Origin of the sequence: Colwellia echini, assembly GCF_002843355.2 — a bacterium.
Lineage (GTDB): Bacteria > Pseudomonadota > Gammaproteobacteria > Enterobacterales > Alteromonadaceae > Colwellia > Colwellia echini.
The window spans coordinates 576,714-634,384 of sequence record NZ_PJAI02000001.1 but is presented as its reverse complement, the minus strand read 5'-3'; the positions used below and the strand labels follow the sequence as shown (position 1 = coordinate 634,384).

Below are 57,671 nucleotides of genomic sequence, written 5' to 3'. Positions count from 1 at the left end.
ATAACTTGTCAGTTGAGCGGCTGAAAAATCGACAATAGCCATGTTGCTTTGCTGTAACTCAGAGCTGTTATGCTCATTCTTTAGTAATAACATTAATAAGCTTAATTGTAATTGATTAAAACGCTCACTATGTAATAGGCTTAAGGTGTGGGCACTATCGGGGTAAGGGTCATTATCATCATCGATAGTTATAATTGACTCTAAGGTAAACTCTAATAGTGATTTTTCTGCCTCATTCATCCCAACAACCACATCGATCTCTGTTTTTTCCAACGAGTGAGATAAAAAATGAGAGAAAAGTTGATCGTTTAATACTTTATCAAGCCAACTAAATTTACCAATAAAGTAGCTCAACTCCTTACGAATAAACTCATCCCGCTCTGTTAACTCAGCTTCAAAAATCCAAAACCCATGTCTAAGTAATATCAACAGCGTTTGTATTTTTTGTAACGCAGTTATTTGCCGCGCAGTTAAAGCATCAGACTCATTTTGAACGCTAGTATTCGCTTCATTCGCGCATGTCGCCACATACTCGTCAACACGCAACTGTAATTGCGTTAAACTAGTTGATAACCCTTCCATTAATGCAGTTTTTAATGATTCATTAGAAGTTAATTTTATCAAGGGTAATTCAGGCGGTGTATTTATTGGTAAGCTTTTCTCAAGGCAAATATTACTCGTATCTATGCTCTGACGATACAAAGCATAGCCTCGCGCGGCTTTTGTTAACTGACCGGGGCGTAATGCTAATTTGCTAAAAAGTAATTTCGTTAAACCAAACAGCGCATCGGTAGGACCACTAACAACCTCTAATTCAACTTCATGAATAGGCTCTTTGTACTGATAACCTGAACAGACAATATCACCACAATCAAAAGCCACTTCAATTTGAGCATTATCTTGGGTATTACCTTGGATATTAGGAATAGTTACCAACCAAGTGTTACGGGTGAAATTAGTTGCAAAAAGCTCAATTACTTGTTGCTGTAGCTGGTTTATATCGGTGTTATTTGGCCAAATTGTTGCCGGAAATAAAGCCAAAAGTGGTTTTGCGTTATTAATATCTACATTGTATTCTGGTCTTTGGTGTAAACCCGCAATAACTTTACCTGAGGTTTTTATGGTTTGTTCAAAATGCTCATTTTCAGCCCCTTTTTTTGTACCGCGTGTTCGCAGCGCAATACGATTTTTACGTAAAGTAAAATCAGGGGTATCAAAATAGCAATTACTCAAACTTTTTTCTTGATGAACAAAAGTAAGATCATGTTCAGTCAATAACTGACTTATTACTGTTTTTATCTGCGTTGATCTTGCTGTATTAGAGGTTTCAAGCAGGGAATATTTTAATTCTATTTCGGTAACCATTTTGTCCTAATTAATATTTATTAACTTGAGTTCGGGATAGTAGTATTGATATAAGTTAATTATATCAATACCTTAGTCATGTATAACGGTAGCGGCTTTAGTGATTATTGAACTATTCTTTAGCTATTAATAGATCAAGGTGAGAAAGCGAGTCCAATAACAGATTATGGGGCTTTCATAACACAGCTCATTTAAAGAAAATACCGATAAACAAGGCTGTTGTAGTATTTTTCTTATCAGAAACTTAGGTTTATTAATAACTTTACATTCATTACACAAGGATACCGATAGTCTGCCCTTATGCCAATAGCGAGTATGGTTTTATTACCTTTGATTAACAAATTAATGTAAGCGAATATAACCAAGTAAAACGTCTATTTTAAGGGGGTTAATGGTGTTTTTTAATGCTAGAGGCAAAAATCTTAGCTTGCCATCAAAGCAGCAAACACATAATATCTTGTCTTCTTTGATTTATTTACTACATTGGTTTTTCTATGAATAACGTTATTAATGTCATAACAATGATTGTTATCACTTTATCTAGCTCGCTTTTTTTATCCGCCCATGCTGCAGAAAATAATTACAAGCAAGGCTATATTTCAGATGAGTTATTCATTTATATGCATACGGGGCCTGGAACCAACTATAGAATTCTAGGTACGATTCTCGCTGGCACTGAAATTAAAATAACAGGTGCGGCTGATAATAATTATAGTGAAATTATTGATAACACCAATCGCACTGCTTGGGTTGAAAGCAAGTATGTTACAACGCAACCGGGCTTACGTTTTGTTGTAGCTGAATTAAACGAGCAAATAGCGACAAGTAATAACTTCACTACGCAACTTGATGGCGAAGTAAATGAGCTTAACAGTAAAGTTAATTTATTAACCAACGATAAAAAAAATCTTACCACTGAGCTCAAAGAATTAACCGATATACTAGAAAAAACCCAAGCCAAAATTAAAGATCAAGATACCAATATCAAGAAACAGTGGTTCTTTAATGGTGCTTTAGTATTAGGCATTGGTTTAATCTTAGGTTTGATTTTACCAAAACTTTTCGCTCGTCGTCGTGGCTCTATGGACAGTTGGTCATAACGATAAGTTGCTAATCATTAATTAACTGTCTCAATAATCACTTGAGGTTATTTGAGACAGTTATTTGAGTACAAATACATACAGTAACAGCCTTCTTAGCAGTTAACTCTTACTTGGGCTTTTAGTTAAACTTAAGTATTGATGTGCAATATCACACGCAGAAACTTTGTTTAAAATTCCTGCATCACTCAGGTTTAATTTCGTATTTAATACAGTATCTATCGCCTTAGCCAAGGCTGTAGCATCTCTTCTTGGTACTAGGAATTCGGTTAATTCACCTGTTAAAATCTCGTCAGGCCCGTGCGGACAAGCGGTACTTACCACTTTGGTACCAACGGCAATAGCTTCAACTAAAACATTACCAAAACCCTCATAATCAGAGCTAAGTATTAAAGCTTGAGCATGTTTTATCCAATTGTATGGGTTGTCTTGAAAACCAGGTAAAATAAGGCGTTCGGCAACACTATATTTTTCAGCTAGTTTTAGCGCTTTAGCTGGCTTATTACATAATAAAACTAATTTCACGTCTGCTGAAACTTGTGCTAAAGCCGCAAATAATATGTCATGACGTTTTTGCTTGGCAAGTCGACCAACATGAATAATGTATGGTTCATTAGGAATATTAGGGTTTTCTATTGCTGCTTTAAGTTTAATATCGTTAATATCAAACGGGTTAAAAATAGTACGTATACTCTTCGGTTTAATGATATTGCCAATAAGGACTTCTTGCTCAATTCCTTTTGAAACAGCAATTAAGTTTTTTCCTGATAAGTTTTGTTTAGATTTCAGTAAGTACCAGTAGGATAAAGGGCCTAATTTTTTTTGTCTCTGTAGCTCTTCCTCAACACTGTTATGCACAATATAATAAACATTTTTAACGTTACTTTTAGCGAGTAAATTATTACTGCGATCTAAATTAGAGAGAACTAAATTAAAAGCCTTGCCTTGATTTTCTTGCTGAGTAAACCACTCTTCTAGCTTACTAACACTCGCTTTAATTTGCCAAAACCTATCTACTTTTGACGCTTTGTGATTAAACAGATAGGACATCTTGATGCCCTCTGGAATACTATAATCACAACGATTACCTAATGATAAAAGACTAACGCTATGGCCTTGCACAACAAGTTCACTAGCTAAGCTTAACATTACTCGCTCTGCCCCTCCGCCTGTCAAACCATCAATTACGATTGCTATATTTTTTACTTTATCAGTCATGTTTACCTTAAGCTTTATCTGGCGGCTGTATGAAATAGTGAATCAATATCAGCAACAATGGTTGCCAAAGCATTAACCGCAGCTGTCTTTTTCAACTGACTAGACATTACATTATATTTATCTTCATCAAGCATGAGCATAGTTTGAGTGACTAAACTTGTAATTGACGCTTCAGCTGCAAAAACCAACTTCGCTTTATCACAACGTTTTAATCGCGCAGGCTGATCGGGTGAGACAGGTGCTGCTACGCAAGGTTTATGCAGCGCAATACATTGTAGTAAAGTATCTCCTGCGCTAATAACACAACCTTTGGCATTAACCAATAAGCTAATAAAATCATTATTATTGATGCTTTTAATACAGGTTACCGCTGAATTTTCTGGCAGGCTTTTAGGGTAATTACTCCCAAATAATACAACACATTTTTGCTGTGTTTTTTGCTGAAACGTTAAAGCAGCCTGATAGTAAAGATCGGTGGCAAGTTCATTACTGACTTTATGTCCGCCTGAACCAGCATTAAAGATGAAATAATCATTTTTCATCAAGCCAAATTGATCTAACAACGCTAATTGCGCAGCTTGATCACTTAACTCAAAAACAGCACCAATATTTTGCGGTACTCGTTTATTGAAAATAGATAACTTTAACCGTTGCCAAACATTAATTGGTTGAATGCAAAAGTCTGGCTGTGCAACCCAATGAATATCAGTATTGAATAAACGGTTTAGTTTTAAACCACGGCTACGTTTTTTATTATGTTGGGAAATAAACGCTACTTTTGCGCCAACCGATTTCGCCTGTTTAAATTGTGAAGCACGCCCTGATGCATCAAACACCACTAGTTCAGGGCGAAGATTATTAATAATATTATTAACTGTTTTGGCATTTTTAGTTGGCGAGCCATCACACAAGTGAACCGTATAAGGGCAGTCTTTTATATACGACACCTGTGAATTTAAAATGAAGTGAATATTTACATTAGGCCAACGTTTTTGTAGCGCCCTCGCAATTATAATCGAGCGCATATATTCACCAATCCCTGATGGTGATGACACAGGAATGAATAAAATACAGTTCGGTTCCATAAAGCGCGCTACCTAAAATATAATATTGAACAAACGCTGCTCTTTGGGTTTAATATTCCCCCTGAGAGATCAACATACTCTAGTAAATAAAGATGATTAAAATCATATATTTTACCTGAAAACTATCGTTTCCTCTAATACCGATTACTGTTTTTTGTTACTTACTCCAAACAATAGATGAGATAAATAGGTAAGACTGCTACAATCTCAAAAATTTTATTCACTTTATATTGCTAAGTATTTTTTGATTTTTAGAATTCTTCGTCAATTTTTACTTTTTCCAGTTGATATTTTTATATCTAATAGTACTTTATTTTTAGGACGTTTCGATGTTGTTAAAGCCTATTTTGGCCAGTTTAGTTATCGCTTTATCTTCTTTAACTCCAAGCTTAGCTGCACCTTGGGTCGAGCCTGATAATCTAGCCCTTAGAAATGATATTCAATTACTTGCGGATGCCGGTATTATTACCGCCCCAGTAACAACATATCCGTTGATGTGGAACGCCATTAAAGGCGATATCATGTCAGCAAACACTTCTTTATTAAACGACGCACAGTTACAAGCGCTTAGCCATGTTAGATATAACTTCAAATATGCCTCGGATCATAACAACATTACCAAACAAACCGTTTACCTAGCCACGGATGCAAAACGTTTTACCAGCTTTGGCAATGCCGATTTTGACAAAGGTGACATTGAGTTATCTGATGAATTTTTTGTTGGTAATCTAGCGGGGAAATTCCAAGTTAATTACCGTTTAGGCTTAGATGATAACCCTGACTTAAATCAGGGCAGTGATGTCAATATCGACGGTAGTTATCTTGCGTATAAATTAGGTAACTGGGTATTAACTGCGGGGGCTATTGATCGTTGGTGGGGACCTGGTGTTGATACTAACTTGATAATGACCACCAATGCTAGACCATTACCTGCAATGAGCTTTACTCGTGATAATTCAGACGCATTTGAAACACCTTGGTTAAGCTGGATAGGCCCTTGGACATTAACCGCACAAATGGCAAAACTTGAAGAAGACAGAGCAGTACCTGACACCTTGCTATGGAGCACTCGTGCAACTATGCGCCCATTTCGAGGTCTTGAAATAGGTGGCTCTTGGTCATTTCAATGGGCAGGTGAAGGACAACCTAGTTCAATAGGTGATTTTTTTGATATTCTTTTCGGTAGTAAAGAGTGTGCTAATGACCAACCTGATTGTGATGAATCACAAAACACTTTTCAAGGTAATCATTTAGCCGGCTACGACATACGTTGGTCAGACACATTACTAGATCTTCCATATGCTTTGTACTTTCAAACTATAGGTGAAGATGGTTCACCAAATGCGGGATTAATAACAGACAAAGCCGATACTTACGGCATTGAAACGCGCTTCACTTTATTTAATCAACGTGTATTTGCCAACCTAGAATATACTGATACTCAAGTAGCTTGTGGCGGTACGGGTACTACAACACTTAACTGCTTTTATGAGCATGGCACTTATAATTCGGGTTATCGTTATTACACTCGCACCATAGGTTCAACCTATGACAATGACGCACAGTCGTTAGTGGCGACTTTTTTAATGCAAACCGAAGCGGGCAATAGCTGGCAATTAAAATTTAGAAAAGTCGACTTAAATACCGATAATATTGACCGTTACCCTGATAATATTAATCAAGGAAATTCGGTATCAAAAGTTGCTGAAGATGTTTTACAATTTGACGGCTATTACAAATTTATTGCCTTGGATTCCCGCTTTACGTTAGGAGTTTTAGTAACTAACTCAGACTACGGGAATGACATAAACACCATTACAGCAGTAACTGATGAAGCACCTCTTTATGAAAGTGGCACTGAAATTGATGCTTATATAAAGTGGGAATACCGATTTAACGCCTTCTAGCTGTTTTGATTAATGACTAAATAAGTTAAAAGCATCAAATTAATTTATTATCTAACAAGCATTTAATAATTAACGATTAATTAAAAAATTAAAATAGTGGTATACTCTAGTACTCGGTAATAATAATGAATCAATAAGCGAACTTGTTAATGAAACCAACTAAAACTTATACTCCTCGCTGGTATAACACTTATGCCATTCATTTTTTTCGTTTGATCCTAACGAAAATAATGCCAACCTCTTGGTTTAGAGCACCATTACCGGCAGTAAAAGATCGCAACGCTGTTGATGGCTTTTTCAATTTAGAAATAGTCAGCCATTGTTGGGGTTATTCCAACATGCTTACCTATCAATTAAGTTCATTTGTTAATTACCCGCCAACAAAATGTGCACTCACTGTTACTGTTTTTTACGCTAAAGAAGATACCAAGAGCCAAGCCGTAGTTGACTTTTTTAGCCAAAAAACAGTAGAAAATGTCACTTGGAATTTTCAAGCTCTATCTAAAGGCAAACTATTTAGACGCGGTATTGGTCGCAATATTGCAGCCCGCACCACTAATGCTGATTGGTTATGGTTTACCGATTGCGATATTATTTTTCACGAAAACTGTTTAGATTCACTTGCCGAGCAATTACAAGGTAAGCAAGAAACTTTATATTACCCTCGACAAGAACGCACCACTGAAATGTTAGAGCAAGACGATCCTATGCTACGTCAAGACAGTGAACCTCACCTTGTTAATATTGATACTGAAGGCTTTAGCTTACATTCACGCGACAAAGCCAAAGGCGCTTTTCAAATAGTTCACGGCGACGTAGCTCGCGCTATTGGTTATTGTGAAAAATTAAAAATGTTTCAAACTGAAGATGATCGCTGGCGTAAAACCTACGAAGACACCGCATTTAAATGGTTGATTTCTAGTGAGGGTATTCCATTAGAAATTGATGGCGTATTCCAAATTCGTCATGTACAGAAAGGTCGCTACACTAAAGACTCGAGTATTTCCAGAGTCCGCAGTAAGATTAGGCGTTTACAAGAATAATTCAGATTATTGAACATGAAGTATAATATTTTAATCTTTACCAAAAAAGTACTCCCTCGATCCAATACCTTTGTCGCAGCACAAACAAAAGGATTAAAACAGTTCATTCCTACTTTTATTGGCTTTAGGAAAGATAAAACGGGCCTGTCACTCATTGGGGAGTCCGATACCTGCACATTACAAGAACACACAAAGTATCTAAATATATCTAAATTTGCATTAGAAGTATTTTATTATGTCCCAAAACGATGGAAACACGCATTACAAGCAAAGAAGCCTTCCATTATTCATGCCCACTTTGGGAAAGGTGGTTTTTATTGTGTAAATATTGCTAACAGCCTCGATATACCTCTTGTAGTCACATTCCACGGCTCTGATATAACTCAAAATGATAAATTTTCATACAATACTAAACATCGAAAATTAGTCTTTGATAATGCAAAAATAATAATCGCCGTGTCAAAATTTATTGAAACTAAACTATTAGAAAATCATTGTCCAAAAGAAAAAATAATCCAATTATACACAGGAATTGATTGTACTTTTTTTTCAACAAAACAAGAGAATAATGATATACCCACTGTTTTATTTGTTGGTCGCTTAATAAAACAAAAAGGTGTTGATTACCTGTTAAAAGCGATGCAACTTGTTGAGAAAAAGCTTCCACAAGCTCAAGTTATTATTGCTGGAGATGGCGTGCAGCGAAAATATCTTGAAGAATTAGGGAGATTAAATAAAAACATCAAATTTGTTGGCTCTCAATCAAGAGAGCAGATTAGAGATTTGATGGATAATGCTTGGATTTTATGTGCGCCAAGTATTCGAATGACGAGAGGAAATGAAGAAGGACTAGGAATGGTCTTTCTCGAAGCACAAGCGATGGGAACGCCGATAATTAGTTTCGATACCGGTGGCATAAAAGAGGCTGTAATTGATGGTAAGACCGGTTTATTAGTTAAAGAAGGTGATATTAATACCTTAAGTGAAAAAATAGAATTATTATTAACGGATACTGAGCTAAGAAATAAATTTTCATATGCCGGAATAAAACATGTTCGAGAGCACTTTAATATAAATCATCAAAATAAAGTATTAGAAAATCTTTATTTACAAACGATCAAAGGCTATCAATGAAGCTACCGTTAAAACAAAAAATTAAATTTTGGTTACAGACAGGTCTAATTCACTTTTTTAGGTCTACAATTTTAAATTTTTCGTCAAAAACAAAAAACGAAAAACAAAGGTTTAGCACTTTAACCTTTGATAAAAATGCTTCCCCCCTCTCCTTATCTGAAGATAGTTCAATAACAGTAATACTTACTGCATTTCAACGCATTGAAAATATTGAATCGCAAATCACTGCAATTAGAAATCAATCAATAAAACCAACTGAAATATGGCTTTGGTCTAATCAAAGTAATGAAGAACTTTCTGATGTTTCAAGCCAAGTTGACAGAGTTATAGTAAATAACAGTAATTTTTTTTCATGGGGTAAATTTGCTATTGCTAATTTAGCCCGCACACAATATCTTGCTTTTTTTGATGATGATATTCAACCTGAGCCTAAGTGGTTTGATAATTGTTTAAAAACTATCAACAATGGGGTTGACGGTATTATTGGCGGCTCAGGTGTTATTATCAATAGTACCATTATTGATAAGAAGCAAGAGTTGATTATTGGGTGGAATGGTTATCATAATGCAGCACCTGTTGAAGTAGACTTTGCTAAACAAGCATTATTTTTTGACAAGAAACACCTCCAGTATATCTGGCGTGAAGAGCCCCATGCCTGGTATAAATCAGATGATATACATCTAAGTTATATGGCAAAAAAGTACGGTGATATTAAAACATATATTGCCCCCCATCCTAAAAACGTTCAGAGTATTTGGTGTTGCAATGCTGAATTTGGCAAAATTTCGACACGTTCAAAGCTAAGTGATAGCTTTTCAGACGAAATAGAAGGAATGATTGAGCAATATATCAACGGCGGTTGGAAAACTGTTAAACATGTTCCTAAAACGTTAACGCAGCAGCCAATTACTAAACACTTTAACGATGAATTACTTCTTTTTACAGATAAACTAAATAACCACGAAAATTTCTCTATTGTTAGGTTTGGTGACGGTGAAATGTTAATCATAAAAGGAGAGCCTATTGATTTATCCAAAAGTACTGGTGGCTTCAAATATACACCCAATGACACTACTGATGAGAAATATCGGAAAATACTAACCCAATCTCTTTCCTTTAAAAGTTCAAACTACTTTGTCGGGTTACCTGCTAGGTGCTGTGTTGGTGATGATTATTGTGATAGTTTAAAAGAGCTTTCCAATCAATCTGAAAAACAACTAACGTGGGCTGCTATTTTTGTAAACAGCAATTATCCTCATTTTTTAAATATAACAGTGGAAGCTATTTCTAAAAGAAAGACTAATATTATTTGCTTTAATAAGGCACGCCTTGAAAATTTGCCTTTTCAAGTGACTAAAGATTTTAGAATAGGTATTAATGCTTGGGTTGATGATTATGAAAAAACCTTGGCTGATATTGACGCTTATATAAGCTTGAACAATATTGAAAATCAGGTTTTTATTTTCTGTGCCGGAGTTTTGAGTAATATGTTAATTTACAAGCTAACTGAGAAACACCCTAACAATACCTATTTAGACGTTGGTTCAGTGTTTGATCTTTATTTAAGTTTGGGCAAAACAAGAAGGTATCTAAGAGGTAATAAAAAAACTCTTGAACACACATGTATTTGGTAATGAAGGCATGCTTGTTATAGCTTTCAGGTAATGATCTTTTTAAACAAAGGACTAACTACTTCAAGATGAATACAAATGATTGATTATCAAAATTCATATTTTTACAATCAAAGTATATAGTTTTGTATTTAACCGTTGACACCTCACAACTAAATGCGCTATTAATAAGCTATAGAAAGCTTTATTTAACGAGTGATTTTTATCGGCATTTTCCGTATAATCACGCCAGCGCAAAAAGAACATGACAATGATAAGAATGATTAAGCACATTAACACTAACCTCCTCCTCGCATTCATCATGCGCGGCTAGGTTTTATTGCTTATTCAAAACAAAATTATTATTGAATAAAAGTAGAAATAAATTAAAACCCGCGCTAATTACCGCGGGTTTTTTTATGTCCGTGATTAGCTAAAACTAGTGAACTAGAAATCAATTAACTATTGATTAGTTATAAAGATTGAAACCACGACATCAGCAAAGATTTACAAGGATAAGACAAATGAGCACATCACAAATAGACAACGACCAAGTTATTATTTTTGACACCACTTTACGCGATGGTGAACAAGCATTAAATGCTAGCTTATCAGTACATGAAAAACTACAAATTGCCTTAGCGATTGAACGTTTAGGTGTAGATGTAATGGAAGTTGGTTTCCCTGTGTCTTCGCCAGGTGATTTTGAATCAGTACAACAAATTGCACGTGTTATTAAAAATGCGACGGTATGTGGTTTAGCCCGTGCTGTTGAAGCCGATATTGATGCTTGTGGTCAAGCATTAGGTGTTGCCGAGCAATTTCGCATCCATACTTTTATTTCTACCTCTGATGTACATGTTCAGCAGAAATTGAAAAAAGAGTTTTCAGATGTTGAAGCTATGGCTATTCATGCTGTAAAACATGCACGTAAATATACAGATGACGTTGAGTTTTCTTGTGAAGATGCTGGTCGTACACCAATCGACAACTTATGTCGCATGGTCGAAAGCGCGATTAAAGCAGGTGCTACTACGGTAAACATCCCTGATACTGTTGGTTATACTTTACCGTTTGAATTTCAAGGTATTATTACTAACTTATTCAATCGTGTACCGAATATCGACCAAGCAGTTATCTCTGTACATTGTCATAACGATTTAGGTTTAGCGGTTGCTAACTCTATGGCTGCGGTGCAAGCAGGTGCGCGTCAAATTGAATGTACCATTAACGGTATTGGTGAGCGTGCTGGTAATTGTTCATTAGAAGAAGTGGCGATGATAATGAAAACACGCCAAGCTTTATTGGGCGTTAAGACGAATATCAAGCATCAAGAAATAGCGCGTGTTTCTAAATTAGTAAGCACGGTTTGTAATATGCCAGTGCAATTAAACAAAGCGATTGTTGGCGGTAATGCATTTAGTCACTCATCAGGTATTCATCAAGATGGCATGTTAAAAGCCAGCAATACTTATGAGATAATGACCCCTGAAAGTGTCGGCATTGCTAAAACCAAATTAAACTTAACTTCGCGTAGTGGTCGTCATGTAATTAAACACCGCATGGAAAGTTTAGGTTATAAAGAAGCTGACTATGAAATTGAAGAGTTATACGCAGATTTCTTAGCGTTAGCAGATAAAAAAGGTCAAGTTTTTGATGATGATTTAGAAGCCTTAGTGTTCAAATTACAGCAAAAAGACTTGAAAGACTTTTTCCAGTTAGAAAAGATCAATGTGCAATGTGGCGACGGTGATTTTGCTACAGCGAGCATCAAATTAAGATTAGGTGAAAAAGCAGCTGACCAAGTAACTGAACAAGCAGTTAATGACACTGATGAATCTTCTACTGACGAGAAAGAAGTTGAAGATAACGTAATCATTCACGCAGCTACAGGTAATGGTCCTGTTGACGCGCTTTACCAAGCAATCAAGCAAAGTGTTGATATTGAATTTGAAGTAAGTGACTACACTATTTCAAATAAAGGCTCGGGTGAAGATGGTTTAGGGCAAGCCGATTTAGTTATTACCTGGCAAGGCAGAAACTTCCACGGTTATGGTTTAGAAACTGATGTTATTGAAGCCTCAGGTCAAGCTTTGATCAATGCGTTAAACAGCATTCATCGTGCCATGACTATTGCAAGCTTAAAGTCAGCAAACAGTACCGAGAATAATGAACGCGAACAGTTAAAATACAATGCTGTATAAAAATACGATGTAAATAGTTCAACTTAATTCACGTTGGTTAAATAAATAAAATTTTATCCACTGTTAAGCTGAAAATAATCGATACCCGATGTTCAATACAAAGCAATTAACACAAATAATCTGCATGACTTTACAAAATCCTGCAGATAATTGAAAAATTCTAAAGATAAAGAGAACACATAAATGTCTAATATAGCAATTTTAGCCGGTGACGGCATCGGCCCAGAAGTAATGGTTGAAGCTAAAAAAGTATTAACTACTATCGCAGAAAAATTTAACTTAGAAATAAACACTAAAGATTACGATATTGGCGGCGCAGCTATTGATAATCATGGTAATGCTTTACCTGACTCAACAATGGCAGGTTGTGAAGCAAGTGACGCTATTTTATTTGGCAGTGTGGGCGGTCCTAAATGGGCAAACTTACCACCAACTGAACAACCAGAGCGTTGTGCGTTATTAGGTTTACGTGGTCATTTTGACTTATTCTGTAATATGCGCCCTGCGACATTACAACCAGCGTTATCTTCACTTTCTACTTTACGTAGCGATATTTCTGCTAAAGGTTTTGACGTATTAGTCATTCGTGAACTAACAGGTGATATTTACTTTGGTGAGCCAAAAGGCCGTAAAGGTGAAGGCGAAGAAGAAACAGGTTTTGATTCAATGTTTTATTCTCGTCGTGAAATTAAGCGCATTACTCACCTAGCTTTTCAAGCTGCTAAAAAACGTAATAACAAAGTAACTTCTGTTGATAAAGCAAACGTGTTAGCAACTAGCCAATTATGGCGTCAAGTAGTAGAAGAAGTTGCTGTTGAATATCCTGAAGTTGAATTAGAGCACCTTTACGTAGATAACGCGGCAATGCAATTAGTACGTGACCCTAACCAGTTTGACGTAATGCTTTGCCCTAACTTATTTGGCGATATTTTATCTGATATTTGTGCGATGATTACTGGCTCAATGGGTTTATTACCATCAGCAAGTTTAAACGAAGCAGGTTTTGGTATGTACGAGCCAGCAGGTGGCAGCGCGCCAGATATCGCCGGTATGGGCATTGCTAATCCTATTGCACAAATATTATCAGCTGCATTAATGTTACGTTACAGCTTAAATCAAGATGCTGCAGCAAAAGCCATTGAAGATGCTGTTGGCAGTGCACTTGATAACGGCATTTTAACGGCCGACTTATTACCAGCAGAAAAACGCAACACAGCAAAATCAACCAGTGAAGTGGGTGATTATATTTGCCAACAGATTATTGCACAGTAACGTATTACCTTGTAGGTAATTGCACAGTAAGCAATTTAAGAAAAGAGAGCACATAAAATGACAACGTCTACCCCGCAAACCATGTATGAAAAATTATGGCAAACGCATTTAGTTGAAGACGCTAAAGGCGAAACACCATTACTTTATGTTGATCGCCATTTAATTCATGAAGTGACATCTCCGCAAGCATTTGCCAACTTACGTTTTCTTAATCGCCCTGTACGTCATCCAGAACGTACTATCGCGACTATGGATCACAACATATCTACTCGCTCAATCAAAATTGATGCCGCGGGTGAAGGTGCAGCAAATCAATTACGTGCACTAGAAAAAAACTGTAAAGAATTTGGTATCGAGCTTTTCGGTATGGGTCACAAAAACCAAGGTATTGCCCATGTTATGGGGCCTGAATTAGGTTTGACTTTACCAGGTACAATTATTGTTTGTGGTGACTCTCACACTGCAACACATGGTGCTTTTGGTGCTTTAGCTTTTGGTATAGGTACATCTGAAGTTGAACACGTTTTTGCTACGCAAACATTGCGTCAAAACAAAGCAAAAACCATGAAAATTGAAGTACGAGGCCATGTTGGCGCAGGTATTAGTGCTAAAGATATAATCTTAGCAATTATCGGAAAAACCGGTAGTGCAGGCGCAACAGGTTATGTTGTTGAATACTGTGGTGAAGCCATTGAAGCGCTAAGCATGGAAGAGCGTATGACGGTATGTAACATGAGTATTGAATTTGGCGCCAAAGCCGGTTTAGTTGCTCCTGATCAAACCACTTTTGATTATGTTGAAGGCCGTCAATACGCACCTAAAGGCGAAGTATTTGAACAGGCTGTAGCTGATTGGAAAAACTTAAGATCTGATGCCGATGCTGTTTTTGATGCAGTATTAACTTTAGATGCTAAAGATATTAAAGCACAAGTAACTTGGGGTACAAACCCGGGCCAAGTAGTTAGCGTAGACAGCATTGTACCTTCTCCTGAAGACTTCAGTGATCCAGTTGAGAAAGAATCATGTAAACAAGCACTTAAATACATGGATTTAACAGCTGGCACCAAGATGACTGATATTCAAGTGAATAAAGTATTCATCGGCTCTTGTACCAATTCGCGTATTGAAGATTTACGCGCAGCAGCCGGTATTGTAGAACGTTATGCAGGTCAAAAAGTTGTTGATTCTGTTGATGCGATCATTGTACCTGGTTCTTACCGCGTTAAAGAACAAGCAGAAGCAGAAGGCTTAGACAAAATATTTACTAATGCTGGTTTTGAATGGCGTTTACCTGGTTGTTCAATGTGTTTAGGTATGAATGACGATGTATTAGGCCCTGGTGATCGTTGTGCTTCAACAAGTAACCGTAATTTTGAAGGTCGTCAAGGTCGTGGTAGTCGTACTCACTTAGTTAGCCCTGAAATGGCAGCAGCTGCTGCAATCACAGGTCACTTTGTAGACTTAAATTCGTAACAATGTCTTTTTGCTATTTAAAGTAATTAATGTGTCAAAAGTACTTATTGACTAGGTCAACACCGTGCTTTTTCCTTTTAATTGCCTCAAATAGCCTCAAGAAATAGCTACTCAATATTTTAGGAAAGACAAATGGAAAAATTTAACACTCATTCTGGCTTGGTTGTACCATTGGATATCGCCAACGTTGATACCGATCAAATTATCCCTAAGCAGTTTTTACAAAAAACTGAGCGTATTGGCTTTGGTGTGCATTTATTTCATGAAAGAAGATATTTAGATCATGAAGGCACACAAGTAAACCCTGATTTTGTAATGAACAAACCAGAATACAAAGGTGCAAGCATTTTATTAGCACGTGAAAACTTTGGCTGTGGCTCAAGTCGTGAGCATGCGCCATGGGCTATTGAAGAATATGGTTTTAAAGTAGTAATTGCACCAAGCTTTGCTGATATTTTTTACGGTAACTGTATTAACATTGGCATTTTGCCAGTAAAACTTACCGAAGAAGAAGTTGAACAGTTATTTAAACTGTCTGCTGAAGAAGTATTAACGTTAAATGTTGATTTACCTAACAATACTGTTACTTGTGGTGATTTAAGCTTTAAATTTAGTCTAAGTGAATTTCAACAGTACAGTTTAGAAAATGGTGTTGATAGCGTAGGTTGGACATTAAATAAGCTTGATAAAATTAAAGCTTTTGAAGCAAAAATGCCAACTTGGCAATAAGCCATTACTTAAAATGAATTAAAGTAAATTTTAAAAAAGCCCTCGATAAGTATCTACTTATCGGGGGCTTTTTAATATCAATTAAGTTTAACGATTACTCACTACCAACTCGTTAGCGCTGGCATTGAGAAAGTTTGCCCCTCAAAAGTTAGAATAACTTTCTGCGGAAGAATTTTATCAAGTTTTAATCTATCGGTTATAAAGTCACCTTCATAATAATTACTACCGCTTTCAGATACCCAACCTTTTTTATCTGAGGTATAAACATGTTGTTCAAACTTCAAACTAGGTAAATCATCTTGTAACCTTTTTGGCATTTGGCTAAGGGGGAGTATTTTGTAGCCGTCAACGGTAACTGTTTCATTATTATCGTTCTGCTTTGTAGTGCTTGGTTTACCTGTATTGCTAGATTGTGTTTGTGATTGGTAATTATTTAACTGTTCCTTTGATGAGCCATCTGCTGAGCTATTTGAATAACCATTTGAATCCTGACTTTGAGTGCTATTACCTTCATTTAACTCAGGTTCTGTTTCATCAATAGCTTCTTGAAAAAGTGCTAATAAATCACTCGAAACCCCTTCAACTGGTTTCACTTGATATTTAATGTCACCACGCTTTGGCGTATTGCGATTATTGATAACGGTACGGTTTGGTTTTTCTGCACTGACAAACCGTGTTGTATCATCCTGATGACTATTTCGTTCGCTATTTTGTGAGTTATTTGGCTGAGATGAACCTTGAGATGAATAATTATTAGTTTTTTTAGTTGAGTCCTGCGTATAACTAATGTTCTCAGGCTCAACCACATAAAGCTTATCGCCAATAGCAATCGAGTCATTTTCATAGATATTATTCCATTGACGCAATGAGTTAAGCTTTATATTAAACTGTACCGAAAGCTTGAATAGCGTGTCACCATATTGCACCGTATATAAACCATTAGGTGCAAGATGCTGTTGTTTTATAAGCTCTGGTACTTGGTCTACGTTAACCGCCGCCGACGGGTTAATATTACTCATTTGAGTTGAGTTATTAGTTAAATGTTGAGCAGAATATTGCGTTGAGTCTTGGTTTTGCTGATTCGTTGTTAGTTTATTTATTGCTTTATTCGATACGTTTGTCGACTGCTTATTTGACGTAGCTGAATTCACCGCAATTGATTGATTATCTTTCAACTCTTCTGCGGGGTTAATAATAACAATTTCAGGCTCCTGTGACTGACCCAACCAAAAGCCTGCTAAGGCAATAAATGCTGCGGCGCTTACCGCTGTCGAAATGAGAAGGGTGCGATGATATTTTGCTTCGCCATGCGCGCTTTTTAAATCAGAGCCTAATGTTTTTTCCGCGGCAACCATTACAATCTTCTTACTTACCACACTATCATTTTGGTTATAAGCTTGCATTAGCGCACTATGGCAAAGTAAATTAATAATGCGCGGCACACCTTGCGATAGTTGATGAATTTTACTTATCGCCCCTTTATCAAATAAAGGTCTAACACAATCTGCAACCGTTAACCTATGTTCTATGTATTGTGTTAGCTCTGCCAGAGTTAACGGCATTAAGTGATAACGTGCGGTAATTCGCTGTGCTAATTGACGTAAATCTCGGCGTTGTAATAACTGCTGTAATTCGGGCTGACCAATTAAAATTACCTGTAATAATTTTTTGGTGTTAGTTTCTAAATTAGTGAGTAAACGTAACTGCTCTAAAACCTCTGGTTGTAAATGTTGCGCTTCGTCGATAATCAATAAAGTATTAATATCATTTTTATGATTTTCTAATAATTTCTCAGCAATTATATCGGTTAAATGTTTTAAACTTTCATCGGATTTTTCATAATCAATATGCAACTCGTCACATAAAGTCGCTAAGAGTTCTTGGCTAGATAACGTTGGATTTAAAATAAAAGCTGCTTGGGTATTTACCGGTAATTGTTCCATTAAGCAGCGGCTGATAGTGGTTTTTCCAGTACCCACTTCCCCCGTTAATAACGCAAACCCACCCACTTCACCTAGGCCATAAGTAAGATGTGACAATGCCTCTTTATGTCGCTCGCTCATAAATAAATATTTAGGATCAGGCGATATTGAAAAAGGTAAATCACTTAAAGAGAAAAAATTGCGATACATGATGGATACTAGGTGCTGAGAAGAAAAATTCAGCTATAAAATTAACCGCTTGCTTACTATATGTCAAAGGTATTAACCGATTTATTGTAACGACTGATTATCCTTCAACCATGAGATAAATCCACAACCAAATTATTGATTAAATCTTATGGCCTGTTACTCTTTGTTGGCAGACATTCTCTGAACTAATGATAAGCTTATGTTACACTTTAACTAATCCTTAACTAACTAATCCTTAACTAACTAATCCTTTAATGCATTTTGGACGTACCTTGTTTACTGATACACCTGATAAAAATCAATCTAACTCTCTAGCGAATACTGAGCTTACTACTTATTTAGTCGGTGGGGCGGTGCGCGACAAATTACTTAATCGTCCAGTAAAAGATAAAGATTATTTGGTGGTTGGCGCTACAGTTGAGCAAATGTTAGCACTCGGTTATCAGCAAGTAGGTAAAGATTTCCCGGTATTTTTACACCCCAAAACAAAAGCAGAATATGCTCTTGCTCGTACTGAACGTAAACAAGGTCAAGGTTATACAGGTTTTAGTTGTTACTTTGCGCCAGACGTTACTATTGAAGAAGATTTAAAACGCCGAGATTTAACCGTTAATGCCATGGCAATGGATACTAATGGTGAAATAATAGATCCGTATAATGGACAGCAAGATCTTAACGATCGTGTACTACGTCATGTCAGTGATGCGTTTATTGAAGATCCGTTGCGGGTATTACGCGTTGCTCGTTTTGCGGCGCGTTATCATCAATATGGTTTTACCATCGCAGAAGAAACTGTCAATTTAATGCGTGAAATCAGTGCCAGTGGTGAATTGAAAAGTTTAACACCTGAGCGTGTTTGGCAAGAAATGCAGTTAAGTTTGGCTGATGGAGGAACTAACTCAAACAATATTGCAGGTAGTCCTGAAGTGTTTTTTCAAGTACTACAGCAATGTGGTGCATTAGCTGAGTTATGGCCTGAGTTAGATGCTTTATGGGGAATACCAAACCCGGCACTTTGGCACCCTGAAATATGTAGTGGTATTCATACCATGATGGTATTGCAACAAGCGGTTTTGTTAACGCAAACTATGCCTGTTGAAAAAACAGATCAGAAAATAGCCATTCGCTTTGCAGCATTGTGTCATGACTTAGGTAAAGGTTTAACACCCTCACCTGAACTACCAAGCCATAAAGGCCACGAAAAAACAGGTTTACCACTGGTTGAGAAAATATGTAAACAATTAAAAGTACCATCAAATTACAAACAACTTGCGTTAAAAGTTTGCGAGTTTCACTTACATTGCCATAAAGCTTTTGAGCTGAAAGCGAGTACACTACTGAAAATATTCGATAAACTTGACGTATGGCGAAAGCCTGATGAGTTTGAGTATTTTTTAATGGCTTGCAAGGCTGATTTTTTAGGCCGTTTAGGTTTTGAAAATCGCCCTTATCCACAAGAAGAATATTTACAGTCCGCAGTAAACGCTGCAAGAGCAGTAACCGCCAAAGCATTCGTTGAGCAAGGCTTACAAGGTGCAGCTATCAAAGAAGCAATGGCTAAAGTAAGGCTTAATGAAATAGCTAACATTAAAGCTGCTTGTGCACATTTGAACCCTGCGTAATACCTAAGATAGAGAGTTTTTCACTTCTCTATTATTCTACTAAATCAATTCCTTCTCCAAAATTCAGATTCTATCCAACGTGAGTAGCAATACAATTTGCTTCGACTTGTTAACAAATGGCAACAACTTAATCATTCCATTTTACTTATATTATTTCTATCAACTATTCAAAGCCTTAATTTTAAGTAAGGGAATAATATGTCAATACAACTCGGATCTTCTGGTAGCTATACAAAAGCCCCAAACATGCAAGTTATTATGCCTGTGGTTCATAAGTCTAAATCGCTTAAGTCAGGTACACAAAAAAGAGCCCAAGCATTTAGTGATTTATTAACCGTAGAACAAATTAATAAAGCAAGACGGAATATTGTTGGTAAAGTGGCTACTGATGCAAACTTTGACTTAATGAACACGCAGTCTTTTAAAGAGGAAAACCGATTACAACAAAAGTTTATTGATATCTATATGCGCAGCAGTGCAGTTAACAGCTCAAAAGTGAATACTATTGAGCTTGATGATCGCGGTATCTCTGCAGTAACTGTTAAGCAATTAAATACTTATAACAGCCTGATGATGCCAAGAGCTTCATCTTACATACATTTAAGCGCTTAATTATAATATGAAGCACACCTATATTTTAGGAGCTGGGTAATACTGATTAAAAATAAATTAAATTTTTAGTTCTGGCTTATCTATAGTTCTAAAGGTGAGATTTATACGAGGCTCAGTTACTGTTTTAGTGGGTGGTAAACTATGTAACCAATATTGTTGAGTGTTACCTTTCATCACTAACAAGCTTGCGACTTTAAGTTGTAGTGCAACCACTTCTTTAGAAAACTTATGTTTAAACGAAAACTTTCTTTCTGCACCAAAGCTTAATGAGGCGATAGCGCCCCGCTCTTTTAAATCATCTTCGCCATCACTGTGCCAGGCCATGCCCTCTTCACCTGAGTGATAAAGGTTTAATAAACACGAGTTATAGGTTTCCCCGCTATGTTGCTCAACTAATTTTTTCAGGCTAAGTAACTCTGGTGAAAATGGCTGTGAATATCGAGTTACACCTGAATAGCTATAAGAGAATGGCTTGTTATCAATAGTGTCAGCGCACCAAGCAACCTTTCTTTTGGTTTCAATTATTTGTCCCAAAACCATAGCTTGATCATGTTGCCAAGGTATGGTGTTTAATAATTGCCTAAAATAAAAGTCACTATCTTCAGGCGAAAATATCTCACCGTAATAAAGTACTTCACCATCATTAGGTAAAATACTAATAGGCTCATCAAGTAAGCTCGAGAATAAATTCATACGTTCTCGTACTATTTATGTTTAACCGCCTAGTTATCTATTGCCCCAAGGGTTAGCCGGGCTTGAAGACAATGCGCGTTTACGGGTTTTTTCTGCTTGTTTAACACGTAGCTCTTCCGCGTCTTCAAGACTTAGTTCTTTTGGAGGACGTTGCTCTAAACCTGATGGCACAATGCGATCACGCGGTGGTAACTCAAAATTAGCATCATCAGCTTTCGGTAAGCTGTGATATTGGTACATGTAAAAGGCTTCTACTTTCTCTTGCGCCCAAGCTGTTTTCTTTAAAAATTTTAAGCTCGACTCAATACTCGGGTTTTGTTTAAAGCAGTTTAAGTTCATGTAAGCGGATAAAATTTCAAAGCCGTAATGATCAACTAGGGTTGTTAATACTGTTTCAAGGCTAGTGCCGTGTAAGGGGTTATTTTTATAAATGTCTTTGTTGATCATTGTTATTCCTAAACGGCCTAAGGTGGCACTCAGTTCTGGCTAGTTGTGATAATAAAGAATTATACCACTTGCAAGCTTGATGTCATGCCAATTACTTACTGAATTACTATGCTTATAAAGTTAGCTAATAAATAGGCTCACTTATTAGCAATACTAAATATTCTCGTTCTTGTCGTTGTTTTGACATGCCTCGTAATGTAAATACTTAGCTGATCACGATAGAATATTATTGCGAGATTTTCTGTAAAAAATACCTCGTATGTAAAAAGAACGAGAGATAGAGTGTAAAAGATGGCGAGTAGTTATGTTATCAGCATTATTTAAAGTAAAACCAATTATTGATGAGGCTAGCAAAGAGTGGATATTTGACACTTTTGCTTGGTGCATGGCACAAATGAATGGTGAATATTTTCAACCAAATCAACAATTGATATTAACTGACATGCTTTATCCACAAAACCTTCAATGTGTAGAAGCCATAGCAGATAAAGTGCTTACTAAAACTAACCAATACATTGGTATGTCAAATACTGCTATCTCTCTTACTCCTGTTAAGCAGTTTTATCACACTTATAACTTTGAGTGTTCAGTTGACGATTTAACTAAACCTACGCGCAAACCCTTTTTTTCCTCGACACTTTACCGTGAACATTACCAAGCTAGAAACGCCACTACCGCTAATGAGAACAATAATATACCGCTAGAAATTGGTTATCATGAAAGCCAGCTTAATCAACCTGATACCTTTATTGCTTATTTAGTAGAAAAACAATTAACCCACATAGTGAAACAACAAGGAGTTAATCCCCCTACACGAAAAGTCACGCTAACAAGAGCTGTTGATGACAAGTCTCCACATAAACAAACGTTAACAAAAACAGTAGATTTAATCGCTTGCTTTATGGGCTTTGGTGTTATTTTTTCTCGTGCTGCGAGTCATTTACAAAGCGAGAGTAATGTAGAATCTAACAAAAATAAGAGATCAGAGATAAAAAACGTTGTGAAAAATAACATAAAGCCGAAAGTATCCACTAATACAGCATTAATTAACAAGGAACACACTGAAGAAATAATTTACGCTTTGGCTTTGTTCTGCGCGATTAAAAATAGCGATACCAAAGTAATAAAACAAGAGCTTACTACTGATTTATATAAGCTATTTAATAAAGCTTATAAAGAAGTCAGCTTGTATTTACAGCAGACTACAAACCCTGTGCATATGTTAAAACAAATTAATAGCTCAGCTGCAATATCATCATTTTAACTACCCCCAGTAACTTTTTTAAATCAGCTAGTGTAAACTGTAATTCCGAATTAAATATTAAAGACAAATAGCTAAATGTTATCAAATTTTTTTAAAACAAAGCCGGTTATTGACGAAGACAGTAAAGCATGGATACTTGATACTTTCGCTTGGTGTATTACTCAACTTGATGGTGATTTTTTCAAAAATAATAGCCAGCTAATATTACCTAACAATAGTTTTTTTCCTGGCAGCGCAAATAGCGTAGAAGAAATGGCTAATGCTATTTTCACTAATACGCTTAAATATACTGGTTTGAGTGCATGGCCAATTAGACTTGTTGCAGCACAAAGCTTTACGCAAAAGCCAATGCCGTTGTTAACTTTTTCATCTCGTCTACGTGGCGACGATGCAATAATAAGAGCTAACAATACTCACAGCAGCGTAAATTATAAAGTTGAAGGAAAAGAAGTTCTTCCGGCGATAGATATTGCTTTTCATCAAAGCCAACTTAACCAACCACAAGACTTAATTGCATACCTAGTGCAAATTCAAGCAAGTATTCTCGTCGCTCAACATGAAGCTAATATCAATACAAATAGCAGTTCTGATGCTTATTCTCAAAATGATAACTACCTATTTCCTCCTGGTGGAAAAGAAGTATTACCACAAACAATCGACCTAGTAGCATGCTTTATGGGTTTTGGTGTTATTTTTTCTAATACCGCTTATCAATTTAAAGGTGGATGTGGTTCATGCAACAAACAAAGCCTTAATCGACCTGCGGCATTACCTGAATTAGAAACCGTATACGCGCTAGCTTTATTTTGTGTTTTAAAGGGCGAGACAGTAAAACCTGCGAGCATGAAGCAAGTAAAAAAGACCCTAAAATCACATTTGCAAAAACCTTTTCGCAACGCAGTTAAAGAGATAACACTTTACTTGCAGCAAACTACAAACCCTACGTATTTACAATTGATGGCTATTTAAATTAACGCCCAGTCTCACTTGAATATGTGGCTTCATAAGGCGACAGTAGTAAAGGTTTAGCGTTTCCACAGCACATTAATTAATGCACCCGTCATTATTAACCCGCCACCGATAATGGTGGTAAAAATAGGTACTTCGCCAAAGTATACCCAACCTAGTAGAACAGAAAATATTATTTGTACATAGGCGTAAGCACTAGCTTTATTCGCATCTGCGCATTGAAATGCTTTGGTTAATCCTACTTGTCCTACTTGAGTAAATATTCCTACTAACACCAATAAACCTAAAGCGGGTAAAGTTGGTATTACAAAATCATTACCTAGCATCAATATTGAAATGGGCAAGGCAACTAATGGAAAGTAGAAAATAATAACTGAGGTATCATCTGTCTTGGTGAGTTTTTTCACCAGTATATAAGCTACCGCGCTACCAAACGCCCCTAGTATTCCCGCACCAATACTTGTCCATGAATATAAAGTTGCTTCTGCTAAGGTGAGTTGTTCTAGTGTTAACGCCTCAGCAGATAAACCTTCTAACTGCACATCACCTAAAGATAAGTTTGGTTGAATAATAATAAACAAACCTATTAAGCTAATTACAATACAAGCAATGGTTGAACGTTGTATTACTTCTTTCAAAAAAAATAACGCTAGAATAGCGGTAAATACAGGGTGTAAATACTGTAGAACTGTCGCTTCCGCTAACGGTAACCTAGTCACTGAGTAATAAACAAACATTAAGGTAAAAGCACCTACTAAACCTCGTGCTAAAAGTAATGGCTTATTATTGCCCCATACCGACAGATTTTTACGCTTAATATCTACATAACTCAGCATTAGTGAAACTATTGCTCTCGCAGCAACAATTTCAAGTACTGGAATGCCTAAACCACTTACTTCTTTTACGCACGCAGACATCAGGGAAAATCCCAAAGCGGATAGCAGCATAAACCAAACACTCATGGGGACTGAATTTTTTATCGATAAAAACATTAAGGATTAACTCTATTTGATAGGTTATAAACATTTTGCGGGCAACTAGGGTTTTACTAGGTTAAGTTAACTAATTTGTCACGAATAGCTTGATATCGCTGTTGCTCGCATGAGCCAAACCCTGGTAATTGTCTGACTTTATTGCGACCAAATAATGGCACAGTCATCCCCGCAAAAAAGCGACAATAACTCTCAAGCGATAAGGGTTGGTTTATTTTACCTTCAAGTCGCTGGGCTAATGCTGCCATACTTTGTTGTAGCGCTTCATCACTCGGCCACGGTATATTGATTTGAGAATGTTCAAGTACTGCTACTTGCCCTCGACAAACACTACAATGCCCACATTTTGGTGTTTGCCTTACTTTGTCGGCAGCTGGTTCATTACTATCAGAGATATGCTTATCAAAGCTATGATCATCAAAGTAACGTGCTAAATTAACCGTTAAACAAGTATCTAATTGAAAAAAGCGAACTAGGGTAGCGATTCGTTTTATTTCTTTTTCTTCATTACCTTTAAAATAATCACTCAAGGTTTGACACAAGCTTGGATCGGCTAATTCATTCTGGTTAACGTTAAAGACTTCAGTCATGCCTTTAGTTTCAAGTACGATTAACTGTTGCTCATGTAAATATTCTAAAGCGGCAATAACGCGATTACGTTCAATACTTTTATCTTGCAACAACCTGTCAAAGTTTAAACTTCCCCACACTTTTTTAAAGTCAGTAGCACTAAACACGCGCTGTAAAAAGTCTTTACGCTGTTCATTAAAGCCATTGAGAATTTCACTTTGCGGTTTTAACAGCTTAATTTTAAAATCAGCAAAATAGGCATAAAGCGGTTCAATTACGCCAGCTAGTTCAAGTTGAACTAATAAGGTTTTTAACGGTAATTGTTTGATATTCACCGCATTCGATAGTGGCAATAATTGCAATTCCCACTTGCTGTCTGTCATGCCACCGTAAGACGTTGTTATCAATTCTGACTTAATTGAATTTAATAGCATTTCAATGCCAGTAAATTCAGGTGTGTCACCATAAACAAAGTTTTCAACGGTATTTAAACCATCAAGGTTGGCAAGCGTAAAACATTGCGAAGGTTTACCATCTCGCCCCGCCCGCCCTATTTCTTGACTATAATTTTCAATAGATTTTGGTAAGTCGTAATGAATAACAAAACGAATATCACTTTTATCAATACCCATACCAAAAGCAATAGTAGCAACAATTACTTGAATTTTATTATCCATAAAATCTTGCTGAATTTGACTGCGGGTATCACTATCAAAACCAGCATGATAAGCACAAGCGCTAATGCCTTGCTGTGTTAAAAATTGTGCGACCGTTTCTGCGCTATGCTGCAAAGTAACATATACAATGCCCGCGCTTTGGACTTTATTTTGCTGCTGTTCAATAATTTGTGCTAATAAAGCGTTTTTGTGAGGCTCTACAACAGGTACAACACTTAAATCAAGATTCGGGCGGTAAAATCCCGTTTGCACAATATGTTCATCTAAGATGGCAAATTTGGCTGCCATATCTAATTTTACTTTTCGCGTAGCCGTTGCGGTAAGTAGCAACACCAAAGGTATTTTTAATGCTTGGCAGTAGCTCGGTAGCTTTAAATAATCGGGTCTAAAATTATGTCCCCATTCAGAAATACAATGCGCTTCATCAACCACTAACATTGATACAGGTACCGATTCTATAAACTGTCTGAAGCGCTCATTTTTAAAGCGCTCAACCGATACCATTAATACTTTTATTTCACCACTACGTACGCCAGCCATCACTTCTTGAGCTTCATTACCTTTAAGGGTTGAATCAATACTCGCTGCGCGTATACCTTTACTGGCAAGGAAAGCGAGCTGATCTTTCATCAAGGCTAATAAAGGCGATACCACTAAGGTTAAATGCGGTAAAAAAAGAGCGGGCAATTGATAACAAAGTGATTTACCAGATCCAGTTGGAAAAATAGCTAAGGAAGAGTGACCATTTAGTAACTGGGTTACCGTTTGCTCTTGCCCATCACGAAAGCCGTCAAAGCCAAAGGTTTGTTTTAATGCGCTATGTAATTGTGTGCTCATATAATCCTTTAAGGCTTTTTTTAGGTAGATCGTTTAGGTAAATCGTTTAGGTAAGTCGTTTGAAGTTAGCTATCCATTGAACTTAAGGTTAAGTACCACAAAAAGTATTATAGCCTACATCTCCATCACGAGGTGCGTCTTGATAAAGATAAGTATTATCTACATCTTGATAAGGCTGTTGCAGTACCGTTAAAAATTCATGCAGGGCGGTTAAGTCACCCGTTGCTTGGGTCGATGCTAATATAGCCTCCACATGATGATTTCTTGGAATAACTAGCGGATTACTTTTTTCCATTAACGCTTTAGCACCGCTAACATCAGTAGCGATTCGGCTATACCAACGAGTTAACCATTGTTGCCACTCATCAGTTATATTTTTAGCATTACCAAGAACTTCATCTACATTACTTTGACTCAAATTACTCGCTAAGGTTACAAAGGTCTGGGTGTAATCCATCTTTTTATCTTGCATGAACTTCAGAAGCTCATTAACTAATTCCACATCACCTTCTGAAAACTCGTCTATACCTAGCTTATTCGCCATCATAGCGTAATAGTAATATTGAAGATCATTAGCAAATTGGCGTAAAAGCGGTTCAATTTTAGCTAAGGCGATATCTTCATCTTCATCAACCAGCGGCAATAAACAATCTGCAAGACGCGCCATATTCCATTGCATAATTGAGCTTTGATTACCAAATGCATAACGAGCATTTCTATCAATTGAGCTAAACACAGTATCACTATGGTAATGATTCATCATAGCACACGGGCCATAATCAATGGTTTCACCCGAAATAGCCGTATTATCGGTATTCATCACGCCATGAATAAAGCCAACGCGCAGCCATGATACGATTAATTTAACTTGCTTATTCAGTACTGCTTGGAAAAAATCAACAACATTATCTGCTGTTAACTTATCTGATTCTAAAGCTGCAGAAGTAAGTGTGATTTCAGGAAAATGACGCTTGATCGAATAACGTGTTAATTTTTGTAATGAATCAATATCACGTCTTGCCGCAAAAAACTGAAAAGTACCCACCCGAATATGGCTAGCAGCTACGCGTGTAACAACCGCCCCCGGTAAGGCGCGCTCACGATACACCGCTTGCCCTGTAGCAACTACCGATAAACAACGAGTAGTTGGCACGCCAAGAGCAAACATTGCCTCGCTCATAATAAACTCACGCAGCGCAGGACCTAACGCACAACGACCATCACCACTTCGAGAGAAATGACTTGTGCCTGAGCCTTTTAATTGAATATCGAAAGATTGACCGTTTTCGTCTTTTACATCACCTAAAAGGTGTGCACGACCATCACCGAGTTGAGGATTAAAGTGACCAAATTGATGACCAGAATAGGCTTGTGCAATAGGCTGACTCTTTTCAAATAGTCGGTTTCCAGAAAAATATTGCGCTAATAAGTCACTGTCTTTATTTACCGAAAAGTCTATACCAAGGGAATGTGCTAATGGCTTATTCCACAATAATAATTCAGGCGCAACAACCGGTGATGGTAATGATGTCTGCGAGAATGCAGCACCAAGTTCGAGGTAACTATTAACAATATTTAGCGGCATGTATTTCTCTTATATCTATCGAGTTAATTAATTCTAAGAGTCAATAAACTCTATCGAATTAATAGAGTCTATTAAAGTTAAAGGAATACTAAAACTTATGGTTGAATTTCAGCAGCAACCACAGAAATTTCAACTAATAATGCTTCACGCGCCATTTTAGCGGCAACACAAGCACGTGCAGGTGCGTACCCTTCTGGAACCCAAGCATCCCATACTTCATTCATTGCAGCAAAGTAACTCATATCTTTTACATAGATAGTCGCTGATAAAATATGCTTTCTATCACTACCTGCTTCGGCTAACAAATAATCCACTTTATCAAGCATGGTTTGGGTTTGCTCTGTAATATCTTTAGTGGCATCAGCCGCTACTTGACCACATAAGTAAATAGTACCGTTGTGTTTAACTATGCGGCTCATTCTTTGTTTTGTTTCTTGTCTTTCAATAGACATTTATTACTTCTCCAACATATCAATAAATTTCTGAGATTGCTCAATTGCTTCGTTCATGTCTTTAATTAATTCACTTACATTTTTTTCAATTGACAACATTTCACCTTGAAGTGCATTTACGGCTTGCGCATTCAGGTTATGCTTTAAAAATAGCATATTGTCTTTTAATGCAGTTAAAACAGGCACAATTTTACTTTCCGCTTTATGCATCGATTTAATCAATGTTTCATAGCGACTTTGCGTTTCTTTTAACTTAGTTGCGCTTTGGCGTTTAAGGTTACTATTTGATATTTGTTCTATTTCATCTTCCCACTCATCAAATAACGCATCAGATACATCTTCAACTTTTTCAATACGTAAAGTAACTAAATCAGCCGCTTTTTTTGAATCTTCATATTGCTCTTTGATCACAGTGTATTGTGCTTCAAGATCGCCACCGTCGAAGTGTATTAACGATTTCATTTCTTCAAGCGCAGACTTAAATTGCGTTTGTGCTTCTTGCTGTGACTCTTTAGCGTTCTCAACACGATCAACCATAATGTCGCGTTTATGAATGCCAACTTTTTCTAGAGCTGAATAATAAGCACTCGAACAAGATGTCAATGCCACAAGGCTAATAACTACAAAGAGATTAGCGAACATTTTCTTTCTAAATCTGAAACATGAACTAAATGAAGGTATGGGTGCTGAACTTAACTTATTCATAAACATAGAAACTTCCTTAATCCGTTTAAAATTTTAATAACAACTTTAATAACAACAAGACAATGCAAACTTAATCAGCAGTTATAAAATCTGCTAACACTGTTGTTTATGGTATATGGATTAAACGAGTCATGCAAAATTATCACTTAAAGTCTTCGTCACTAAAAAGAAAACCCCAATGTTTTTCAACAATGAGGTTTTTATTGGGTATTATCTTAAGTAGCGTTTAAACGACGAGGTAATTTATTAGTTCAAGGAAATCGCACGGAGCTGACGCATGTCAGTGAGTACGGTTGACGATGAAATTATGAATTACAGCAAGTTTAAACGCCGCTTAAAGAAATTATTCCCATTCGATTGTAGCAGGCGGCTTACCGCTTATGTCATACACTACGCGTGAAATACCGTCGATTTCATTGATGATACGGTTAGAAACTAACCCTAAGAAATCATATGGTAAGTGTGACCAACGTGCAGTCATAAAGTCAATAGTTTCAACACAACGTAAGCTAACAACCCAGTCATATTTACGCGCATCACCCATAACGCCTACTGATTTAACAGGTAAGAATACGGTAAATGCTTGGCTTACTTTAGTGTATAAATCATGCTTGTGTAATTCTTCAATGAAGATTGCATCGGCGCGACGTAGCAAGTCAGCATATTCTTTTTTAACTTCACCTAAAATACGAACGCCTAATCCAGGACCTGGGAACGGATGACGGTAAAGCATGTCGTATGGCAAACCTAGTTCTAAACCAATTTTACGTACTTCATCTTTAAATAATTCACGTAGTGGTTCAACTAAACCAAGCTTCATGTAATCAGGTAAGCCACCAACATTGTGATGTGATTTGATTACGTGTGCTTTACCTGTAGCTGATGCTGCCGATTCAATAACGTCAGGGTAGATAGTACCTTGTGCTAACCACTTGGCATTTTCTAGCTTATTTGACTCTTCTTCAAAAACGTCAATAAATACGTTACCGATAATTTTACGTTTTGCTTCTGGCTCATCTTCGCCAGCTAAACGATCTAAAAATCTGTCTTCTGCATCAATTTTAATAATGTTTAAGCCAAAGTGATCACCAAACATTTCCATAACTTGCTGACCTTCGTCTAAACGAAGTAAGCCGTTATCAACAAATACACAAGTTAATTTATCACCGATTGCACGATGTAAAAGCATGGCAACTACCGATGAATCAACACCGCCAGATAAACCTAAGATAACTTCGTCGTCACCTATTTGTGCTTTCATTTTCTCAATTGCATCATCAATAATTGAAGCTGGTGTCCATAATTTTTCACACTGACAGATTTCAACAACAAAGTTTTCTAAAATACGTAAACCTTGTTTAGTGTGTGTTACTTCTGGGTGAAATTGAACACCGTAGAATTGTTTGTCTTCGTTTGCCATTGCAGCAAAAGCACAGCTTGGTGTTTGTGCAACTTTAACGAAATCACTTGGAATTGCAGCCACTTTATCGCCGTGACTCATCCATACGTCTAGTAATGCATTACCGTTTGCGCCAATGCTATCTTCAACATTATGGAATAATGCAGATTGAGTTAATAATTCAACCGCTGCATAACCAAACTCTTTATGGCTCGAACTTTCAACGCCGCCACCAAGTTGCTCAGCCATGGTTTGCATGCCGTAACAAATACCTAGTACCGGTACGCCAGCATTAAATACATATTCAGGTGCACGTGGAGAGTTTTCTGCAGTTACAGATTCAGGCCCACCAGCAAGAATAATACCGGTAGGTTTGAAGTCTTTAATTTGTGCTTCAGTAACATCCCAAGACCAAAGCTCACAGTAAACACCAATTTCACGTACGCGACGTGCAATTAGTTGGGTGTATTGCGAACCGAAATCTAAAATCAATATTCGACTGCTATGAATGTCTTTACTCATGCTATCTCTCATTTTAAGGCGCTAACTAATAACATTTAACGCGATTTTTTAAGTAAAACAGGCTGAGTTATATTCTTTATAACTCAGCCTGTTGGAATTTGTATTTTGCTTTTGCTTTCAAACTAATACCATTTTCATTAATTAAGTATCTATTTTAGACGGAGGAAAAATCATTAAATACAAGGCATTTATTTATATAACTAGTTGTTCTAATTATTAAATAAATAACGCTGTAGTTAGTGGTTTTAGCCCGTATAAATGTTCACTTAATTTGTGAGATTGGTATAAAACTTAAGAATAGTTTAGTTCGAAGCCTAGTTAATTCAAGTGCAAAGAAGAGGCACGGAGCTGACGCTAGTCAGTGAGTACTTCTGATGTAGCAATTGTATTAACTAGCAAAGAAATAAGCTATTCGGCTAGCCCATACGGTAATTAGGCGCTTCTTTGGTAATGGTTACGTCATGTACGTGAGATTCGCCCATACCTGCCGAGGTAATTTTCATAAACTCAGGTTTAGTACGCATTTCTTCAATATTTGCTGAGCCCGTTAAGCCCATTGAAGAACGAATGCCGCCCATTTGTTGATGAATAATTGCCGCTACAGGACCTTTATAAGCAACACGACCTTCAATACCTTCCGGTACTAATTTGTCAGCTTCGCCATCAGTTTTTTGGAAATAACGATCACTTGAGCCATCTTTTTGTGCCATAGCACCTAAAGAACCCATACCACGATATGACTTGTAATAACGCCCTTGGTAAAGTTCAACTTCACCAGGTGATTCTTCAGTACCTGCTAACATGCTGCCAACCATTACACAATGAGCGCCAGCAACTAACGCTTTAGCTATATCACCTGAGAAACGGATACCGCCATCAGCAATAACAGGAATACCTGTACCTTGAAGAGCTTCAACAGCATTTGAAATAGCAGTTAATTGCGGTACGCCTACACCAGTAACAATACGCGTAGTACAGATTGAACCAGGGCCAATTCCTACTTTTACGGCATCTACACCAACATCTGCTAACGCTCTTGCGCCTGCACCTGTTGCGACGTTACCAGCAATAATTTGTAATTCAGGATATTTTTGACGCGTTTCACTTACACGGTCAATAACACCTTGTGAATGGCCATGTGAAGTGTCAATTAATAAGACGTCAACGCCTGCTTCAACAAGCGCGTCAATACGCTCGTCTGTACCAGCACCGACGCCAACAGCAGCACCAACACGTAAGCGACCTAATTCATCTTTACATGCGTTAGGTTTGTCTTCTGCTTTTTGATAATCTTTTGCGGTAATAAGACCCACTAATTTAAAAGCGTCATCAACCACTAAAATTTTCTCAATGCGGTTATCATGCATTAGCTCAAGAATTTCTTCTCGTGCTGCGCCTTCTTTTACCGTGATAAGATCTTCTTTTAACGTCATTAATGATGAAACAGGCTTAGTTAAATCCGTTTCAAAACGTAAATCACGACCAGTGATAATTCCAACTAAATTGTTAGTTTTATCAACAACAGGGAAACCTGAAAAACCTAACTCATCAGCTTTGCGCATTACTTGTTCTATAGTAAAGTCAGTGCTCACGGTTACAGGGTGTGAAACTATACCACTTTCATATTTCTTCACTTTAGAAACATGTTGAGCTTGTTCGGCAATAGTCATATTTTTATGAATAAAACCCATACCGCCTTCTTGCGCTAGCGTGATCGCTAAACGAGACTCGGTAACTGTGTCCATAGACGCAGAAATCATAGGTATATTTAAATTGATTTTACGGGTTAATTTAGTTTTTAAATCAGCCGTATGTGGTAATACTGTTGAATGAGCGGGTACAAGTAACACGTCATCAAAAGTTAAAGCTTCTTGGGCAATTCTTAGCATCGCAACATCTCTCTAAAAAGGTTGGTTAGGGAGTGAATATTGCGGCAGAATTTTAACCGTTTTGTTGTTTTAGGTAAACAGTTATTTATCAATTTTCGATAAAAACAGTTAAATATATAGTGAAAATAATTTTAATCATCAAAATCAATTGAAAGATCACTTTAATCCATAAATAATGGTCGCCTTCCTTGCCGCAATTATTTAAAAAATTCCGATTATGAGCCAACAGCACATTTTACAAATTAGCGAGTTAACCAAAAAAGTTCGCTTTATTTTAGAAAGCGAGCTGAATACAGTTTGGCTTACTGGTGAAGTATCAAATTTTATTGCTGCTAGCTCTGGGCATTGGTATTTATCATTAAAAGATGCCAAGTCTCAAGTTAAATGTGCCATGTTTAAAACCAGTAATAGACGCGTACGTTTAAGCACTGGTGCGACACCAAGCAATGGACAACAAGTATTGGTGCGCGCCAAAGTATCGCTGTATGAACCTCGTGGAGATTTTCAATTAATTATTGAGCACATGGAAGATGCTGGCACTGGCTTATTGGGTCAACAGTATGAGCAGTTAAAAAACAAGCTCAATGGACAAGGTGTTTTTGATTTAGCTCACAAAAAAGCATTACCTGCGCATATTAGCTGCGTTGGTATTGTTACCTCACCAACGGGCGCAGCTGTTAAAGATATTTTAACTGTACTTAAACGCCGTAATCCCAATATCAAAGCGATTATCTACCCTGCCTTAGTTCAAGGGGAATATGCGCAAGGCGATATTTGTCATGCCATAGAAAGTGCAAATATTCGTAATGAGTGTGATGTATTGATTGTTGGTCGCGGTGGTGGCTCGTTAGAAGATTTGTGGCCATTTAATGAAGAAAGCGTGGTATATGCTATTTATAACAGTGCATTACCTGTAATTAGTGCGGTAGGTCATGAAATAGATACTACGTTAAGTGATTATGTAGCTGATTTACGTGCGCCTACTCCCTCGGCTGCTGCTGAGTTAGTTTCAAGCGACAGCAGTGAGCAACTTCATCACTTACTCATACTAAAACAGCATTTAATTAAAGCTATACAGAATAATTTAGTGAGCTTAAACAAAGAAAATAATTATCTACAGCATAGATTATCGCAGGTTCATCCTGAGCAACAATTACAGTTGCAACAACAAAAGGCAGATGAATTAACGTTACGCTTAAAACACGTAATGAAGCGTAATATTACTCAATTACAAAATAAACCCATACAACTTAACCAGCGTTTGTTAAATCAATCACCCGCCAAAGTTATTCAATTTCAACAGCAGCAGATCAAGCAAAGTAAACAACGTATCACTCAAGCAATGCAGAACACTTTACAACACAACCGAGATGATTTTGTGCACTTAATTGAACAACTACAATTGGTGAGCCCATTAGCTACTATTGCTAGGGGTTATAGTGTGACTCGAAATGATAAAAACGAAGTGATCACTAAAGTTGAGCAATTAGTAAATGATGAAGAAATTAGCATACAACTCAGTAATGGTCATATTAACGCTAGAGTAATATAAACTGAAATTAAAACATGATGTTCGGCAGCTTATTTTTATCCTGACACCTACTTATTTCACTCTTTGAATTCAAATAATAATTCACTGATTATTTTAAAATGGCATCAACAATGACGATTATTTATCACTTTCAATATTAATTCTTTCGATAAGTTGCACACTAAATCATAACTATACAGCTTCATCCTTTTATGTATAATGCCCCGCCTACACGCTCTTAAGCGTTTATAACTCTTAATAGAGTGAACATTCTTTCCGGAAAATCATGCAAAATAAACACACTACTCAAGCCATATTACTATTAATTTTGGCAAATTTATTAGCGTCTCTTTCTGATGTAGCACTTAAGGTATTAAATGGTGAAGTACCTACTTTTCAATATGTATTTCTTCGTCAATTAATCAGTGTGTTTTTTATTCTGCCATTCTGGTTACAACTTCCAAAAGAAAGATACAAAGAAGGTAGCTGCATGATCACCTTTTGGCGTGCACAACTTATTGTTGGTGGCAGTGCATGTACTTTAATAGCCATTACACACTTAACACTAGCAACCGCTAATGCAATATTTTATGTAGCCCCTTTAATGATGTTACCACTGTCAATTCTCTTGCTCAAAGAAGCACCGCCTTTAAGTAAATACATTGCAACAGCCATTGGCTTTATCGGAGTGTTGGTTGTATTACGACCTGAACAATTTCATTGGGCAGCCATTGTGGCACTAGGTAGCGCATTAACCATGGCGTTTGGCAATATATTAATTCGTCGCTTACCCGCGGAACAAAAATTAGTGTCTACGCTTTTTTGGACGACTATCATGACATTGCCATTAGCATTGTTTTTAGCTATTTTACAATGGCAAACTATATCTTGGACGCACGTTTTATGGATTGTGGCTATCAACATCTTTGTATTGGGTTATCACGCTTTAGCTGTTATGGCGTATAAAAAAGACGCCGCAAGTAATATTGCGTTAGCAGAGTACTCAGGTTTAGCTATTGTAGTCTTATTCGGCATTATGTGGTTTGATGAAATGCCAGATCTACTCACCGCAATAGGTATTTTATTAATAGTTATTCCAATGATGCCTTTACCTTGGAAAAAATGGTTACGTGGACTTAAGCAAAGCCCCCCTTCATAAATCAGCGCGGAATATACCTAACAACGTTACCTTAACGCAACTCACACAAAGTGGGGGTTCCTATCAGCTTAGGGGTAACTTCAGTGATTGATGGTGATGATGTTGACGCTATTTTTAAACGCGTTGATAACGCGCTATATAAAGCAAAATCAATCGGTAAAAATGTGGTTGTATTAGACTAACAAGTATTTGTAACAGGCGAGCTATTGAGCCTTTTTCTAATAATTATTTACTCTCTATGATAGAGCCTTATAAAGTAGTTCAACCACCTGCTCTTTACTTACGCTATTAAATTTAACACCAAAAGATAAGCCGTCTACCTGCTGCTTTATATTACAAACGGTGGCATTAAGCGTAATAGTTTTTTCGCCGTCACTGCCCTCAACCGCTATTTCGACAATTTTATCTTCGGCGAGAACTAGTTTTTCACCATTAACAATATCTAATTGTCCACCATCAACTGATAAATTAGTCATAGTAGTTTGCCAATACACTTCATCAATTTTTACTTTCGCCACTATTTGGGTTTCAATACGCAAAGACGTCCGTAATTTTTGTAAGGTTACCGTATTAGGAATATCTAAGACCATAATACGGGAAGGTATTTGTAAGGTTTGTTTGACTGTACTAATAAAAGCTACTGCGGCACCTTCACGCCCTTCGATCAAACCGCGTACGGTAATAACAGTACCTTGACCAATATATTGGGAAAAATTGCCTAACTTGGATGATTCTGGAAACTCAATTAATACATACTTTTTCGGTAAGTAGCCAATATAGAAGGTATTAAACTTTCTTTTTTGCCCGGCTGGGGTAGAAATATCAATAACAATTGGCGCGCCAGCTTTTAAATAAGTTAGATTTCGTGCGGTTGGTTTTGTTGGATCAGTTAAGATTGCTTGCTCAGCCATATAATATTCAGCTATCCATTTAGACTTGATGACAAAAGGAATTAAAGTGGAAAGAACTTTATTACCTTAGTAAAAACACCCGTAAATTGCAACTTGCCAGAGACCAAGGGTAAGTATGCAGCAAGTTGTACTATACCCGTTAATACGCATGTTGTGCCATTAAGTGGTAACGGGTATAAATACTAATCTTTTTTATAGCCTTGTGTCGCTCGAGCTAATTTCTTTTGCTCGGTGTAGTTTAACTTTTTCTTACCTGCAAACGGGTTAATAGTGTCTTTAAACTGGATACGAATAGGTGTACCCATCATTTTTAATGATTTACGGTAATAATTCATTAAATAACGCTTGTAAGACACTGGTAATTTTTTAGCAGAGTTACCGTGAATAATAATGATTGGTGGATTATAACCACCCGCATGTGCATATTTTAGTTTAATGCGTCGCCCTTGATGTAATGGTGGCTGATGATCAAACACAGCCATATCAAGGATTTTAGTTACCATAGCCGTTGAGATGCGTTTTGTTGCTGAAACAAAAGCTTCCTCAACAGACTCATATAAATGTCCGACACCAGTACCATGCAAAGCAGAAATAAAGTGAATGCGAGCAAAGTCGATAAAACCTAAACGTCTGTCTAATTCAGTTTTAATACGATCTTTTTCATGATCCTCTAAACCATCCCACTTATTTACAGCTAAAACTAATGAGCGCCCTGCTTCAAGAATAAAGCCTAATAAGCTTAAATCTTGATCGCTAATACCTTCTTGTGCATCAATAATTAACAAACAAACGTTCGCATCTTCAATGGCACGTAATGTTTTAATCACTGAATACTTTTCAACAACATCAGTTACATTTTTACGACGACGAATACCCGCAGTATCAATTAAGGTATATTCACGACCATTGCGCTCCATCGGAATGTATACACTGTCACGGGTTGTACCCGGCATATCATATACTACAACACGCTCTTCACCTAAAATACGGTTAGTTAGCGTTGACTTACCCACATTAGGGCGACCAATAATAGCTAACTTTATTCTGTCGTTTTCTTGTGGTTCTTCTGCAAGTTTTTTAGCTAACTGCTCTTCGGTTAATTCTGTTTCGAATTCTTCAAAATATTCCTCACCATCTTCATTGATTAGTTTAGGTTTGCCCAACTCTTCAATGTGTGGGGTTAAGGCAAGAGTAAGTAATTGAGTAACACCACGCCCATGAGCTGCAGCAATTTGATGAACTTCTCCACCCAAGCCTAGAGAATAAAATTCAGCCACAGCTGAGTCACCATGAATACCATCAATTTTATTGGCAACTAAGAATACTTTTTTATCTTGTTTACGAAGGTATTCCGCAATGCCGTGATCCGCAGACGTTAAACCATCACGCGCATCAACTAAAAACAACACAGCATCGGCTTCTTCTATCGCCATCAGCGACTGTTCGGCCATTAACACATCAATACCTTGTTCATCACCATTAATACCACCGGTATCAATAACTATGAAAGGGTGTTCTTCTACTTCGGCTTGACCATATTGACGGTCACGAGTTAAACCTGGGTAATCAGCAACAAGTGCATCTCGACTACGGGTTAAACGATTAAATAAAGTTGATTTACCGACATTAGGACGGCCAACAAGAGCAACAACAGGAAGCATGAGCACCTCAAATGAAAAACCTTACAAGCGAGTAATGTAGGATTTTCAAATAAATAAAACTAAATTAAAACTAAATATCAAAACTAAAAATAACATATTCAACCTACTAGGCTGAACTATTAATAAAACTAAAAGTGATATTACTAAAAACAAGCAACGGCTCCTTATGCCATTTACATAGGAGCCGTTGTAAACTAATTCTACTAAGCTATTCCATACAGTGTAGCTTATTCCTCAGCAGTATTGGTTTCGGTAACCTTTTGAGGAACATCTTTTGGTGTGATAATAACTTCTAAGTCACCATCACGGGTTTGACTATAAATAAGACCATCAACAACCGTTGGCGTAGTGTATATACCACTACCATCAATTTCATAACGAGTAACAATTTCACCCGTATCTTGATCTAGCCAATGTAAATAACCTTCAAAGTCACCAACCACTACATATCTACCTACCACTGCAGGGCCAGTAACTCCGCGATTGGTCAATTCGATATTACTCCAACGTTCAATTCCATTATTACGATCAAGGGAATAAACATGTCCACGGGTAGTTGTAATATAAATATCATTACGGAACACAGCTATTTGTCTATAAGATGAATATTGACGTTTCCATAAAATTCGGCCCGAACTCAACTCTATTGCAACAAGGTTACCACGAGCTGAAATAACATAAACTTTGTCGCCAAACACAACTGGCGCAGAATCAACATCAACGACACGTTGTAATTCAGTTGAACCAGTTGCCTCGCCCACTTCAGTTGCCCAACCCGTTTGGCCGGTAGATAAAATATAAACGTTTACGTCGCCTTTAGCAGAGCCAACTATAACACCACCAGAAGCAATAGTAGGTGCACTTATACCACGTAAAGTTAACGCTGGTACGTCTTGCTCTATTTCCCATAAATCGTCACCGGTATTGGCATCAAAGGCTTTAAGTAAACCAGAAGATGAGTTAACCACTAAAATACCGGAGTCAATTGAAGGTTGCGCTATTACTTCACCTTTAATTTTAGCTTGCCAAATCATGGCGCCAGTCTCTGCATCTAGTGCATAAACATCACCATTTTCAGTACCGATAAAAATTTTATTCATACCGGCAATAGGGCCACCAGAAACTAAAGCTGAAACTCTAGCTTGCCAAAAACTACGTTCATCGTTAATGTCACTTAAATCGACTTTCCATATAGTGTCACCCGTGTCTTTTTCCAGGGCCATAACATAACCCATACGGCTAGCACTGTAGACTTTATCGTACGCAATAATAGGTTTTATTCGCGAAAAGTAGTCTTGAACACCCTCGCCAATATCTCGATCCCAAAGCACTTCAACTTCAAATGCATTCTCTAACTCTGTTAACTCTGCAACTTTAGTGCTTTCATCTTCATCACTTGAAGAACAGGCAAACAAGGTTGAAGACAATAACAAGATAGCAAGTACCTTTGTACGACTAAAACCAGTAAATAATTTCTTATCAAAAAAATGCATATCGTGCCTTATTAACAAAAATAACCATTCAACAACTAAGTAACTTGAAATTAAGTAGCTTGAAATTAAGTAACTTGAAACTAAGTAATCTGAGCTCGGTTAAGTAAATTGCTTGTAGCCGGCTCAATGACTTTTATTACTCAGTAACTGGTAATGTCGATATTTGTGCTAAGTCATCTAATTTAATTTGTAAAGCAGGGCTTGTCGCAAGACCATCAGCAGCGATTGCTGCTTGATATGCGTTACGGGCAAGATCGGTTTTACCTTGCAGCAAATAAGCATCACCTTTAATTTCTTCAATTGCCGCAGTAAACGACTCAGGTAAATTACTATTTAATGTTGCAAGCGCTTCGCTGTATTGCTCAAGCTGTACCTGTACACGTGCTAAACGTAAACTGGCAATGGCTTTAATACCATCGGTAGGCGCAGTATTAATTGCAGTAGTTAATTGCTTTTGCACTGCTACCCAGTCTTTATGCGAAGCAGATTTTTTTGCCAGTGCTAATGCCGTTAATGAGGCGTAGCTGCTATCTGGATTTTCACTGATAAATTTTTCGCCTTGAGTGACAAACGCATCTGAATCATCGGCACTTTCATCAATAATACTTTGATAGTTGTCTGACAACATAAGCTGCTGTTCAAACTTATTATCTTGATAAACATTAAAGCCAATAAAACCACCGAAACCTAATACAAGACCGGCAATAATAGTATTACCATTACGTTGCCAATATCCTTTAATCGCTTCTACTTGTTGTTCTTCTGTTTGATAAATTTCCACAATGTCACCTTGGCTTAAAGCCCTTAAATTAATTCAGATAATAAACGAGATATTTGGCTAAATTCTACGCTTTCTTGTTCTTTTTGTCCGCGTAAGTATTTCACCATCACTTTCTCTTGAGTAATTTCATCATCCCCCAAGATTAACGCAATTTGTGCACCTGATTTATCGGCACGTTTTAATTGTTTTTTCATGTTTCCACCACCGCAGTGGCATTGTAATCTTAACTCTGGTACTTGATCACGCCATTGCTCAGCTAACTTATTAGCCGCAATTTGCGCATCATCACCTAATATCACCACATAAGCATCAACTTGTGGACGAATATTTTTAATTTTGTCTAGTTCAGTCAACATTAAAACTAAACGCTCGATACCTAAAGCAAAACCAAAAGCAGGTGTTGCTTTGCCGCCTAATTGCTCAACTAAGCCATCGTAACGCCCACCAGCACAGATAGTACCTTGTGCGCCTAATGTTGTTGTTACCCATTCAAATACAGTGCGGTTGTAATAATCTAAGCCGCGTACTAAACGTTCATTAAGTACGTATTTAATACCCGCAGCGTCTAAACGTGCACATAAGGTATCAAAATGCGCTTGCGTTTCTTCACCAAAATGATCAGATAACTTAGGTGCATTCGCTAACGCTTCTTGTACTTGAGGGTTTTTACTATCTAACACGCGTAACGGATTAGTATGCATACGACGTTTTGAATCATCGTCAAGTTGCTCTTCATGTTCAACCAAATAAGCGATTAATGCTTCACGGTATTGCGCACGTTCATCGTTTGATCCTAATGAGTTCAACTCTAGTGTGACAAACTCATTGATGCCAAGTTCCCGCCATAAGCGAGAAGTCAGTAAAATAATTTCTGCGTCTATGTCAGGTGTTGCAATACCAAAGGCTTCTAAGCCAAATTGATGAAATTGGCGGTAGCGACCTTTTTGTGGTCTTTCATGGCGAAACATTGGTCCCATATACCAAAGGCGTTGCTCTTGGTTATATAATAAGCCATGTTGAATTCCTGCACGTACACAGCTTGCTGTGCCTTCAGGGCGAAGAGTTAAGCTATCGCCATTGAGGTCATCAAAGGTATACATTTCTTTTTCAACAATATCGGTTACCTCACCAATACCGCGTTTAAAGAGTGCTGTTGACTCAACTACTGGCATGCGAATTTCAGCAAAACCGTAGTTACTGGCTACACGGCGTAATACCGTTTCAACCATTTGCCAAATATTTGTGTCACCGGGAAGGCAATCGTTCATGCCACGAATTGCTTGTAGAGCCTGTTGTTTAGCCACTGAGGGGTCTCTCTTTCTTTATTACTTTGATAAATCTGTTGATGCCATCTAGACAATTCATCAAACTTATTTTGTGTTAAATTTGCGCAGCGCGCAGTATACCTAATAACAAGACCTAATAAAAGAATGCTGAAACCATGGTGCTGAGTTGTTATGGTTTCAGGTTTTATTATAAAGAGGAGCTTAATGTTTCTCTTCGAGGTATTGCGTTGGAGTTGATTAATCGATAGGTTTGAAGTTTATTTTATTCTTCTCATCACTACGTTCATTCATTGCATGCGCTTTAGCACGAATACGTTGTTCTAATTGGTCTACGAGGTTGTTATTATCAAAACGTTCTTTTTGACGAATACCATCTAAATAAAAACCACTTTTTTTGCTACTACCCGTTAAGCCAAGATCTGACACCATAGCTTCACCTGGGCCATTTACAATACAGCCTATGATAGAGACATCCATCGGCGTCATAATATCTTCAATACGTTGCTCTAAAGCATTTACCGTTGCTACCACATCAAACTCTTGTCGCGAACAGCTAGGACAAGCAATTAAGTTAATACCGCGACTACGTAATTTAAGCGATTTTAAAATATCAAAACCAACTTTAATCTCTTCAATGGGATCTGCAGCTAATGAGATACGTAATGTGTCACCAATGCCTTGTGCTAATAACAAACCTAAACCTACAGACGACTTTACTGATCCTGAGCGTAAACCGCCTGCTTCAGTAATACCTAAATGCAATGGGTTATCAATTTGCTTAGCTAATAATTTATAAGATTCAACCGCTAAAAACACGTCCGATGCCTTAACACTTACTTTAAACTGATTAAAGTTAAGTCGGTCAAGAATATCTACATGACGCATGGCAGATTCAAGTAATGCTTCTGGCGTTGGTTCTTTGTATTTTTCTTGAATGTCCTTTTCTAATGAGCCGCCATTAACACCAATGCGAATAGGAATATTATAATCACGGGCACACTCTACTACGCTACGCACTCTGTCTTCACGGCCAATGTTACCTGGATTAATGCGCAAACAATCAGCACCATATTCAGCTACTTTTAAAGCGATACGATAATCAAAATGAATATCAGTAACTAAAGGTACGTTTACTTGTTTTTTAATTTCACGAAAAGCTTCTGCAGCATCCATTGTTGGAACACTTACACGAACAATATCAGCACCCACGGCTTCTAGCGCTTTAATTTGCGCAACGGTTGCAGCAACATCAGTTGTTAAGGTGTTAGTCATTGATTGCACAGTAATTGGTGCATCACCACCAACGGGTACGTTACCCACCATTATTTGACGGGAAACTCTGCGGATAATTGGAGATTCTTTAAACATAATTATTCTTTATATTTGTAGTGGTATTTAAATATATATTTTATTTGTTTTGATATTAACGAATAAATTAAATTTTCATTCACGGTAAATAAATTTAGTAAGCTTGTTAGCAAATTTGAGCGCTAACACAAACAACAGAGCCTAAGCCAATGGTTTTAACTATTCGTCTAACGGTAAAGTAAATTTAGCGATATTGCCAATATTAAAGCTCGACATATCTACCGCGTGATCATTAAAAACAATACTGGTTAATTCCGGTTTACCCACAGTAATACGCAGTGGTGCAACACCTTGAACAGTCATTACATAGCCTGTTTTTTTAACGCCCCAAGCAATACGTTCGCCAGTTGCGTCGAAAATATTAACCCAGCAATCACCGCTAAAAGTAAAAACGGCGGTACTTAATACCGCTGTTTGAGCTTCAATAGAATCATCAGTTTTAGTGGCTAGCTCTGCTGTATTAGCTGAGTTGTCTAGTACTGCTGCACTATCAACTTGCTCTAATACAGTGTCTATGTTTTCATCAGTATTTTCATCATTGTCAATAATGAGTTCACTATGCTCTTCAGTAAGTATTTCGTCATCTTCACTAAGATCAGTTGACTGTACATCAACCACATCACTTTGCTGAGTATCTTCTTCAACATTAACAACTACAGTACTATCTTGTTCGGTTAAATCATCTTCTGTTTGCTGGCTGTTTTCTTGTTGCCACCATAAAATAGTTAAACCAATAAGCACAGCCACAATTAAATAGCTTAACCACATAACTCTACTGTGCTCAGCTTGTTTACTGGTTTGCTTAGAAAAACTAAGCATTTCACTACGTTGAATAGTTGCCGCATCAAGTGCGTCATAACTTGCTAACACATCTTCTACATCTACATTTACTACTTTGGCATAATTAGCGAGGTAACCACGAATAAAAGTAACCGGTATTGAGGGATCAAAATTATTGCTCTCAAGATCTTTAACCAAGCTTAGAGTAAAATTTAATTTAGCAGCAATATGCTCTTGTGAAAGTGACTGTGCTTTACGAGCATCAAGTAACATTGCGCCTGGGCTTACCATTTCCATATCTTCAGATAATTCAGTGATTAACGCTTCATCATTTTGTTGATTGCTCGTTTTTTCACTTTTTTTTGTACTCTCTTTTTTAGAGCTGTTTACTTCGTTATTCATTAATAGTGTTCACTGTTGTAGGATCAACCACGTAAAGCTTATCGCCGGTACGTATTTTATTACTTTGAGAAATGTTATTCCATTTGAGTAACGTATCTAGTTTTACATTATATTTAACGGAAATATTATAAAGATTTTCACCTGACTCAACAGTGTGTTTTGCCGTTTCTGTTTCTGTAGTGACTTTATCACTGCTAACGTTAATTTGATTTTCAAAAATTGCTTTATCCAATGCGGCTTGTGCTGCCATTTCTTGCTCTGCTTTTAGTACGGCTAAGTCTTCAGCTGTTAAGGTATCTGTGCCTGCTGGCTCAGCAATGATCTTTGCAGGAATAGCGTCGGGTAAAGCAACATCACGTGTTGCAGGTACTGGCTGAGTTGAATTAGACCCTGTATTAGTTTCTTCAGATACTTCTACAATCTCAGATACGCCAACAGTTTCAGATTTAGTAAACATATCTACTGGCTCTTCTTTCACTATTTGCTGTTCGGGTGCTACAGGTATTTCGTTCTCAGCATCAGGATTTGCTGTTGTTGATATTGCAGCACCAGCGGCTGTTGCAGAAATAACTGCGGCGCCAGTACCCATAGATGCTTGTTTAGTTGTCTGCGCTGCAGTAGATACAACAGCGTTTGTAGCTGTTGCCGTTTGTGCTAGTGCAGTTGCAGGCTGAGTATTCACTTTTCGCGTACTGGTTCTAACACTTGTGGTATAAGGTGTATCATCTGATTTAGCAGGAGACAGCTTAACCACACGTTTATCACTAACCGAAGATAAACTTGTATCCTTATGCTTATTCGTTAGCTGATATTTTTTCGCTAGTTCATCTGCGGAAATAACCGCTAGTTCGTTAAGTAGGTACTGTTTTGCTTCCCAAGACTCCGGGTACATTTTCACTAACATACTAGCGTAGTTATTAGCAGTACGGCGTTGGCCTAACTTCCAATAAAGTTTATACGCTAATGATAACGAATCTGGAGTAAAACGCTGAGTGTTACGTTCGAATCTTAAAAGATAACCCTTAGCCTCTGTATAGTTACCCATAGCATATTGTAAACGCACCATTTGTAGTAAAAGTGCGGTTCTATTAGGGTCATGATAAATAGCTTTATTTAAATATAATTCGGCTTTGACAAAGTTATCGTTTTGCAAATAGCAAGACGATAAGTTTTCGTAACTTTGTGAAACCATTAAATAGGTTGGCACGGCAATCGCTTTTAAAAACTGAACTTCTGCTTCGGCTATTTGCCCTTGACGACATAAGAATACCCCATAGTTATTTAAGGTATCTGCGCTGTCGGCATCAAGTACCAAGGCTTGCTCAAACGACTCTTTAGCTAAGGTTGCTTCACCTACCGTTTCATAATAATGCGCAAAGGCGGTATATACTTGTACTAATTTTGGAGAAAACTGTTTGGCTTTTTCAAGGTTTAACTTAGCCTGAGGCATATCACCCATTTTTAAATAACCTAACCCCAAAGAAATGCGAGTAGCTGCCATTTCGTCACGGTTAGCTTGGCTTTTTATAATCGGCTCATTGTTTTCAAAACTTTGAGTTACGCAGCCACTTAAAACTGATATTGAAACCAAGCTTAACAGGGTTGGGGTAAAATATTTAGCAATAGCTTTATTCATGATATGCAATGCCTTAATCGCCTCTTATTATAATTTTTATGCTAAAAAACAGTGTACTAGTAACTACACTACCTTAACAGAGATAGTGTCAGCTTTAACCTGATCTTTCAATGAACTTATTTCTGCGTTCTTTGTAGCATTAAAGCCACTACGTTTAGTACGGTCTAATACATCACCCGCAAGTTGACCACAAGCGGCATCAATATCACCACCACGAGTTCTACGCGTAATAACCGTTAATCCATAACTTTGTAAGACCTTATCAAAGCGATCAATACGTGAGTTACTTGACCGTGTATAAGGAGAACCGGGATAAGGATTAAAAGGAATTAAGTTAATTTTACTTGGTAAGCCTTTTAGCGCGTGTGCTAATTCATGCGCTTGGTCGGTGCTGTCATTCACATGATCAAGCATAACGTATTCAATAGTTGCTTGTTTATTGGCTTTTGACCCTTCAATATAACGACCCGCAGCAGCAATAAAATCTTCCAATGGATATTTTTTATTAATAGGTACTAATTCATCACGTAATTTATTGTTAGGTGCATGAATTGAAATAGCTAATGCACAATCTATTTTCTCTTTAAGCATATCTAGTGCAGGCACAACACCTGAAGTACTCACAGTTACTCTACGTTTTGATAAGCCATAACCTAAATCATTTAGCATAGTATCTAATGCTGGAATTAAGTTTTTCATATTAAGTAACGGCTCACCCATGCCCATCATTACAATGTTGGTGATTGGTCGAGTGCCAGCAATACGTGTAGCACCAATATCATTTGCAACACGCCAAACCTGGCCAATAATTTCAGCCATGGATAAATTGCGGTTAAAACCTTGTTGTGCAGTAGCACAGAAAGTACATTCTAGTGCGCAGCCTACTTGTGAAGATACACATAATGTTGCGCGATCATTTTCAGGAATCCAAACAGTTTCTACTTCTTGGCCGCCTTCAAGTCTTAACGCGTATTTGATGGTGCCATCTTCTGACACTTGTTTTTCTGAAATTTCTGGTGCGCTAATCACACAGTTACGTTGTAATTTTTCACGTAATTTCTTATTAACGTTGGTCATTTGTTCAAAGTCACTGTAACCAAAGTGATAAATCCACTTCATGATTTGATCAGCCCTAAAAGGCTTTTCACCAATAGACTCTAAGTATTCACGCATACCTTTGTGATCAAAATTAAGTAGGTTTACTTTTGTGCTTACATTACTCATACAACAAACTCTCAATAACTCAATGTAACTACTTATTTGTCGCCAATACCTGAGTTTCTCCCAGGAAGGCCTGAGCTCTAAATATGCGTTTTAAGTAGCTTAAAAAAACAAGGCGCGCATTGTACACTTTTCAAGCAACAATCGCAATTTACTCTGTTATTTTCCCAGAATTATTATTCCATTAAAAATAACAAAAGGATTTTACTTAATCAGTAAAATCCTTTGAAATATTCATTTCATTTAATACTATGCTAGCTTGTTAACTTTTAATATTTATCAACAACTTATTGTGAATAATAAGTTTTAAGCTCACATGATATAAAAGTACTAGCGTGTACGTGGGCAAATTTCGTCATCTGAAAAGAAATAAGCTATTTCACGTGATGCAGAAGCAATAGAGTCTGAGCCATGAGCACAGTTTTCTCTCATTGACCCCGCAAGATCAGCACGAATTGTACCTGCTAATGCTTCTTCAGGATTGGTTGCACCCATAATTTCACGATTTCTAGCAATCGCATTTTCGCCTTCTAACACTTGAACCATGATCGGACCAGAAGTCATAAACTCAACTAACGGCGCATAGAAAGGACGTTCTTTATGCTCAGCGTAAAAGCCTTCTGCTTGCTCTTGACTTAAGTGAAGCATTTTCGATGCAACGATCTTTAAACCCGCTGTTTCAAACCGATTGTAGATTTGTCCAATAACATTTTTAGCAACAGCGTCAGGTTTTATGATAGAAAAAGTGCGTTCGATTGTCATGTTAAGCCCTTGTATATGGAAATAAAAAAATGAAAATTTAAATGCGCATTCTAGCGATTTTAAAAACAACTAGATATTTGCTCGCATTATAGAGGAAATCACTACAAATAACTAATGGTATCCCTACTATCAATAGCATTAATTAGTGAGCGAATTCGCTGGTTATATTACTATTAGTCAGACTATTAACCGTTTTTATACACTAACTCTACGGTATTGACGGTAAATAGGTTTCCAGAAATTTGCCTCAATAGTGGCATGTAACTCTTCATCACTCATTGGCAGTGCTAAGTTTTGTTTAAAAGCAACCTGCGCAATAGCAAAAGCAATATCTTTACTTAGTTGGGCAATGGCCGTTAATGGTGGTAATAATTCATTAGAATGATTATTGGCTAATGGTGAAGCCGCGGCTAAAGTTTCACTCGCCACTTGTAACATTTCGTCAGTAACTCGGCTAATTTTGCCTGCAACTACCGCTAAACCGATACCAGGAAAGATATAACTATTATTACATTGTGCTATTGGAAATATTTTACCGTCATACTCAACAGGAGGAAACGGGCTACCCGTTGCAATAATAACTTGCCCTTTTGTCCAATTAATAACTTGGCTAGGGGTTGCTTCAACTTGACGAGACGGATTACTCAGCGGAAAAATAATAGGTAATGTACAATGTAATTTCATTGCGTTAATAACTTGCTCTGTAAACAAACCCGCCTGTCCCGATACGCCGATAAGAATATCAGGTTTAGCGCCATGCATTACATCAAGCAATGAAGCATATAGTTCACCATGTTCATTTTCGCTGCTGTTATCAAGTTTCCACGTTGAAACCGCGACTGTACTTTGCACTAGTTTTTGCTGAAAGTTACGTAAATCTCTCATGCCTTCAGTTAATAAACCAAATCTATCAACCATAAATACTTGACTACGTGCCTGCTCATCAGACAAACCTTCGCTAACCATTTGGCTAATAATTTGTTCTGCAATGCCACAACCTGCAGAGCCTGCGCCAACAAAAGCAACACGTTGCTCTGATAATTTAGCGCCTTTACTGCGACAAGCGGCGAGTAAGGTGCCAACAGTTACTGCCGCTGTGCCTTGAATATCATCATTAAAGCAACAGATCCTATCTTTATAACGTTGTAATAGCGGCATGGCATTTGGTTGAGCAAAATCTTCAAACTGTAGTAAAACACTCGGCCAACGACGCTTAACCGCGCTAATAAATAACTCTAAAAACTCGTCATAAGAGTCTTGGTCAATACGCTTGTGGCGAGCTCCCATGTACATAGGATCATCAAGTAATTTTTGATTATTAGTTCCTACGTCAAGCATTACAGGTAAAGTATACGCTGGGCTAATACCGCCGCAAGCGGTATACAGTGACAACTTACCAATAGGAATCCCCATACCACCAATACCTTGGTCACCCAAACCTAAAATACGTTCACCATCGGTAACAACAATAACTTTTACTTTATTCTTAGTCGCATTTCTTAAAATATCATCAATATTAAATCGGTCTTCATAAGAGATAAACAAACCGCGAGAGCTACGATAAATATCAGAAAATTGCTCACAAGCATCACCCACCGTAGGGGTATAGATAATAGGCAACATTTCAGCAAGATTGTTTTGTACTAAATTAAAAAACAAAGTTTCGTTATTATCATGAATAGCACGTAAATAAATATGCTTGTTAATATCAGTATCAAAACTGTGATACTGACGATATGCTCGTTCAGTTTGCTCTTCGATAGTTTCAAAGCGTGGAGGCAATAGCCCCATTAAATTGAAACTACCACGTTCTTCTTGACTGAAGGCACTACCTTTATTGAGCAAAGGAGTTTCTAATAACGATGGACCTGCGTAGGGGATATAAAGTGGACGCTGAGATAAAGGCATTTTATTAGTTACTTATATGTTTGATAAATTAAGAAAAAAGTTAAAATCATGTCGCAAAGTAATGAGTTAACTGTATAACTTGGTATTTAATAGTGTGAAATGATTAACAGCGAGCTATTGAAAATAAAGTAAAACTACAAAAGCTTAAAATAGCTTTCTGCAGTAATATTACTTAACCTGAATTCGGGATAATGAACATGTATAACCCAATAATACCAATTGGTTACCGTTACACTTCTACAATAGTTTTAATTATTGTCCTTCAAAGCGAGAAAACGAAACCAATAACTGGTTATTGGGAGTTTTCACAACGCAGCTAATATAAGTGAGTACGCTTAATTAGAGCTGTTGTAGCATTTTGCTTATCGAATTCAGGTTACTTATCTATAAAGTTTCATTTAGCTCATAACCAAACGTTACTAATCGGCTTCAGCTATCCAAGCTAATTGAATGGCTTCAAGTACTCGCTCGCCGCAATGTTTTGGATCATCGTCAAAACGTTCTAAATCAAGCACCCATTGTCGTAAATCGGTGAAATGTATTTTTAATGGATCGACATCTTCATGTTCTTCCATTAAATCCAAAGCAATTTCGAGTGAATCTGTCCAACGTAACCCTTGTGCCATAATAGTGTCCTTAATCGGTTAGTTATTAGAAATAAAGTAATTTTGATTAACGTGTTTAAAATAATAATCCAAAGAAAAAGAAATCAATAATTAACATAAAAATAAGCCAAATGAATATCAGCCGAGCTTTTCGACAAAAAGAGCAATTAGTCTGCCACCAATTTTTGGTGCTATGTTGTTTTAGATTATTCATATTGTTATCTTTATATCAACTACTTAGCGATATATAGTCTAGACATATTTAACTATAAATAAATGTTAATTTTATAGCTTTCGTTAGTTATACATCATCAAATAGCAGAACTATCTTTACTCTACGCCATCATAAAAAAATATTATACCCATTTAATTAATTAAGTGACTTAATTTAATTACTTTATCGCCTTGAGTGACGAATAACTAAGACTATTATTGATATACGTTACTAAGATATTGATATAATAAACTTACTCATTTCATTACCTCTAACTCAGGTTATTTATTAAGTAAGGCCCATTAAATGAATACGATTAAATTTTCTCAATTAGAAACAGAACAACTTGTCACTAAAATACAACACTATTTTGCAATCGAGCTTAATCAAGATCTTGGCCAGTTTGATGCAGAATTTTTATTAGATTTTTTTGCAAAAGAAGTAGGTGCTTATTTTTATAATCGCGGCTTGTTTGATGCACAAACGGTTATCTCGGGTAAACTAGAAAATGTTAGTGAGATGATTCAAGAAGGCATCAGTGAAATAGAGAAACCCGTTAGCTAATTTAGCTAATTTAGCTAATATTAAGACTATAAAAAAGGCCAACTGCAAAAGCAGTCGGCCTAAAGGGGAGTGGATTTTATAACAAATCTATAAAGTATTTTTCTCAGTCCTTAAGAAAGACAACTAGATGAATTGATATGGGTTGGGAGCCCCCCTAAACAGTGCAGAGTAGTTTATTACTCTTTATTCGGGACGTTTATTTTTTTGTTGGTTCGTTTTAATTTTTCTTTAATAAATCTATTGTTCTGATAGTTATTAATTTTGTAGTTAGTCATTAGAACTACTTAACCTAAGCTCAGGTTACTTAGTAACGTTGCTTGCTAAGTAAGTAGCAAAATTAACTAACTCTTGCTCAGTTATTGCGGCATCAGTATTAGCATCTATTTCGTTAAAGGCTTTCATCAACCAATTGTTTTTTCCTGCAATTACCTCTTGCTGACTTAATTTGCCATTTTGATCAGAGTCTAACGAAGTAAAAGTAAACCTATCGCTTGTTTCTTCAACTTGTTGTATCTCTTCAGTCAACTCAACGTTAGTATTATTCGTTGTAATATTAGTAACTACTTCTGTAGTTTCTTCCATGTTATATGGTGCAAGTACTTCATCTGCATTAACAAAGAAGGAGACTAAACAGACCGCAGCTACAAAAAGACTGATTTGCGTTAAACTAATGTTATTCATGGTACTTCTCTATTTATTTCTTAATATCAAAACGTTTAATTAATGGTTTAGCTAAAAGTACTTCTACGATACGAAGTGATCTTAACGCTAAATTACTGCTTAACTTACTTTGTCATTCTTAACGCCGTTAATAGTTAAACTTACTTATATAATTTTCACTACCTCGTGATTGACTATTGATTAGCACCCTTCATGCCAATTAAGTTAATGCATTGATTATTAAGTAATTAAATTGTATTTATGGTTAATTACCTTTTAATAAACCGACAAAGGTGTTGCTAAAAAACAACACTTTAATTTATTTCTTTATAACAAAGATCAACAACACTTAACAAAAACAAATAACACCTTATTTAACATGAGGTTAGTAATATAATGAAGCACAAGTGCAACTGTCTCAAAATAAAGACACCCTTGTTTTCCTGTTACTTTTATCATACAAAGGATACCCAAATTCAATTACCGATACAGAGCTCACCTTTTATTAATGACTACTCATTACCTATCCAAAAAAAGTAAAGTGATACTGCGTCACTTTTCCAATACTTTTTTTATTTTTAGTCAATCGCTACTCAATAAATTTTCAATTAACAAGTTAACCTTAATTGGCTTTATTTTTGTTGCCATGCCTTTGGTTATGGCATTACTTTTTAGTGCCAATAAGGTCAGTCAATTAGCCAAGCAAAGTACTAGCGCTATATATAATGTGGCGCAATTAACCCAATTAAACAGTAAACTAGATGAGACCATTGCTAAACTTGAGCGTTCTGCGAGTCAATTTGTGGTATTAAAAGATTTTGAATTACTTATTTCTTTTAGTCATCAGCAAAAAATGTTGCAAGAAATCATTCAAGAAACGTTAATTCAGCAACAAGATGAGTTATTAAAAGAACAATTAACGTCATTAAAAATAGAAAGTGAGAGTTTACGTGGGTTAATGGTTAGCACAGGTGTGGATGATTTATCTTTAACGCAACTACAAAATGAATTTAAAGCATTACACCTTATTAATGAACAACTCACTAAGCGCACTAACTTTGTCGTCAATCAACAAGTGTTTTCTATCCATCATACCACTGAAGATATTAGTAATAATATTTTAGCTCGCTTGTATATTATTCCTATATCCATACTCATTGCTGGCATTTTTATTATACTAATCACCAAGCCATTAAAACGCCTTACCGATAAAATCAAGTTATTAGAACAAGGTAATTTTGAGCAAGAAATTACCTTGCATGGCCCCGCCGAAGTGATAGAAATAGCTGAAGCATTAGAGAATATGCGACAGCGACTGCATACTCTTGAATTACAAAAATCGAGTTTTATTCGTCATATATCCCATGAGTTAAAAACGCCACTTGCCGCGATAAGAGAAGGTACAGAACTTATTTACGATAACAGCGTAGGACCCCTTAATGACGATCAACAAGAGATCTGTAATATTATTCGCGCCAGCGTCAGCAGATTACAGCGATTAATTGAAGACTTGCTTGATTTCAACATAGTCTTAGACTCAACTAGCCTACATCATTTAGAAAAAATCAGTTTATCGGCATTAATTAATGATGCCTGTACCGTTAGACAATTAGATATTAAATCAAAAGATTTAATCGTAAAGTGTAATAACAGTCCTTATTATATTTACAGTAATAGCAGACAATTGAGTGTTATTTTAGATAATATATTGTCGAATGCGATAAAATATTCGCCAATTAACGGTACTATCAGTATTACCTATAACAGTGGCAAAACAGGGGTCACCATTAACATAATTGACCAAGGTCCAGGCATTGCCCCTGAATTAAGTGAGAAGGTTTTTGATGCTTTTTATCAAAGTACGCCACCTGAAAACAGTCAAATAAAAGGCAGTGGTTTAGGACTAACAATAGTTAAAGAGTTATTACTACGTTTAAATGGTAATATCAAAATAATACCAGCGAAAAAACTGAGTGCCGCTAATGAAAACGGCACCTGTGTCACTATTACGCTACCCATTAATACGCCAACAATAAATCAACAACTGGTGCAAAGTAAATAATGAAAAACTCTCCATTTAGCGCGAAATTCGCCGTACTTAATAATCTTAAACGATATTCACTTCTCGTTTTTTTAGTTACCTTAACCAGTTTATTAAGTGCTTGCCAATTAACGCCGCCTGAAAAAATTGAAGTCATAGAGAAAAAACCTGAAGTCATCAATTACAGTCAGTATTATTTGTGGTTAAAATCATTAACCAACGCGCAAGTATTGGCTGAGGAATCTACACAAAAAGAAAACTTGAAAGAACATCCTACTGAAAAGGTTACACTCCAAGGTAAATTAGTACTAATTTATTGTTTACCCAAAACACCATTACATCATCCATATAAAGCCAAGCGTTTATTAAATGAATTACTCCTAGTGAGTAACACCATGACTAAAGATAATTTAGCCTTCACTATGCTGTTACGCGACCAATTAAATACCCAGCTTCATTTATTACAAAAACAAGAGCAACTAGAAAAAGAATTTACTCGTGTAACCGAGAAAAACAAAGCAACTATTGAGTTACAAAAAGAGCAACTGAACTTAGTGAATCAACAATTAATGCTGCTTAAACAAATTGACCAAAATATTAATAAACGTGGCTAAGCCATAAATAAGAGAAAGTTATGAGCTTAAATTCACAAAGCACTATCGAAAAATACGCCAAAATACTTATCGTTGATGACGATCCTAGCTTATTACGTTTACTCGGTATTCGATTATCTGCCGCAGGTTATCAAGTTGAATCGGCCGCCAATGCCAAAATAGCCTTAGGAATATTACAAAACTTTATACCGCAAGTTGTGATCAGCGACTTACGCATGGAAGGCATGGACGGCATGGCTTTATTCGAGCAAATTAGAATACAGCATCCTAATATTCCCGTGGTAATAATGACAGCTCACGGCACAATACCTGACGCCATTAACGCCACTAAACAAGGCGTATTTAGCTTTTTAACCAAACCATTTGAAAGCCAAGAATTATTAGACACTGTTGAACAAGCAATACGTTTACAACCTACTAGCGGAGAAAAAGTAAGCGAAACTGAATTATGGCGCAACAATATAATTAGCCGTAGCACAATCATGACATCATTATTGCAACAAGCTAAACAAGTGGCGAATAGTGACTTTAGTATTCTTATTCACAGTCAAAGTGGCACAGGTAAAGAGTTACTTGCAAAGGCAATTCATCAAGCAAGTAATCGAAAAGATAAAGTATTCACCGCAATTAACTGTGCGGCTATTCCTGAGCAACTGTTAGAGTCTGAATTATTTGGCCATGTGAAAGGCGCATTTACTGGCGCTGAGCGAAACCATCAAGGTTTATTTCAAGCAACCGATGGCGGGACATTATTTTTAGATGAAATTGGCGATATGCCACTGAGCTTTCAAGTTAAATTATTACGTGTACTTCAAGAAAGAGAAGTACGTCCTGTTGGTAGCACACAAGCGATTAAAGTTGATGTACGTATTATTTCAGCAACACATGTTAACTTAACCAAAGCGATTAAAGCCAACACCTTCAGAGAAGATTTATATTACCGACTTAACGTCGTTGAATTAGAATTACCCACGCTAATACAGCGACGTGAAGATATTCCATTACTCGTACAATACTTTTTAAACCAGGCGGTTGCGCGCTCTAACATGCCAATAAAAAGTATTAACCAAGAAGCTATGGAATTGTTAATTAGTGCCCCATGGCCAGGCAACATTCGACAATTACAAAATGTGGTTGAACAAAGTGTAGCCCTCTCAAGTGAAAATGTGATTAGCGCTAGTGTGATTAAAAATGCATTGCGTGATGACTCAACCCAGTTTCCGTCTTTCCAACAAGCACGTGAACATTTTGAGCGAGATTACTTATCAAAACTTCTTAAAATTACCGCCGGAAATGTTTCGCAAGCTGCCCGCATTGCACAACGTAACCGTACTGAATTTTATAAGTTATTAAACAGACATCATTTAGTGGCTGAGTCTTATCGCGAAGAATAGCTTAGCTAAACTTAATTTATACAATTAAATTTAGCTAACAAACCTGACACTGAGTAGTAAGCTACGGGCTAATAATTACATTAATCCTTATCTGCCATTATCTTCCAATACTACTTTTGACAACAAATTAGTGATGTATTAGCATCTTATAAGTAAGTTATTTTAATTCAATCAAAAGGAAAAAATCATGTATAAGCACATTTTATTTGCCGTAGAACTGAATGAAAATAAGCGCTATATCGAAGAAAAAGTAGCTAAATTACAACAATTAACCCAAGCAAAAGTTAGCGTACTTCACGTGGTAGAAAAAATACCTAACGCCTATTACGGCACAGGCATGAATATTGCTCCGGAGTTAGAGCCAATTAACACCCTCGGCATTGAAAAAATCCAGCAAGATCGAGCTAAAGAGTTACTACAACCTTTAGCTGATAGACTTATGCTCAATGCGGAAAACTTACACATTGCTTTAGGATACAATATTAGCGAGGAAATTTTATCTTTTGCGGAAAATTCAAATGTCGATTTAATTATAACCGGTAGTCATGGTGTACATGGCTTGAAACTGTTATTAGGCTCGACTGCTAACTCTATTTTACATGGGGCAAAATGTGATGTTTTAGCGGTTCGTTACAAAGAATAAAACACGATGAAAATAAAAAGTGAAAACATGCTTAATTTACAATAAGTAATACACAGGCGATTCACAAAAGGCGTTTAAAAGTTTATGCCTCTGAAACAATAGCGATTCACCTCTACGGTACTTACTTTTCTACGGTACTTACTTTAATATTCACCCCTGCCTCAGTTAGCTCTTTATAGAAACCTTCTTCATAACATGAACTTACTTGTCGACAGACAATCACATATTTAAGTACGGCAGCTTTATCACTTTGTAATGCTGCTTGCTTAAACCAGTATAGAGCTTGGTTAAAATCTTTATCTACATATTGACCATTAAGGTACATTTGCCCCAAATTCATTTGCCCTTGAGCAAAGCCTAATTCGGCTGAGCGACTAAATAATTTAAAAGCCTCTTGTAAGTTATCTTCCAAATAATTAACTTTTAACAAGCTTAATCCCTGAAGGTTTTCTCGTTTACCCGCAACATACACATGGGTTTTATTAAGATTTTCCGGCTCAGGATCATTAATATAATTACCATAAAGCATA

General features: G+C 36.8%; 48 protein-coding genes (2 of these 48 cut by a window edge). 21 read left to right on the top strand and 27 right to left on the bottom strand.

The features are described from left to right. On the bottom strand, positions 1–1,365 hold the 5' portion of the coding sequence (locus CWS31_RS02500; RefSeq protein WP_101343521.1) for a CYTH domain-containing protein. The gene continues 399 nt to the left of window position 1, outside the view; only the first 1,365 of its 1,764 coding nucleotides appear in the window; the start codon lies at positions 1,363–1,365; its stop codon lies beyond the left edge, outside the window. A gap of 494 nt (positions 1,366–1,859) precedes the next feature. Between CWS31_RS02500 and CWS31_RS02495 the strand changes: the two genes are divergently transcribed. Next, the gene (locus CWS31_RS02495) at positions 1,860–2,465 is read left to right on the top strand and encodes a TIGR04211 family SH3 domain-containing protein (protein ID WP_101343520.1); all 606 of its coding nucleotides are present in this window, start codon (positions 1,860–1,862) and stop codon (positions 2,463–2,465) included. A 102-nt stretch (positions 2,466–2,567) separates the two neighbouring features. Here CWS31_RS02495 and CWS31_RS02490 read toward each other — a convergent pair whose 3' ends face one another. Together CWS31_RS02490 and CWS31_RS02485 are read right to left on the bottom strand one after the other, a co-directional pair. Beyond that, a complete protein-coding gene (locus CWS31_RS02490; RefSeq protein ID WP_101343519.1) occupies positions 2,568–3,683 on the bottom strand; it encodes a glycosyltransferase in 1,116 nt (371 codons plus the stop codon). Between the two features lie 14 nt (positions 3,684–3,697). Beyond that, the gene (locus CWS31_RS02485; protein WP_101343518.1) at positions 3,698–4,768 is read right to left on the bottom strand and encodes a glycosyltransferase family 9 protein; all 1,071 of its coding nucleotides are present in this window, start codon (positions 4,766–4,768) and stop codon (positions 3,698–3,700) included. 329 nt (positions 4,769–5,097) lie between these two features. Between CWS31_RS02485 and CWS31_RS02480 the strand changes: the two genes are divergently transcribed. The 8 genes from CWS31_RS02480 (at position 5,098) to leuD (ending at position 16,140) form a co-directional block, all read left to right on the top strand. Continuing rightward, a complete protein-coding gene (locus CWS31_RS02480; RefSeq protein ID WP_101343517.1) occupies positions 5,098–6,675 on the top strand; it encodes a capsule assembly Wzi family protein in 1,578 nt (525 codons plus the stop codon). Positions 6,676–6,824: 149 nt separating this feature from the next. Then, positions 6,825–7,718 (top strand): glycosyltransferase family 2 protein, encoded by an 894-nt coding sequence (locus tag CWS31_RS02475; RefSeq protein ID WP_101343516.1) that lies wholly within the window; start codon positions 6,825–6,827, stop codon positions 7,716–7,718. 15 nt (positions 7,719–7,733) lie between these two features. Further along, entirely contained in the window at positions 7,734–8,852 is a 1,119-nt protein-coding gene (locus CWS31_RS02470) for a glycosyltransferase (RefSeq protein ID WP_101343515.1), read from the top strand. Next, positions 8,849–10,486, top strand: coding sequence for a glycosyltransferase family 2 protein (locus tag CWS31_RS02465; protein ID WP_101343514.1), 1,638 nt, complete (start codon positions 8,849–8,851; stop codon positions 10,484–10,486). Before CWS31_RS02470 ends, CWS31_RS02465 begins: the two co-directional genes overlap by 4 nt. Before the next feature lie 500 nt (positions 10,487–10,986). Further along, positions 10,987–12,666, top strand: coding sequence for a 2-isopropylmalate synthase (gene leuA / locus CWS31_RS02460; protein WP_101343513.1), 1,680 nt, complete (start codon positions 10,987–10,989; stop codon positions 12,664–12,666). Between the two features lie 183 nt (positions 12,667–12,849). Beyond that, positions 12,850–13,938 (top strand): 3-isopropylmalate dehydrogenase, encoded by a 1,089-nt coding sequence (leuB, locus tag CWS31_RS02455; RefSeq protein ID WP_101343512.1) that lies wholly within the window; start codon positions 12,850–12,852, stop codon positions 13,936–13,938. Positions 13,939–13,995: 57 nt separating this feature from the next. After that, positions 13,996–15,411, top strand: coding sequence for a 3-isopropylmalate dehydratase large subunit (gene leuC, locus CWS31_RS02450; protein WP_101343511.1), 1,416 nt, complete (start codon positions 13,996–13,998; stop codon positions 15,409–15,411). A gap of 132 nt (positions 15,412–15,543) precedes the next feature. Further along, entirely contained in the window at positions 15,544–16,140 is a 597-nt protein-coding gene (gene leuD / locus CWS31_RS02445) for a 3-isopropylmalate dehydratase small subunit (RefSeq protein ID WP_101343510.1), read from the top strand. 101 nt (positions 16,141–16,241) lie between these two features. On the opposite strand, the gene CWS31_RS17910 is transcribed toward leuD, so the two are convergent. Next, a complete protein-coding gene (locus tag CWS31_RS17910) occupies positions 16,242–18,272 on the bottom strand; it encodes an AAA family ATPase (protein WP_101343509.1) in 2,031 nt (676 codons plus the stop codon). Positions 18,273–18,544: 272 nt separating this feature from the next. Here CWS31_RS17910 and CWS31_RS02435 point away from each other — a divergent pair, with 272 nt between their 5' ends. Both CWS31_RS02435 and CWS31_RS02430 read left to right on the top strand, forming a co-directional pair. Continuing rightward, a complete protein-coding gene (locus CWS31_RS02435) occupies positions 18,545–19,894 on the top strand; it encodes a multifunctional CCA addition/repair protein (protein WP_246143281.1) in 1,350 nt (449 codons plus the stop codon). A gap of 198 nt (positions 19,895–20,092) precedes the next feature. Next, on the top strand, positions 20,093–20,506 hold the full coding sequence (locus CWS31_RS02430; protein ID WP_101343507.1) for a hypothetical protein: 414 nt from the start codon (positions 20,093–20,095) through the stop codon (positions 20,504–20,506). 57 nt (positions 20,507–20,563) lie between these two features. Here CWS31_RS02430 and CWS31_RS02425 read toward each other — a convergent pair whose 3' ends face one another. Next, positions 20,564–21,199 carry an alpha-ketoglutarate-dependent dioxygenase AlkB family protein gene (locus CWS31_RS02425; protein WP_101343506.1) on the bottom strand — a complete coding sequence of 212 codons (636 nt, stop codon included), beginning with the start codon at positions 21,197–21,199 and terminating at the stop codon, positions 20,564–20,566. 33 nt (positions 21,200–21,232) lie between these two features. After that, the gene (locus CWS31_RS02420; protein ID WP_101343505.1) at positions 21,233–21,646 is read right to left on the bottom strand and encodes a VF530 family protein; all 414 of its coding nucleotides are present in this window, start codon (positions 21,644–21,646) and stop codon (positions 21,233–21,235) included. Positions 21,647–21,950: 304 nt separating this feature from the next. Here CWS31_RS02420 and CWS31_RS02415 point away from each other — a divergent pair, with 304 nt between their 5' ends. Both CWS31_RS02415 and CWS31_RS02410 read left to right on the top strand, forming a co-directional pair. Beyond that, the gene (locus tag CWS31_RS02415; RefSeq protein WP_101343504.1) at positions 21,951–22,910 is read left to right on the top strand and encodes a hypothetical protein; all 960 of its coding nucleotides are present in this window, start codon (positions 21,951–21,953) and stop codon (positions 22,908–22,910) included. Between the two features lie 75 nt (positions 22,911–22,985). Further along, positions 22,986–23,879, top strand: coding sequence for a hypothetical protein (locus CWS31_RS02410; RefSeq protein WP_101343503.1), 894 nt, complete (start codon positions 22,986–22,988; stop codon positions 23,877–23,879). Between the two features lie 56 nt (positions 23,880–23,935). Here the strand turns inward: CWS31_RS02410 and CWS31_RS02405 are convergent, their stop codons facing one another. From CWS31_RS02405 to guaB, 7 genes are all read right to left on the bottom strand, one after another. Next, on the bottom strand, positions 23,936–24,826 hold the full coding sequence (locus CWS31_RS02405) for a DMT family transporter (RefSeq protein WP_211355785.1): 891 nt from the start codon (positions 24,824–24,826) through the stop codon (positions 23,936–23,938). A gap of 101 nt (positions 24,827–24,927) precedes the next feature. Further along, complete coding sequence (locus CWS31_RS02400) at positions 24,928–26,955, bottom strand: RecQ family ATP-dependent DNA helicase (RefSeq protein ID WP_101343501.1); 2,028 nt, start codon at positions 26,953–26,955, stop codon at positions 24,928–24,930. Positions 26,956–27,043: 88 nt separating this feature from the next. Next, the gene (locus tag CWS31_RS02395) at positions 27,044–28,540 is read right to left on the bottom strand and encodes a protein adenylyltransferase SelO (protein ID WP_101343500.1); all 1,497 of its coding nucleotides are present in this window, start codon (positions 28,538–28,540) and stop codon (positions 27,044–27,046) included. 95 nt (positions 28,541–28,635) lie between these two features. Continuing rightward, entirely contained in the window at positions 28,636–28,992 is a 357-nt protein-coding gene (locus CWS31_RS02390) for a RidA family protein (RefSeq protein WP_101343499.1), read from the bottom strand. A gap of 3 nt (positions 28,993–28,995) precedes the next feature. Further along, entirely contained in the window at positions 28,996–29,697 is a 702-nt protein-coding gene (locus tag CWS31_RS02385) for a DUF2959 domain-containing protein (protein WP_425457506.1), read from the bottom strand. Between the two features lie 343 nt (positions 29,698–30,040). Continuing rightward, positions 30,041–31,618 (bottom strand): glutamine-hydrolyzing GMP synthase, encoded by a 1,578-nt coding sequence (guaA, locus tag CWS31_RS02380; protein WP_101343498.1) that lies wholly within the window; start codon positions 31,616–31,618, stop codon positions 30,041–30,043. Positions 31,619–32,034: 416 nt separating this feature from the next. After that, on the bottom strand, positions 32,035–33,507 hold the full coding sequence (gene guaB, locus CWS31_RS02375; protein WP_101343497.1) for an IMP dehydrogenase: 1,473 nt from the start codon (positions 33,505–33,507) through the stop codon (positions 32,035–32,037). Between the two features lie 217 nt (positions 33,508–33,724). Between guaB and xseA the strand changes: the two genes are divergently transcribed. The 3 genes from xseA to CWS31_RS02360 all read left to right on the top strand — a co-directional run bounded on the left by xseA (position 33,725) and on the right by CWS31_RS02360 (position 36,379). Then, positions 33,725–35,059, top strand: a complete 1,335-nt coding sequence (xseA, locus tag CWS31_RS02370; protein ID WP_101343496.1) for an exodeoxyribonuclease VII large subunit — start codon at positions 33,725–33,727, stop codon at positions 35,057–35,059. Between the two features lie 265 nt (positions 35,060–35,324). Next, on the top strand, positions 35,325–36,197 hold the full coding sequence (locus CWS31_RS02365; RefSeq protein WP_101343495.1) for a DMT family transporter: 873 nt from the start codon (positions 35,325–35,327) through the stop codon (positions 36,195–36,197). A 50-nt stretch (positions 36,198–36,247) separates the two neighbouring features. Then, complete coding sequence (locus CWS31_RS02360) at positions 36,248–36,379, top strand: diguanylate cyclase (protein ID WP_148747673.1); 132 nt, start codon at positions 36,248–36,250, stop codon at positions 36,377–36,379. A 54-nt stretch (positions 36,380–36,433) separates the two neighbouring features. Here the strand turns inward: CWS31_RS02360 and CWS31_RS02355 are convergent, their stop codons facing one another. The 12 genes from CWS31_RS02355 to iscX form a co-directional block, all read right to left on the bottom strand. Next, positions 36,434–37,108, bottom strand: a complete 675-nt coding sequence (locus tag CWS31_RS02355; RefSeq protein ID WP_101343494.1) for a PilZ domain-containing protein — start codon at positions 37,106–37,108, stop codon at positions 36,434–36,436. 182 nt (positions 37,109–37,290) lie between these two features. Next, positions 37,291–38,769, bottom strand: coding sequence for a ribosome biogenesis GTPase Der (gene der / locus CWS31_RS02350; protein ID WP_101343493.1), 1,479 nt, complete (start codon positions 38,767–38,769; stop codon positions 37,291–37,293). A gap of 227 nt (positions 38,770–38,996) precedes the next feature. Further along, a complete protein-coding gene (bamB, locus tag CWS31_RS02345; protein ID WP_101343492.1) occupies positions 38,997–40,262 on the bottom strand; it encodes an outer membrane protein assembly factor BamB in 1,266 nt (421 codons plus the stop codon). Between the two features lie 136 nt (positions 40,263–40,398). After that, positions 40,399–41,043, bottom strand: coding sequence for a YfgM family protein (locus tag CWS31_RS02340; RefSeq protein ID WP_101343491.1), 645 nt, complete (start codon positions 41,041–41,043; stop codon positions 40,399–40,401). A 23-nt stretch (positions 41,044–41,066) separates the two neighbouring features. After that, positions 41,067–42,347, bottom strand: coding sequence for a histidine--tRNA ligase (gene hisS / locus CWS31_RS02335; protein ID WP_101343490.1), 1,281 nt, complete (start codon positions 42,345–42,347; stop codon positions 41,067–41,069). 219 nt (positions 42,348–42,566) lie between these two features. Then, positions 42,567–43,697, bottom strand: coding sequence for a flavodoxin-dependent (E)-4-hydroxy-3-methylbut-2-enyl-diphosphate synthase (ispG, locus tag CWS31_RS02330; protein WP_101343489.1), 1,131 nt, complete (start codon positions 43,695–43,697; stop codon positions 42,567–42,569). Positions 43,698–43,856: 159 nt separating this feature from the next. Continuing rightward, complete coding sequence (locus tag CWS31_RS02325) at positions 43,857–44,879, bottom strand: RodZ domain-containing protein (RefSeq protein ID WP_101343488.1); 1,023 nt, start codon at positions 44,877–44,879, stop codon at positions 43,857–43,859. Further along, the gene (gene pilW / locus CWS31_RS02320; RefSeq protein ID WP_101343487.1) at positions 44,872–46,515 is read right to left on the bottom strand and encodes a type IV pilus biogenesis/stability protein PilW; all 1,644 of its coding nucleotides are present in this window, start codon (positions 46,513–46,515) and stop codon (positions 44,872–44,874) included. The genes CWS31_RS02325 and pilW overlap by 8 nt, the downstream gene beginning before the upstream one ends. 63 nt (positions 46,516–46,578) lie before the next feature. Beyond that, positions 46,579–47,739, bottom strand: coding sequence for a dual-specificity RNA methyltransferase RlmN (rlmN, locus tag CWS31_RS02315; protein ID WP_101343486.1), 1,161 nt, complete (start codon positions 47,737–47,739; stop codon positions 46,579–46,581). Between the two features lie 327 nt (positions 47,740–48,066). Beyond that, the gene (gene ndk, locus CWS31_RS02310; RefSeq protein ID WP_101343485.1) at positions 48,067–48,498 is read right to left on the bottom strand and encodes a nucleoside-diphosphate kinase; all 432 of its coding nucleotides are present in this window, start codon (positions 48,496–48,498) and stop codon (positions 48,067–48,069) included. Between the two features lie 195 nt (positions 48,499–48,693). After that, a complete protein-coding gene (locus tag CWS31_RS02305) occupies positions 48,694–50,406 on the bottom strand; it encodes an NAD-dependent malic enzyme (RefSeq protein WP_101343484.1) in 1,713 nt (570 codons plus the stop codon). Between the two features lie 419 nt (positions 50,407–50,825). Continuing rightward, complete coding sequence (gene iscX, locus CWS31_RS02300) at positions 50,826–51,032, bottom strand: Fe-S cluster assembly protein IscX (RefSeq protein WP_101343483.1); 207 nt, start codon at positions 51,030–51,032, stop codon at positions 50,826–50,828. Positions 51,033–51,531: 499 nt separating this feature from the next. On the opposite strand from iscX, the gene CWS31_RS02295 reads away from it, so the two are divergent. Further along, positions 51,532–51,789, top strand: coding sequence for a DUF2164 domain-containing protein (locus tag CWS31_RS02295; protein WP_101343482.1), 258 nt, complete (start codon positions 51,532–51,534; stop codon positions 51,787–51,789). Positions 51,790–52,089: 300 nt separating this feature from the next. Here CWS31_RS02295 and CWS31_RS02290 read toward each other — a convergent pair whose 3' ends face one another. After that, on the bottom strand, positions 52,090–52,470 hold the full coding sequence (locus tag CWS31_RS02290) for an EF-hand domain-containing protein (protein ID WP_101343481.1): 381 nt from the start codon (positions 52,468–52,470) through the stop codon (positions 52,090–52,092). Positions 52,471–52,957: 487 nt separating this feature from the next. Between CWS31_RS02290 and CWS31_RS02285 the strand changes: the two genes are divergently transcribed. The 4 genes from CWS31_RS02285 (at position 52,958) to CWS31_RS02270 (ending at position 57,141) form a co-directional block, all read left to right on the top strand. Then, a complete protein-coding gene (locus CWS31_RS02285; protein ID WP_101343480.1) occupies positions 52,958–54,511 on the top strand; it encodes a HAMP domain-containing sensor histidine kinase in 1,554 nt (517 codons plus the stop codon). Continuing rightward, positions 54,511–55,104 (top strand): hypothetical protein, encoded by a 594-nt coding sequence (locus tag CWS31_RS02280; protein ID WP_101343479.1) that lies wholly within the window; start codon positions 54,511–54,513, stop codon positions 55,102–55,104. The genes CWS31_RS02285 and CWS31_RS02280 overlap by 1 nt, the downstream gene beginning before the upstream one ends. A gap of 20 nt (positions 55,105–55,124) precedes the next feature. Then, positions 55,125–56,498, top strand: a complete 1,374-nt coding sequence (locus CWS31_RS02275; protein ID WP_101343478.1) for a sigma 54-interacting transcriptional regulator — start codon at positions 55,125–55,127, stop codon at positions 56,496–56,498. 187 nt (positions 56,499–56,685) lie between these two features. Next, positions 56,686–57,141, top strand: a complete 456-nt coding sequence (locus CWS31_RS02270) for a universal stress protein (RefSeq protein ID WP_101343477.1) — start codon at positions 56,686–56,688, stop codon at positions 57,139–57,141. A gap of 121 nt (positions 57,142–57,262) precedes the next feature. Here the strand turns inward: CWS31_RS02270 and CWS31_RS02265 are convergent, their stop codons facing one another. Then, positions 57,263–57,671 carry the final stretch of a tetratricopeptide repeat protein gene (locus CWS31_RS02265; protein WP_101343476.1) on the bottom strand. It continues 533 nt past the right edge of the window, so the window shows 409 of its 942 coding nt (coding positions 534–942); the start codon falls outside the window, past its right edge; it ends in the stop codon at positions 57,263–57,265.

Bases quoted from the DNA above. Each gene is read 5' to 3' on its own strand.
- CWS31_RS02280 (WP_101343479.1), top strand. From the start codon at position 54,511: ATGAAAAACTCTCCATTTAGCGCGAAATTCGCCGTACTTAATAATCTT.
- CWS31_RS02305 (WP_101343484.1), bottom strand. From the start codon at position 50,406: ATGCCTTTATCTCAGCGTCCACTTTATATCCCCTACGCAGGTCCATCG.
- CWS31_RS02495 (WP_101343520.1), top strand. From the start codon at position 1,860: ATGAATAACGTTATTAATGTCATAACAATGATTGTTATCACTTTATCT.
- CWS31_RS02475 (WP_101343516.1), top strand. From the start codon at position 6,825: ATGAAACCAACTAAAACTTATACTCCTCGCTGGTATAACACTTATGCC.
- CWS31_RS02470 (WP_101343515.1), top strand. From the start codon at position 7,734: ATGAAGTATAATATTTTAATCTTTACCAAAAAAGTACTCCCTCGATCC.
- leuC (WP_101343511.1), top strand. From the start codon at position 13,996: ATGACAACGTCTACCCCGCAAACCATGTATGAAAAATTATGGCAAACG.
- CWS31_RS02365 (WP_101343495.1), top strand. From the start codon at position 35,325: ATGCAAAATAAACACACTACTCAAGCCATATTACTATTAATTTTGGCA.
- CWS31_RS02395 (WP_101343500.1), bottom strand. From the start codon at position 28,540: ATGCCGCTAAATATTGTTAATAGTTACCTCGAACTTGGTGCTGCATTC.
- CWS31_RS02415 (WP_101343504.1), top strand. From the start codon at position 21,951: ATGTTATCAGCATTATTTAAAGTAAAACCAATTATTGATGAGGCTAGC.
- guaA (WP_101343498.1), bottom strand. From the start codon at position 31,618: ATGAGTAAAGACATTCATAGCAGTCGAATATTGATTTTAGATTTCGGT.
- bamB (WP_101343492.1), bottom strand. From the start codon at position 40,262: ATGCATTTTTTTGATAAGAAATTATTTACTGGTTTTAGTCGTACAAAG.
- CWS31_RS02425 (WP_101343506.1), bottom strand. From the start codon at position 21,199: ATGAATTTATTCTCGAGCTTACTTGATGAGCCTATTAGTATTTTACCT.
- CWS31_RS02390 (WP_101343499.1), bottom strand. From the start codon at position 28,992: ATGTCTATTGAAAGACAAGAAACAAAACAAAGAATGAGCCGCATAGTT.
- pilW (WP_101343487.1), bottom strand. From the start codon at position 46,515: ATGAATAAAGCTATTGCTAAATATTTTACCCCAACCCTGTTAAGCTTG.
- ndk (WP_101343485.1), bottom strand. From the start codon at position 48,498: ATGACAATCGAACGCACTTTTTCTATCATAAAACCTGACGCTGTTGCT.
- CWS31_RS02410 (WP_101343503.1), top strand. From the start codon at position 22,986: ATGTTATCAAATTTTTTTAAAACAAAGCCGGTTATTGACGAAGACAGT.
- CWS31_RS02480 (WP_101343517.1), top strand. From the start codon at position 5,098: ATGTTGTTAAAGCCTATTTTGGCCAGTTTAGTTATCGCTTTATCTTCT.
- CWS31_RS02325 (WP_101343488.1), bottom strand. From the start codon at position 44,879: ATGAATAACGAAGTAAACAGCTCTAAAAAAGAGAGTACAAAAAAAAGT.
- CWS31_RS02275 (WP_101343478.1), top strand. From the start codon at position 55,125: ATGAGCTTAAATTCACAAAGCACTATCGAAAAATACGCCAAAATACTT.
- leuB (WP_101343512.1), top strand. From the start codon at position 12,850: ATGTCTAATATAGCAATTTTAGCCGGTGACGGCATCGGCCCAGAAGTA.
- iscX (WP_101343483.1), bottom strand. From the start codon at position 51,032: ATGGCACAAGGGTTACGTTGGACAGATTCACTCGAAATTGCTTTGGAT.
- guaB (WP_101343497.1), bottom strand. From the start codon at position 33,507: ATGCTAAGAATTGCCCAAGAAGCTTTAACTTTTGATGACGTGTTACTT.
- CWS31_RS02420 (WP_101343505.1), bottom strand. From the start codon at position 21,646: ATGATCAACAAAGACATTTATAAAAATAACCCCTTACACGGCACTAGC.
- leuA (WP_101343513.1), top strand. From the start codon at position 10,987: ATGAGCACATCACAAATAGACAACGACCAAGTTATTATTTTTGACACC.
- CWS31_RS02490 (WP_101343519.1), bottom strand. From the start codon at position 3,683: ATGACTGATAAAGTAAAAAATATAGCAATCGTAATTGATGGTTTGACA.
- xseA (WP_101343496.1), top strand. From the start codon at position 33,725: ATGAGCCAACAGCACATTTTACAAATTAGCGAGTTAACCAAAAAAGTT.
- CWS31_RS02430 (WP_101343507.1), top strand. From the start codon at position 20,093: ATGTCAATACAACTCGGATCTTCTGGTAGCTATACAAAAGCCCCAAAC.
- CWS31_RS02295 (WP_101343482.1), top strand. From the start codon at position 51,532: ATGAATACGATTAAATTTTCTCAATTAGAAACAGAACAACTTGTCACT.
- CWS31_RS02400 (WP_101343501.1), bottom strand. From the start codon at position 26,955: ATGAGCACACAATTACATAGCGCATTAAAACAAACCTTTGGCTTTGAC.
- CWS31_RS02385 (WP_425457506.1), bottom strand. From the start codon at position 29,697: ATGAATAAGTTAAGTTCAGCACCCATACCTTCATTTAGTTCATGTTTC.
- CWS31_RS17910 (WP_101343509.1), bottom strand. From the start codon at position 18,272: ATGTATCGCAATTTTTTCTCTTTAAGTGATTTACCTTTTTCAATATCG.
- ispG (WP_101343489.1), bottom strand. From the start codon at position 43,697: ATGTTTAAAGAATCTCCAATTATCCGCAGAGTTTCCCGTCAAATAATG.
- der (WP_101343493.1), bottom strand. From the start codon at position 38,769: ATGCTTCCTGTTGTTGCTCTTGTTGGCCGTCCTAATGTCGGTAAATCA.
- rlmN (WP_101343486.1), bottom strand. From the start codon at position 47,739: ATGAGTAATGTAAGCACAAAAGTAAACCTACTTAATTTTGATCACAAA.
- CWS31_RS02285 (WP_101343480.1), top strand. From the start codon at position 52,958: ATGACTACTCATTACCTATCCAAAAAAAGTAAAGTGATACTGCGTCAC.
- CWS31_RS02355 (WP_101343494.1), bottom strand. From the start codon at position 37,108: ATGGCTGAGCAAGCAATCTTAACTGATCCAACAAAACCAACCGCACGA.
- CWS31_RS02485 (WP_101343518.1), bottom strand. From the start codon at position 4,768: ATGGAACCGAACTGTATTTTATTCATTCCTGTGTCATCACCATCAGGG.
- CWS31_RS02290 (WP_101343481.1), bottom strand. From the start codon at position 52,470: ATGAATAACATTAGTTTAACGCAAATCAGTCTTTTTGTAGCTGCGGTC.
- CWS31_RS02270 (WP_101343477.1), top strand. From the start codon at position 56,686: ATGTATAAGCACATTTTATTTGCCGTAGAACTGAATGAAAATAAGCGC.
- leuD (WP_101343510.1), top strand. From the start codon at position 15,544: ATGGAAAAATTTAACACTCATTCTGGCTTGGTTGTACCATTGGATATC.
- CWS31_RS02405 (WP_211355785.1), bottom strand. From the start codon at position 24,826: ATGCTGCTATCCGCTTTGGGATTTTCCCTGATGTCTGCGTGCGTAAAA.
- CWS31_RS02465 (WP_101343514.1), top strand. From the start codon at position 8,849: ATGAAGCTACCGTTAAAACAAAAAATTAAATTTTGGTTACAGACAGGT.